Origin of the sequence: Enterobacter sp. 302C9, assembly GCF_034106085.1 — a bacterium.
Lineage (GTDB): Bacteria > Pseudomonadota > Gammaproteobacteria > Enterobacterales > Enterobacteriaceae > Enterobacter > Enterobacter asburiae_B.
In genome coordinates, this window is sequence record NZ_JAWNBW010000001.1 from 632,646 (window position 1) to 690,316 (window position 57,671).

Genomic DNA, 57,671 nt, shown 5'->3' on the forward strand with positions numbered 1-57,671 from the left:
AGCCACCGTTGGCGGTCATGTACTCGCCAGAAAGCCACATCAACAAAACAAAGAGCAGACAGCCAACCAGGTTACCCACGTAGACGTTAAGCCAGTTGCGTGCCAGCTGACCCCAGGTAATTCTTCCGCTGGCCTTTGCCACGACAATCAGCACCGTTGAGGTGAACAGGTCGGCGCCGCAGATGACGCAGAGAATCAGACCCAGTGAGAAGCAAATGCCGCCAATCAGTTTGGCCATGCCGAAAGGCATTCCGGCAGTACCGGTGGTGGCGGTGATGTAGAAGACGAAAGCGATAGAGATGAACACACCAGCCGTGATCGCCAGATAGAACGTCTTCATCGGGTGTTTCGTTGCTTTATAGACACCCGCTTCTTCGGCAACTTTGGCCATCGCAGCAGGGAGTAAAAGATCAAAAGGGTTGTCAGCTTTCACACTAACTCTCTCTTTATTAAGTCGGCGACGAGATACTAACAAAGCATTATAGAAGAGAAATTGATATAGATCATATCTCGCCTGGCTTATAGGCCCGCAGTGTGTATGGTTTTACAGCAAATGCGGAGTAAGTATTTGATTATCCGTATAAAAATAAATTTTAAAAGTTATGAAAAGAGTTGAATTTTTTCGTTCAGCCACCTCTGACGCAGTTAATTAATATGGAGTATTTACCATAAAAAGTAACAGTAAAGCCCAGGTAAATATTATTATATTTACCCATGTTTAACTTTATTATTACAATCAACAGTCATTGCCGAAGAAAATAAAAAACGGGGCAATGAAATTGCCCCGTAATATAGCCCAGACGATTGAATACGCCTACAGCTGGTAATGTTATGTGCGCTTATTTTGACCAGTAAGCGGCTTTTGCTTTCTGCAGTTTTTCGTAGGCCTTCAGCAGCGACTGATGCGCCGGGAAGGCTTTCAGATCGCTATCAACAGCCTGCAGGCCATAGAACGGCTCTTCGCCGCTCAGGGCTGCACTGGCTGCTTCTACGGCCTCAGCTCCGTACATCCGCACGAAAGCATTCAGGTATTGCAGCGGCTCGCGATCCTCTTCCTGGGCCAGCAGCAGCAGGGTTTGCAGGCAGCGGTAATAATTGGTGCGCTCGGCAGAGAAGACCGACTGGTTGAATTCCATGGTCCACTCGGTCCAGGCCAGGGCCTGATCCAAATCGCCACCCGCCAGGGCCAGCATCGCTTTCAGCTCACCGATGCGCAGGGTATACCAGCCGTTGTCTTTACCGGTCGCCAGGCCCAGCAGTTCGCGTACGCGGGTAAAGTCATCGTGGCCTTCTTCGTCCAGCTGGGCGATCAGGTTCAGATAATCTTCTTTCTCCCACTCGCTGCCCGGCAGAGCCAGCAGCGTTTCGCGCAGGTGCGCGCCCATGCTGTTATTGGCCAGCCACAGATCTTCAGCCGGGTAGATGTCGGACATGCCCGGAACGATAATGCGGCACGCGTAGACGCCAAGATGTTCGTAGTCGGCAATGTAGACTTCCCGATCTTCCGCGTTGAAGATGGCCATCAGCGTGGCGAACTCTTCTTCCGTGGTCCCGGCAAAGCTCCAGTCCACGAACGGATAGTCGGCGTCCTGCTTGAACATATCCCAGGAAATTAAACCGCTGGAGTCGATGAAATGGGTTTCAAGGTTGGTATGCTCGGCCACTTCTTCATCGTCAAACGTTGGCGGGGTGAAGACGTCGAGATCTTTCAGGCTACGGCCCTGCAGCAGCTCGGTAACGGTACGCTCCAGCGCCACGCCGAAGTCAGGGTGCGCGCCGAATGAGGCGAAGCAGGTACCGTTGGTCGGGTTAAACAGCACGACGCAGATAACCGGATACTTACCGCCCAGCGAGCCGTCATAGGCAAAGATTGGGAAACCTTCGGCTTCCAGCTTGGCGATGGACTCCACTACGCCCGGGTAGCGCGCCAGCACGTCTGCCGGAATTTCAGGCAGGCTGATGGATTCGGCAATAATGCGGTTTTTGATGTGACGCTCGAAGACTTCAGACAGACCCTGCACGCGCGCTTCATTGCGGGTGTTACCGGCGGACATGCCGTTGGATACATACAGGTTGCCGACGATGTTCATCGGGATATAGACGGTCTGCTCGTCAGACTGACGGGTAAAGGGCAGGGCGCAAATACCGCGATCGTCGTTTCCGGACTGCAGATCGATCAGCATGCTGGCGGTCAGTTCGCTGTCTGGATCGTAGAAGGCACGCAGGCGCGCGTCGAGAATACCTTCCGGCAGCTCGTCATCTTCGGTCAGCGGGAACCATTTTTCATTTGGATAGTGAACGAACGGGCCGTTAGCGATGGTTTCGCCCAGCCAGAAGTCAGCGAAGAAATAGTTGGTGGACAGACGCTCAAAATACTCACCCAGCGCAGAGGCCAGTGCCGCTTTTTTTGTCGCGCCTTTACCGTTGGTAAAGCACAGGGCACAGTCTTTATCGCGAATATGCACGGACCAGACGTGAGGTACCGGATTGAGCCAGGAGGCTTCTTCGATGTTAAAACCCAGGTCGGTCAGTTTCTGTTGGAAGCGAGCGATGGAATCTTCCAGAGCGGCGTCTTTGCCGGGGATAAACGTTTGAGTCATGGCGTTCACTTTTATCGTACGTAAAGCGCGCAATGATACGGGTTTTGCGTGACGGGTGCTATCTTCGGCGAAAATAAAAGGCTGGGCTATGCTTAGTGGCAGTAACTGACTGTTAAGGCATAGAAAAATGAAAGCATTTGATCTCCAGCGGATGGCGTTTGATAAAGTTCCTCCTGAATTTCTGGGCGAAGTGGCGCTGCGCAGCCTGTATACCTTCGTCCTCGTCTTCCTGTTTCTTAAAATCACCGGCCGCCGAGGCGTGCGGCAGATGTCGCTCTTTGAGGTGTTGATCATCCTGACGCTGGGCTCGGCGGCGGGTGACGTCGCCTTTTATGACGACGTGCCGATGGTGCCGGTGTTTATCGTTTTTGTCTCACTGGCGCTACTTTACCGTCTTGTCATGTGGCTGATGTCGAAAAGCGAAAAGCTGGAAGATCTGCTTGAAGGGAAGCCGGTCGTTATCGTCGAGGACGGACAGCTGGCCTGGGAAAATGTACAAAGCGCCAATATGACCGAGTTTGAGTTCTTTATGGAGCTTCGCCTGAACAGCGTTGAACAGCTCGGGCAGGTGCGTCTGGCGATCATGGAAACCAACGGGCAGATCAGCGTCTATTACTATTCTGACGACGAGGTGAAGCCGGGACTGTGTATCCTGCCGGATATGCTCATTGAGCGTTTCAGAACGGTACCGGAATCAGGCGAGTATGCTTGCGTAAGATGTAGCCATGTTGTCGCGATGCAGCCGGGGGATCGTCAATTATGCCCCCGCTGTGCAAATCCGGAATGGACGAAGGTTAGCCGGGCCAAACGCATCACCTGACAGCCATTTTGTCGGTTTTGTCCTGGCGAGGCGGCAGATTGTTTTGTGTGACGCGGGGCACATTTCGCGGGTCATAAGTTTTAGACATTGCGGCGCGTGTCACTGAATGATAAAACCGATATCCACAGTTATAACTTATGGCTTTTAGCGTGGTGAGGGGAAATGGCTCAAGTCTTTAATTTCAGTTCAGGTCCGGCAATGTTACCGGCAGACGTGCTTAAACAGGCTCAACAGGAACTCTGTGACTGGAACGGTCTCGGTACGTCGGTGATGGAAATCAGCCACCGTGGTAAAGAGTTTATTCAGGTGGCGGAAGAGGCAGAAAAGGATTTTCGCGATCTGCTGAATATTCCCTCGAACTACAAAGTATTGTTCTGTCACGGCGGTGGACGCGGCCAGTTTGCAGGCGTTCCGCTGAATATTCTCGGTGATAAAACGACGGCTGACTACGTTGACGCAGGTTACTGGGCGGCAAGCGCGGTTAAAGAAGCGCATAAATACTGCACGCCGAATGTTATCGACGCCAAAGTGACCGTTGACGGTCTGCGCGCCGTGAAGCCAATGAGCGAGTGGCAGCTTTCCGATAACGCAGCGTATCTGCACTACTGCCCGAACGAAACCATTGACGGGATTGCCATCGACGAGACGCCAAACTTCGGCAGCGATGTCGTGGTTGCCGCCGACTTCTCCTCCACCATTCTGTCTGCGCCAATTGATGTCAGCCGCTACGGCGTTATCTATGCGGGCGCGCAGAAAAATATCGGCCCGGCCGGTTTGACTATCGTCGTCGTGCGTGAGGACCTGCTGGGTAAAGCGCATAAATCCTGCCCGTCGATTCTCGATTACACCGTGCTGAACAATAACGATTCGATGTTCAATACGCCACCAACGTTTGCCTGGTATCTCTCCGGCCTGGTCTTCAAATGGCTGAAGCAAAACGGCGGCGTGGCGCAGATGGACAAGGTCAATCAGCAGAAAGCTGAACTGCTGTATGGCGTGATCGACAAGAGCGATTTCTACCGCAACGATGTGGCGAAAGCGAACCGTTCCCGCATGAACGTGCCGTTCCAGCTGGCGGACAGCAGCCTGGACAAAATGTTCCTGGAAGAGTCCTTCGCGGCAGGCCTGCATGCGCTCAAAGGCCACCGTGTCGTTGGCGGCATGCGTGCCTCCATCTATAACGCGATGCCGCTGGAAGGCGTTAAAGCCCTGACGGATTTCATGATCGACTTCGAACGTCGTCACGGTTAATTTGCTGTTTTTCACCCCCGCAGCGTCCCTGCGGGGTTTTTATTATGTTGAGTTGAGAGTTTAGTTTTCATGGAATCCCTGACGTTACAACCTATCGCGCGGGTAGATGGCACCATTAATCTGCCTGGTTCAAAAAGTGTCTCGAACCGCGCTCTGCTGCTGGCAGCTCTGGCAAACGGCACCACCGTCCTCACAAACCTGCTGGACAGCGATGACGTGCGCCATATGCTCAATGCGCTGAAAGCGTTGGGCGTTCATTACACTCTCTCCGACGATCGTACCCGCTGCGAAGTGACCGGCAACGGCGGCGCGCTGCGTTCGGGCGAAGAGCTTGAGCTGTTTCTGGGCAACGCGGGTACCGCGATGCGCCCGCTGGCGGCGGCCCTGTGCCTGGGGAGCAACAACATCGTGCTGACCGGCGAGCCGCGCATGAAGGAGCGTCCGATTGGTCACCTGGTGGACGCCCTGCGTCAGGGCGGCGCGCAGATTGAGTATCTGGAGCAGGAAAACTATCCGCCACTGCGTCTGCGCGGCGGTTTTACCGGCGGTAACGTCGAGGTTGACGGCAGCGTTTCCAGCCAGTTCCTGACGGCACTGCTGATGACCGCGCCGCTGGCACCGCAGGATACGGTTATCACCATTAAAGGTGAGCTGGTCTCCAAACCGTACATTGATATCACGCTGCACCTGATGAAAACCTTCGGCGTTGAGGTGGAAAATCAGTCTTATCAGCGCTTCGTGGTGCGCGGGGCGCAGCAGTACCAGTCTCCGGGCAACTACCTGGTTGAAGGGGATGCGTCATCCGCGTCTTACTTCCTGGCTGCGGGGGCGATTAAAGGCGGCACGGTAAAAGTGACCGGTATTGGCCGTAACAGCGTGCAGGGCGACATCCGTTTTGCGGACGTGCTGGAAAAAATGGGTGCCATTGTCACCTGGGGCGATGACTTCATCTCCTGTACCCACGGCGAGCTGAACGCCATCGACATGGACATGAACCATATCCCGGATGCGGCGATGACCATTGCCACGGCGGCGCTGTTTGCCAAAGGCACGACCACGCTGCGTAATATCTACAACTGGCGCGTAAAAGAGACGGACCGCCTGTTCGCAATGGCGACAGAGCTGCGAAAAGTCGGTGCCGAGGTGGAAGAGGGCGAAGACTACATTCGCGTGACCCCTCCGGCAAAACTGCAGTTTGCGGAAATCGGCACCTACAACGATCACCGCATGGCGATGTGCTTCTCGCTGGTGGCGCTGTCAGATACGCCTGTAACGATTCTTGACCCGAAATGTACCGCGAAAACCTTCCCGGACTACTTCGAACAGCTGGCACGCATTAGCACGCTGGCCTGATAACGTATTGCCGCATCGCCCGATGCGGCATTTCCTTACGCTTCATTACGAACACCTCCGCTCATTTCTTCTACACTCTGCTTCAATCATTCCGTAATTTGCACGCAAAGGTAACAGTTGCGCACGTTGGCGCGTATAATGCGCGGCGTTCATGTAAACGGTATGCCTTATTTAAGGAGAAAAAGATGACGGCAGTTGCCCCGGTAATCACCATTGATGGGCCGAGTGGCGCAGGGAAAGGTACTCTGTGCAAAGCGATGGCGGAAGCATTGCAATGGCATCTTTTAGATTCGGGAGCAATCTATCGCGTGTTGGCGCTGGCCGCGCTGCATCACCATGTGGATGTCGCGTCTGAAGAAGCGCTGGTTCCGCTGGCTGCGCATCTGGATGTGCGTTTCGTATCGACCGATGGCAACCTGGAAGTCATCCTTGAAGGGGAAGACGTGAGCGGCGAAATCCGTACGCAGGAAGTGGCTAATGCGGCCTCTCAGGTCGCGGCGTTCCCGCGCGTTCGCGAGGCGCTGTTACGTCGTCAGCGCGCGTTCCGTGAAGCCCCGGGGCTGATCGCTGACGGACGCGATATGGGAACGGTGGTATTCCCTGATGCGCCAGTGAAAATTTTCCTTGACGCCTCTTCGGAAGAACGTGCTCAACGCCGCATGCTTCAGTTGCAGGAAAAGGGGTTTAGTGTTAACTTTGATCGCCTTTTATACGAGATAAAAGAGCGCGATGATCGCGATCGTAACCGCGCCGTCGCCCCACTTGTTCCTGCAGAAGATGCATTAGTTCTGGATTCAACCAGTTTAACTATTGAGCAAGTGATTGAAAAAGCGCTACAATATGCGCGCCAAAAACTGGCACTCGCGTAATCGCGACCGATTTAGCAGTACCCCCGCTGCAAGGGATTGACGGCGGGTATGTGAAACAACCCCATCCGGCACGGAGCCAGGTGGACGTTAATATTAACCTGAAGATTAAACATGACTGAATCTTTTGCTCAACTGTTTGAAGAATCCTTAAAAACAATCGAAACCCGCCCGGGTTCCATCGTTCGCGGTGTTGTTGTTGCTATCGACAAAGACGTAGTACTGGTTGACGCCGGTCTGAAATCTGAGTCCGCCATTCCGGCAGAGCAGTTCAAAAACGCCCAGGGCGAGCTGGAAATCCAGGTAGGTGACGAAGTTGACGTTGCTCTGGACGCAGTAGAAGACGGCTTCGGTGAAACCCTGCTTTCTCGTGAGAAAGCTAAACGTCACGAAGCATGGATCACGCTGGAAAAAGCTTACGAAGAAGCTGAAACTGTGGTCGGTGTTATCAACGGCAAAGTTAAAGGTGGCTTCACTGTTGAGCTGAATGGTATTCGTGCGTTCCTGCCAGGTTCTCTGGTAGACGTTCGTCCAGTTCGTGACACTCTGCACCTGGAAGGCAAAGAGCTTGAATTCAAAGTAATCAAGCTGGACCAGAAGCGTAACAACGTTGTTGTTTCCCGTCGTGCCGTTATCGAATCCGAAAACAGCGCAGAACGCGATCAGCTGCTGGAAAACCTGCAGGAAGGCATGGAAGTCAAAGGTATCGTTAAGAACCTCACTGACTACGGCGCATTCGTTGACCTGGGCGGCGTTGATGGCCTGCTGCACATCACCGACATGGCGTGGAAACGCGTTAAGCACCCAAGCGAAATCGTGAACGTGGGCGACGAAATCACTGTTAAAGTGCTGAAGTTCGACCGCGAGCGTACTCGTGTATCCCTCGGCCTGAAACAGCTGGGCGAAGATCCATGGGTAGCTATCGCTAAGCGTTACCCAGAAGGTACTAAACTGACTGGTCGCGTAACCAACCTGACTGACTACGGCTGCTTCGTTGAAATCGAAGAAGGCGTTGAAGGTCTGGTGCACGTTTCCGAAATGGACTGGACCAACAAAAACATCCACCCATCCAAAGTTGTTAACGTTGGTGATGTAGTGGAAGTGATGGTTCTGGATATCGACGAAGAACGTCGTCGTATCTCCCTGGGCCTGAAACAGTGCAAAAACAACCCATGGCAGCAGTTCGCGGAAACCCACAACAAGGGCGACCGTGTTGAAGGTAAAATCAAGTCTATCACTGACTTCGGTATCTTCATCGGCCTGGACGGCGGCATCGATGGCCTGGTTCACCTGTCTGACATCTCCTGGAACGTTGCAGGCGAAGAAGCAGTTCGTGAATACAAAAAAGGCGACGAAATCGCTGCAGTTGTTCTGCAGGTTGACGCAGAGCGTGAGCGTATCTCCCTGGGCGTTAAACAGCTCGCAGAAGATCCGTTCAACAACTGGGTTGCACTGAACAAGAAAGGCGCAATCGTAAACGGTAAAGTGACTGCAGTTGACGCTAAAGGCGCAACCGTAGAACTGGCTGACGGCGTTGAAGGTTACCTGCGCGCTTCTGAAGCTTCACGTGACCGCGTTGAAGATGCCACTCTGGTTCTGAACGTAGGCGACGACGTTGAAGCTAAGTTCACCGGTGTTGACCGTAAGAACCGTGCAATCAGCCTGTCTGTTCGTGCTAAAGACGAAGCTGATGAGAAAGATGCAATCGCAACTGTTAACAAACAGGAAGATGCAAACTTCTCTAACAACGCAATGGCTGAAGCTTTCAAAGCAGCTAAAGGCGAGTAATATCAGGTTCTCAGCATCATTTGCGCTGTAACGCATTTACAGCGTGAAGGATGAGGAGCAAACTTGACAGATTGCAGGATTCGTCCTGTAATCAATAACAAAGGGCGGCTACGGCCGCCCTTGTTTAATGAGCTGTTCAGCTAATTGGTTTGAAAGGAACCGGAGGAATCATGACCAAGTCAGAATTGATTGAAAGACTTGCCAGTCAGCAACCGCATATCCCTGCCAAGGCAGTGGAAGATGCCGTAAAAGAGATGCTGGAGCATATGGCCTCCACTCTTGCCCAGGGCGAGCGCATTGAAATCCGCGGTTTCGGTAGTTTTTCTCTGCACTATCGTGCTCCACGTACCGGGCGTAACCCGAAAACTGGCGATAAAGTCGAGCTGGAAGGTAAATACGTTCCACACTTTAAGCCGGGTAAAGAACTGCGCGATCGCGCCAATATTTACGGCAACTGAGTTTAGCCAGTCGGTTAAACTGGGTTCGAAAGAAAGCACCTGCGGGTGCTTTTTTTGTCTCTGTCGCTTTCATTCTGAAGATACCCCGCATTTTCCGTTTCGTTTTCTGCAAACCGATAAAAACAGCACAGCGCGCGCTGTAAAACGCATTCTTACCATCTGACAATTCCTTCTACCTGATTACATACTGCCCCTCTGAAACAGGGAGGTAGCAATGGGAATTCCCGCGCTTAGTATCTGCGCCATTCTGGCGATAGCCCCGTTACTCTGGTTACCTGAACTGCCATCACGTCATACCGTGTGGATAATGATTGTTGGCGGGATCGTGCTGGCCGCACGGCGAAACGTACGACTGAAGTATGCGGGTATCACGCTGTTATGTTGCGTGTGGGGTATTCTGGCTGCGAAGGAGAGCGTCTGGCCGATGCAGCATTTAACCACGGGGGCAGTGCAGGCTGAGGTAGCGATCGCCGCCACAGATGGCGCAACGCAGCATCAGGGAAACATTCTTAGCGTTGATGGCAAGCGCTGGTGGGCCTCTACCGGCATAACGCTGTATGGCAATTATCTGCCACAGAAAGCGTGTGCCGGTCAGCGCTGGACCATGACGCTCAGGCTCAGGCCTGCCCACGGCGAGCTGAACGACGGCGGTTATGATTCTCAGCGCAGCGCTTTTGCCCGCCATCAAACGCTGAGCGGGCGTTTCACCCGTGCGGAACTCGTTGATGGACGCTGCAGCCTGCGAGCGCAATATCTCATGTCACTGCAAAACCGCCTTTCTGCTTACCGATGGGGGGCGGTTATCCTCGGACTGGGAATGGGTGAACGTCTGGATATGCCTCGGGAAATACAAGACCTGATGCGCGAAACCGGGACGCTGCATCTGATGGCGATTTCGGGACTGCATATCGCGCTGGCGGCATCCCTCGCCTGGTTACTCGCACGTGGGCTCCAGTTTTTATTACCCAGCCACCGGATCCACTGGCAAATGCCTCTTCTGGCCGGGTTATGCTTTGCCGCTTTCTACGCCTGGCTTACCGGTCTGCAGCCTCCTGCGCTACGAACGGTCATCGCGCTTGCTGTGCTTGCAATGTTGCGGATCGCTGCCCGACAATGGTCTCCCTGGCAGGTGTGGGTTTGCTGTATCGCGGCAATCCTGATAAGCGATCCCTTAGCCATACTCTCGCAGAGTCTGCTCTTGTCTGCATTTGCCGTCGCCGCGCTGATTTTCTGGTTTCAGTGGCTACCTCTTCCTGGCTGGCGCAGGGCACGACGTCTACGGCCGCTGCTGAACCTGATCTATCTGCAGGTGGGTATGTTGATGCTGCTGATGCCGCTACAGGTCCTGATTTTCCATGGCTTCAGCATTTCTTCTCTGGTCGCGAATCTCTTTGCCGTTCCCCTGGTGACGTTTGTCTCCGTGCCGCTGATCCTGCTCGGTATGCTGCTTCATCTCCTACCGCTGGCGGCACTGGAAAGCGTCGTATGGTTCGCAGCCGATAAGTCACTTGCGGGGCTGTTCTGGCTCCTCATGCGCCTGCCTGACGGCTGGCAAAATGTCGACCAACGCTGGGAGTACATGACATTACTGCCCTGGCTTATCATCATCGGCTGGCGCTTTCGTGCCTGGAAAACCCTTCCAGCCGTTTGTCTGGCAGGAAGTGTCTTACTAACATTTCCTCTCTGGCGAACGGAAAAAAGCGAGAGCTGGACGCTGCATATGCTGGATGTGGGGCAGGGGCTGGCGATGGTCATTGAACGGCAGGGGAAAGCCATTCTCTATGATACCGGGCTCGCCTGGCCGGGCGGGGATAGCGCGCAGCGGTTGATTATCCCGTGGCTTCGCTGGCATCACCTGCGGCCTGAAGGCGTTATTCTCAGTCATGAGCACCTCGACCATGCGGGAGGACTCGCATCGTTGCAAAAAGCGTGGCCTGAAGCGTGGGTAAGAAGCCCATTGCGCCAGGCGGGGCATCGCCCCTGTTTTCGCGGGCAGAGATGGAAATGGCAGGGACTCTCCTTCACCGTCCACTGGCCCCCCGAAAATTACCCGGCGCAGGGAAACAACCATTCCTGCGTGGTAAAGGTGGACGACGGTGAGCAGAGCGTTCTGCTAACGGGGGACATTGAAGCGCAAGCGGAACAGGCTATGCTTAGCCATTACTGGCGTTATCTGACGTCTACGCTTATACAGGTGCCCCATCATGGCAGCAATACTTCCTCTTCATTGCCGCTGGTGCAGCGGGTGGAAGGTCAGATCGCCCTGGATTCAGCGGCCCGCTATAACGCATGGCGATTCCCGTCGGCAAAAGTTGTCCGACGCTATCGAAAAGAGGGGTACATCTGGCACGATACCCCTCATTCTGGACAAATATCGGTGACATTCTCGCAACATCACTGGCAAATCCGGCGCTTGCGAGAGCAATTTTTACCCGTTTGGTATCATCAGTGGTTTGGCGAGCCCGTCGATAACGGGTAGAATATGCGGCTATTTCAACGAATGCTGGTTTTTTGAATGCATAACGACAAAGATCTCTCCACGTGGCAAACCTTCCGCCGACTCTGGCCGATGATTGCGCCCTTTAAAACAGGCCTGATCGTGGCGGGAGTAGCGTTAATCCTCAACGCAGCCAGCGATACTTTTATGCTATCGCTTCTCAAACCGTTACTGGACGACGGTTTTGGTAAAACGGATCGCTCAGTGTTGCTATGGATGCCTCTGGTGGTTATCGGACTGATGATCTTACGCGGCATCACCAGCTATATCTCCAGCTACTGTATTTCCTGGGTATCAGGGAAAGTGGTGATGACCATGCGCCGTCGCCTGTTCAGCCACATGATGGGCATGCCGGTCTCGTTCTTTGACAAGCAGTCTACCGGGACGCTGCTGTCCCGTATTACTTACGACTCAGAGCAGGTTGCCTCCTCGTCCTCAAGCGCGCTGATCACCGTTGTGCGTGAGGGTGCGTCAATCATCGGCCTCTTCGCGATGATGTTCTATTACAGCTGGCAGCTGTCGATCATCCTTATCGTTCTGGCGCCGATAGTTTCTATTGCTATCCGCGTCGTCTCAAAGCGCTTCCGCAATATCAGTAAGAATATGCAGAACACGATGGGGCAGGTGACGACCAGCGCGGAACAGATGCTGAAAGGGCATAAAGAAGTTCTGATTTTTGGCGGTCAGGACGTCGAAACCAAACGCTTCGATAAAGTCAGCAATAAAATGCGTCTGCAGGGGATGAAAATGGTCTCGGCCTCTTCCATCTCTGACCCGATTATTCAGCTGATTGCGTCACTGGCGCTGGCATTCGTCCTGTATGCCGCAAGCTTCCCAAGCGTGATGGAGACGCTGACGGCGGGTACTATCACCGTGGTCTTCTCCTCAATGATCGCCCTGATGCGTCCGCTGAAATCCCTGACGAACGTGAACGCCCAGTTCCAGCGCGGGATGGCCGCCTGTCAGACGCTGTTCAGTATTCTGGATTCCGAACAGGAAAAAGATGAAGGTACTCGCGAGATTGAGCGCGCCCGTGGTGACGTTGAATTCCGCAATGTCACTTTCGCCTATCCTGGACGTGAAACGCCGGCGCTGCGTAATATCAACCTGTCCATTCCGGCGGGTAAAACCGTGGCGCTGGTAGGCCGTTCCGGCTCGGGTAAATCGACCATTGCCAGCCTGATCACCCGTTTCTACGATATTAACGAAGGTGAGATCCTCCTGGACGGTCATGATCTGCGGGAGTATACCCTGCAGTCGCTGCGTAACCAGGTGGCGCTGGTTTCCCAGAACGTGCACCTGTTCAACGATACTGTGGCTAACAACATTGCGTATGCGCGCACGGATGAATACAGCCGTGAGCAGATTGAGAACGCCGCGCGTATGGCCTACGCAATGGACTTTATCAACAAGATGGATAACGGCCTGGATACGATAATCGGTGAGAACGGGGTACTGCTCTCCGGCGGTCAGCGTCAGCGTATCGCCATTGCGCGTGCGCTGCTGCGCGACAGCCCGATCCTGATTCTGGACGAAGCGACCTCCGCGCTGGATACGGAATCTGAACGCGCTATTCAGTCTGCGCTGGATGAGCTGCAAAAGAACCGTACCTCGCTGGTGATTGCGCACCGTCTGTCGACTATCGAGCAGGCTGACGAAATCGTCGTGGTTGAGGACGGTATCATTGTTGAACGCGGAAGCCATGCTGATTTGCTGGAACACCGCGGCGTTTACGCCCAGCTTCATAAGATGCAGTTTGGCGAATGATTGCACGCATCTGGTCCGGTGAATCTCCGCTGTGGCTGCTGCTTTTGCCGCTCTCCTGGCTATACGGCCTGGTGAGCGGCACAATTCGTCTGCTTTACCGTCTCGGGCTGAAGCGTGCCTGGCGCGCGCCGGTTCCGGTGGTGGTGGTCGGTAATCTTACGGCGGGCGGCAACGGTAAAACGCCGGTGGTGATCTGGCTGGTGGAGCAATTGCAAAAACGCGGTATCCGCCCGGGGGTGGTATCGCGCGGATATGGCGGTAAAGCGGCGCGTTATCCACTGCTGCTGACGGCGGAAACCACAACTGCCGAAGCGGGTGATGAGCCGGTATTGATTTTCCAGCGTACCGGCGCGCCGGTTGCGGTCTCCCCGGTGCGCAGCGACGCCGTTCAGGCACTGCTTGCCGAACACGCGGTACAAATCATTATCACTGACGATGGCCTGCAGCATTACGCCCTGGCGCGTGATAAAGAGATTGTGGTCATCGACGGGGTTCGCCGCTTCGGTAACGGCTGGTGGCTGCCGGCCGGGCCCATGCGCGAACGCGCTTCGCGCCTTAAGTCCGTTGATGCGGTGATTGTGAACGGTGGTGAGGCAAAAGCGGGTGAAATCCCGATGTACCTGCAGCCAGGCCTGGCGATCAACCTGGTGACGGGTGAGCGCCGGTCAGTTGCTGAGCTGCCTTCACCGGTGGCGATGGCGGGGATTGGCCATCCGCCGCGCTTCTTCGCGACGCTGGAACACTGTGGTGCCCGGCTGGAAAAACGCGTTCCGCTGGCCGACCACCAGGCGCTGGTGGAAGGGCAGGTCGACGCCCTGACCGTACCCGGGCAGTCGCTGATTATGACCGAAAAAGATGCGGTGAAATGCCGTGCCTTCGCGAAAGAAAACTGGTGGTATCTGCCGGTTGACGCTGAACTCAGCGGCGAGCAGCCGGAACGTTTGCTCAAGGAACTGATTGCGTTGGTGAAATAAACGCTTACGCGGTTCTGGTGGCGCTTTGACTGACAGGATAACGCATGTCTTTACCGCAACTCTCGCTTTCAGCCGCACGTCATTTACACCTTGCCGCGCAGGGGCTGCTTAAAAAGCCCCGCCGCCGCGCGCAGCCTGCCGATATTCTCTCTACCGTCCAGCGCATGTCGCTGCTTCAAATTGACACCATTAACATTGTGGCTCGTAGCCCTTACCTGGTCCTGTTTAGCCGTCTGGGAAATTATCCTTCGCAGTGGCTGGATGAGGCGCTCAGCAAGGGGGAGTTAATGGAGTACTGGGCGCACGAAGCCTGCTTCCTGCCCCGCAGCGATTTTGCCCTGGTTCGCCACCGTATGCTTGCCCCTCAAAAGATGGGCTGGAAATACCGTCAGGCGTGGATGCTGGAACATGCTGCCGAAATTGAGCAGCTTATCGCGCATATTCAGGAAAACGGTCCCGTACGCTCCGCCGATTTTGAACACCCGCGCAAAGGCACCAGCGGCTGGTGGGAGTGGAAGCCGCATAAACGTCATCTCGAAGGGCTGTTTACCTCTGGCAAAGTCATGGTGATTGAGCGGCGTAATTTTCAGCGCGTCTACGACCTGACGCATCGCGTGATGCCGCACTGGGACGACGAGCGTGACCTGCTTACCCAGGAGGCGGCCGAGGCTATCATGCTCGAAAACAGCGCCCGCAGCCTGGGAATTTTCCGCCCGCAATGGCTGGCTGATTATTATCGCCTTCGCCAGCCCGCGCTGAAACCGCTGCTGGACATCTGGCAACGCGAACAGCGCGTCATCCCCGTCACGGTGGAAACGCTGGGCGAAATGTGGCTGCATGCGGATCTCCTCCCGCTACTTCCTCTGGCCCTGGAGGGGAAACTTCAGGCAACCCACAGTGCGGTGTTGTCGCCTTTCGACCCGGTCGTCTGGGACAGAAAACGCGCCGAGCAGCTGTTCGATTTTAGCTACCGGCTGGAATGTTATACCCCAGCGCCAAAGCGCCAGTATGGTTACTTTGTTCTCCCGCTGCTGCATAAGGGGCAACTGGTCGGGCGTATGGACGCCAAAATGCACCGCAAGACCGGCACGCTTGAAATTATTGCGCTTTATCTGGAAGAGGGCGTCAGGGTGACGGCGAGCCTGGAAAAAGGGTTAACGTTCGCCATTAGCGAATTCGCGCGCTGGCAGGGTGCCCGCGACGTGACGCTGGGCCGGGTGCCCGACGGACTGTTTACATCCTGTCGAAGTGGCTGGGAAACAGGCACTCCCTGAAAAGGGAATGTGTTAAGCTTTAGCGATTACCCATACGGAGGAACTATGGATCACCGTTTACTTGAAATTATTGCCTGCCCGGTATGCAACGGCAAACTCTACTACAGCCAGGACAAACAGGAGCTGATTTGCAAGCTGGACAGCCTGGCTTTCCCGCTGCGTGACGGCATTCCGGTGCTGCTGGAAAATGAAGCTCGTTCCCTGGTGGCAGAAGAGAGCAAACCATGAGTTTTGTTGTCATTATTCCTGCGCGTTATGCCTCAACGCGTCTTCCGGGTAAACCGCTGGTGGATATCAACGGCAAGCCGATGATTGTGCATGTCCTTGAGCGTGCGCGTGAATCCGGTGCCGATCGCGTGATTGTTGCTACCGATCATCCTGACGTCGCCCGTGCGGTTGAGGCGGCTGGCGGTGAGGTGTGCATGACCCGCGCCGATCACCAGTCCGGCACCGAGCGTCTGGCGGAAGTGGTTGAGAAATGTGGCTTCAGTGATGATACGGTCATCGTTAACGTTCAGGGTGACGAGCCGATGATCCCGGCGGTGATTATCCGTCAGGTGGCAGAAAACCTGGCTCAGCGTCAGGTCGGTATGGCGACGCTCGCGGTGCCCATTCACCACGCTGAAGAGGCATTCAATCCCAATGCGGTGAAGGTGGTCATGGATGCCGAAGGCTATGCGCTCTATTTCTCACGCGCCACGATCCCGTGGGATCGCGATCGCTTTGCGCTCTCTAAAGAGACAATCGGTGATACTTTCCTGCGTCATATCGGGATCTACGGCTATCGCGCCGGTTTTATTCGTCGATATGTTACCTGGGCGCCGAGTCCGCTGGAGCATATCGAAATGCTGGAGCAGCTTCGCGTGCTCTGGTACGGCGAAAAAATTCACGTTGCCGTTGCCAGCGAAGTGCCTGGAACGGGCGTTGATACGCCGGAAGATCTTGAGCGCGTTCGCGCCGAGTTGCGCTAATACCGCCTGCATCCCTCCTGTCGGAGGGATGTTCTCTCCCTCGATAATTCCTCTTTCTTTTTCCTAATTGTTCTCTTCCGGGTGACATCTCCCTTCAGGACGCTCATTATAAAAGCAGTAGTCTTAATGGGGGTAATCTCATATGGAACAGCTGCGTGCCGAACTTAGCCATCTGCTGGGTGAGAAATTAAGCCGGGTCGAATGCGTGAGTGAAAAGGCCGATACCGCGCTTTGGTCGTTGTATGACAGTCAGGGCAACCCAATGCCGCTGATGGCCAGAAGTTTCACCTCGCCGGGCGTTGCCAGGCAGCTGGCATGGAAAATGTCGATGCTGGCGCGGGAGGGAACCGTCCGTATGCCGACGGTGTACGGCGTGATGACCCACGAGGAACACCCCGGCCCGGACGTGCTGCTGATTGAGCGTTTACGCGGCGTGCCCGTTGAAGCGCCCGCGCGCACGCCGGAACGCTGGGAGCAGTTAAAAGACCAGATTGTCGAGGCGCTACTGGCCTGGCACCGTCAGGATAGCCGCGGGCTTGTCGGTCCGGTCGACAGCACTCAGGAAAACCTGTGGCCGCTGTGGTATCGCCAGCGGGTGGAAGTGCTGTGGGGAACGCTTAACCAGTTCAGCAATACCGGTTTAACCATGCAGGACAAACGTATTCTGTTTCGCACCCGCGAGTGCTTACCGGCGCTATTCGACGGTTTTAATGACAACTGCGTGCTAATTCACGGTAATTTCACCCTGCGCAGCATGCTCAAGGACTCCCGCAGCGATCAGCTTCTGGCGATGCTTGGGCCGGGGATCATGCTCTGGGCTCCGCGCGAATACGAGCTGTTCAGGCTCAGCGACAGCGGGGCGGCGGAAGGTTTACTGTGGCACTACCTTCAACGCGCGCCCGTTGCAGAAGCGTTTCTCTGGCGGCGCTGGCTTTACCTGCTCTGGGACGAAGTCGCGCAGTTGGTCAACACCGGACGTTTTAATCGCGCAAATTTCGATCTGGCAACAAAATCACTCTTGCCCTGGCTCGCCTGACGATCCTTTCAGCCACTGCCAGAGGCGTCCGAGCATCTCATAACCGACGCGATCGCTATGCATCAGCCAGGCCGGGGATGGGATCGCCCGTTCCCACGGGTTGAGCGGCGCGTCGATGGCCATCTGGTTTGCCGGTGCGGGAAGCGGGTGCAGGCCTTGCTTCTGGAAGAAAATCATCGCGCGCGGCAGGTGTGAGGCGGAGGTCACCAGTAAGAACGGGACATCGCCAATTGCCTGCTTCACTGCGGCAGCCTCTTCTTCGGTGTCTTTTGGGCTGTCCAGGGTGATAATCGAGGAACGCGGCACGCCGAGTGATTCTGCGACCCTGGCGCCCGCTTCAGCCGTACTCACCGGGTTCGTTTTGGCTGCCGCGCCGGTGAAGATCATTTTTGATCCCGGATTCGCCAGCCAGAGGCGAATGCCTTCGTTTAGCCGTGGCAGGCTGTTGTTGATCAGGTTTGAACTGGGCGCCCAGTCAGGATCCCAGGTATATCCGCCGCCCAGCACCACGATGTACGCCACTTTCTGATTTCCCTGCCATGTCGGGTACGTGTTTTCTATGGGGCGTAACAGACCATCCGCGACCGGTTGCAGGCTCAACAGCAGCAGGACAAACCAGCCGAGCGTGATAAGCGTTTTGCCACTCTTCTGAAAGCGACTGAACCACACCAGCGCCAGCCCCAGCGCGATGGTGATGAGCAGCAGCGGAAGGGGAAGCATCATCCCTCCAATGTATTTCTTAAGGGTAAAAAGCATCCTTTTTGGTTCCTTTTTTAACCATATAGCAGGTGATTACCCGTGATATTACACCAGAGAGGTTCATTCTCCGCGCGGGTGTGACAAAATAGCGGTTTTGCAGTTAGCGAGTGGAACTCTCCCAATGCGGGATCGCAATTTTGATGACATCGCGGAAAAGTTTTCGCGCAACATTTATGGCACCACGAAAGGTCAGCTCCGTCAGACGATCCTCTGGCAGGATCTGGACACCATTCTGGCCACCTTTGGTGGGCAAACGTTGCGCGTGCTGGACGCCGGTGGCGGTGAAGGGCAGACGGCGATAAAAATGGCCGAGCGCGGTCATCACGTCACGCTTTGCGATCTTTCTGCTGAAATGGTCGCCCGCGCGACGCGTGCTGCAGAAGAGAAAGGTGTGAGCGACAACATGCATTTTATACAATGCGCCGCTCAGGACATCGCACAGCATTTGGAAACACAGGTTGATCTGATATTGTTTCATGCGGTGCTGGAGTGGGTTGCCGATCCGCAAAGCGTGTTACAAACCCTGTGGTCTATGTTGCGCCCGGGCGGCACGCTGTCGCTGATGTTCTACAATGCTAACGGCTTCCTGATGCACAACATGGTTGCAGGAAACTTCGACTATGTGCAGGTCGGGATGCCCAAAAAGAAAAAGCGCACGCTTTCCCCGGACTATCCGCGCGATCCACAGCAGGTTTATGGCTGGCTGGAAGCGATTGGCTGGCAGATCGTCGGGAAGACGGGCGTCAGGGTGTTTCATGATTATCTGCGTGAAAAACACAAACAGCGTGACTGTTTTGACACCTTAACAGAATTAGAAACGCGGTATTGCCGTCAGGAGCCTTTTATCAGCCTTGGCCGCTATATTCACGTCACCGCGCACAAGCCGCAGATGCAAGGATAACCTATGAGTGAATTTTCCCAGACAGTCCCCGAACTGGTTGCCTGGGCCAGGAAAAACGATTTCTCCATCTCGCTGCCGGTAGACAGACTCTCTTTCCTGCTGGCGGTTGCTACGCTGAACGGCGAACGGCTGGACGGTGAAATGAGCGAGGGTGAACTGGTGGATGCGTTCCGCCATGTCAGTGATGCGTTTGAGCAAACCAGCGAAACCATTAGCGTGCGTGCCAACAACGCAATCAACGATATGGTGCGTCAACGTCTGCTGAACCGCTTTACCAGCGAGCAGGCGGAAGGAAACGCCATCTATCGCCTGACGCCGCTGGGCATCGGCATCACCGATTACTATATTCGCCAGCGTGAATTTTCTACGCTGCGTCTTTCCATGCAGCTCTCGATCGTGGCGGGTGAGCTTAAGCGCGCCGCCGACGCGGCGGATGAAAACGGTGACGAATTCCACTGGCACCGTAACGTCTACGCGCCGCTGAAATATTCGGTGGCCGAGATTTTCGACAGTATCGATCTCACCCAGCGCCTGATGGACGAACAGCAGCAGCAGGTGAAAGACGATATCGCCCAGCTGCTGAATAAAGACTGGCGAGCGGCCATCTCCAGCTGTGAACTTCTGCTGTCAGAAACCTCCGGCACGCTGCGTGAGCTCCAGGATACGCTGGAAGCCGCAGGGGACAAGCTGCAGGCCAACCTGCTGCGCATCCAGGATGCGACGCTGGCACACGACGATCTGCATTTTGTCGACCGCCTGGTGTTCGATCTGCAGAGCAAACTCGATCGCATTATCAGCTGGGGCCAGCAGTCGATCGACCTGTGGATCGGCTATGACCGACATGTGCATAAATTTATCCGTACCGCGATTGATATGGATAAAAACCGCGTCTTTGCTCAGCGTCTGCGACAGTCGGTGCAGACCTATTTCGATGCGCCGTGGGCGCTGACCTACGCCAATGCCGATCGTCTGCTGGATATGCGCGACGAAGAGATGGCGCTGCGCGATGAAGAGGTGACCGGTGAACTGCCGCCGGATCTGGAATACGAAGAATTTAACGAAATTCGCGAGCAGCTTGCGGCGATGATCGAAGAACAGCTCGCTGTCTATAAAACCAGACAAGTGCCGCTGGATCTTGGGCTCGTGGTGCGCGACTATCTGGCGCAATATCCACGCGCGCGCCACTTCGACATTGCCCGCATTGTGGTAGACCAGGCGGTGCGCCTGGGCGTTGCGCAAGCAGATTTCACCGGACTGCCGCCGAAGTGGCAGCCAATCAACGATTACGGAGCCAAGGTACAGGCGCATGTCATTGACAAATATTGAACAAGTGATGCCAGTTAAGCTGGCACAGGCGCTGGCGAATCCGTTATTTCCGGCGCTGGACAGCCAGCTGCGTGCCGGTCGTCACATTGGATTAGACGAGCTGGATAATCACGCCTTTTTGATGGACTTCCAGGAGTACCTGGAAGAGTTTTACGCACGCTATAACGTGGAGCTTATCCGCGCGCCGGAAGGTTTTTTCTACCTGCGCCCGCGCTCCACAACGCTTATTCCGCGTTCCGTGCTCTCCGAGCTGGATATGATGGTCGGCAAAATTCTTTGCTACCTCTACCTCAGCCCGGAACGTCTGGCGAATGAAGGGATCTTCACCCAGCAGGAACTTTACGACGAGCTGTTGACGCTGGCAGATGAGAGCAAGCTGCTGAAGCTGGTGAACAACCGCTCCACGGGGTCGGATCTTGACCGTCAGAAATTACAGGAAAAAGTTCGCTCTTCCCTGAACCGTCTGCGCCGTCTGGGGATGGTCTGGTTTATGGGCCACGACAGCAGCAAATTCCGCATTACGGAATCTGTCTTCCGCTTCGGCGCCGACGTGCGCGCGGGCGATGACGCGCGTGAAGCGCAGCTCCGCATGATCCGCGACGGTGAAGCGATGCCGGTGGAAAACCATTTGCAGCTCAATGACGAGCATGAAGAGAATCTGCCGGATAGCGGGGAGGAAGAGTAATGATTGAACGCGGTAAATTTCGCTCACTGACGCTGATTAACTGGAACGGCTTCTTTGCCCGAACGTTCGATCTGGATGAGCTGGTCACGACGCTCTCCGGCGGTAACGGTGCGGGTAAATCCACCACCATGGCGGCCTTTGTTACGGCGCTGATCCCCGATCTGACGCTGCTTCACTTCCGTAACACCACCGAAGCGGGAGCCACAAGCGGCTCCCGTGATAAAGGTCTGCACGGTAAGCTGAAGGCCGGTGTCTGTTATTCGGTTCTGGACGTCATTAACTCCCGTCATCAGCGCGTTGTGGTGGGCGTGCGCCTGCAGCAGGTCGCCGGTCGCGACCGTAAAGTGGATATCAAGCCGTTTGCGATCCAGGGGCTGCCGACCTCCGTGCAGCCGACGGCGCTGCTGACGGAAACCCTGAACGAACGCCAGGCGCGCGTGCTGACGCTGCAGGAGCTGAAGGACAAGCTTGAAGCCATCGAAGGCGTGCAGTTCAAGCAGTTCAACTCGATTACCGACTACCACTCGCTGATGTTCGATCTGGGCGTGGTGGCGCGTCGTCTGCGCACGGCATCAGACCGTAGCAAATACTACCGCCTGATCGAAGCGTCTCTGTACGGCGGTATCTCCAGCGCGATTACCCGCTCCCTGCGCGACTACCTGCTGCCGGAAAACAGCGGCGTGCGTAAGGCCTTCCAGGATATGGAAGCGGCGCTGCGCGAAAACCGCATGACGCTGGAAGCGATTCGCGTTACCCAGTCTGACCGCGACCTGTTTAAACACCTGATCAGCGAAGCCACCAACTACGTGGCGGCAGACTACATGCGCCACGCCAACGAGCGCCGGGTGCATCTCGATCAGGCATTAGAATACCGCCGCGAGCTGTTTACCTCCCGTAAACAGCTTGTGGCCGAGCAGTACAAGCACATTGAAATGGCGCGCGAGCTGGGCGAGCACAACGGTGCTGAAGGCGACCTGGAAGCCGACTATCAGGCCGCCAGCGATCACCTGAACCTGGTGCAGACCGCGCTGCGTCAGCAGGAAAAAATCGAGCGCTATGAAGCGGACCTCGATGAGCTGCAGATTCGTCTCGAAGAGCAAAATGAAGTGGTGGCTGAAGCCGCCGACATGCAGGAAGAGAACGAAGCCCGCGCCGAAGCGGCCGAGCTGGAAGTGGATGAGCTGAAAAGCCAGCTTGCCGATTACCAGCAGGCACTTGACGTGCAGCAAACGCGAGCGATTCAGTACACCCAGGCACTGCAGGCATTACAGCGTGCAAAAGAGCTGTGCCATCTGCCTGACCTGACGCCGGACAGCGCCGACGAGTGGCTGGATACCTTCCAGGCCAAAGAGCAGGAAGCCACCGAGAAACTGCTCTCCCTTGAACAGAAAATGAGCGTCGCGCAAACGGCGCACAGCCAGTTTGAGCAGGCTTATCAGCTGGTAGTCGCGATTAACGGCCCGCTGGCGCGTAACGAAGCCTGGGACGTTGCCCGTGAACTGCTGCGCGACGGTGTGAACCAGCGCCATCTGGCCGAGCAGGTTCAGCCGCTGCGTATGCGTCTGAACGAGCTGGAGCAGCGCCTGCGCGAGCAGCAGGAAGCCGAGCGTCTGCTGGCGGAATTCTGTAAGCGTCAGGGAAAAAATTACGATTTCGACGAGCTTGAGGCCCTGCATCAGGAGCTGGAAGCGCGTATTGCGGCCCTGTCCGATACCGTATCAAACGCCAGCGAACAGCGTATGACCCTGCGTCAGGAGCTGGAGCAGATTCAGTCCCGTTCGAAGACGCTCCTGGAGCGTGCGCCGGTCTGGCTGGCGGCTCAAAGCAGCCTGAACCAGCTCAGCGAGCAGTGCGGCGAGCAGTTCGAATCCAGTCAGGAAGTGACCGAATACCTGCAGCAGCTGCTGGAGCGCGAACGTGAAGCCATCGTTGAGCGTGATGAAGTGGGCGCCCGCAAGCGCGACGTCGATGAGGAAATTGAGCGCTTAAGCCAGCCGGGCGGGTCAGAAGATCCGCGCCTGAATGCATTAGCCGAGCGTTTTGGCGGCGTGCTGCTGTCCGAGATTTATGACGACGTTGGCCTGGACGATGCCCCGTACTTCTCCGCGCTGTACGGTCCATCCCGCAACGCGATTGTGGTCCCGGATCTGTCGCTGATTTCTGAGCAGCTTGCCGGCCTGGAAGATTGCCCGGAAGATCTCTACCTGATCGAAGGGGATCCGCAGTCGTTCGATGACAGCGTATTCAGCGTCGACGAGCTGGAAAAAGCGGTGGTGGTGAAAATTGCCGACCGCCAGTGGCGTTATTCCCGCTTCCCGGAGCTGCCGCTGTTTGGCCGCGCCGCGCGCGAAAGCCGCATCGAGAGCCTGCACGCCGAGCGTGAAACGCTGTCTGAACGTTTTGCGACCCTGTCGTTTGACGTGCAGAAAACCCAGCGTTTGCACCAGTCGTTCAGCCGTTTTATCGGCAGCCATCTCGCCGTAGCGTTTGACGCGGATCCGGAAGCCGAAATCCGCAAGCTCAATACCCGCCGTGGCGAGCTGGAACGTGCGATTGCCAGCCATGAAAGCGATAACCACCAGAGTCGCGTTCAGTTTGAACAGGCGAAAGATGGCGTCGCTGCCCTTAACCGCATTCTGCCGCGCCTGAATCTGCTGGCGGATGACACGCTGGCTGACCGTGTGGATGAGATCCAGGAGCGTCTGGATGAAGCGCAGGAAGCCGCGCGTTTCGTTCAGCAGCACGGCAATCAGCTGGCGAAGCTGGAGCCCGTCGTGTCTGTCCTGCAGAGCGACCCGGAGCAGTTCGAGCAGTTAAAAGAAGATTATGCCTGGTCGCAGCAGGTGCAGCGCGAAGCGCGTCAGCAGGCGTTTGCCCTGACGGAAGTGGTGCAGCGTCGGGCTCACTTTGGCTACTCCGATTCGGCTGAAATGCTGAGCGGTAACAGCGATCTGAACGAAAAACTGCGTCAGCGCCTTGAGCAGGCGGAGGCGGAACGTACTCGCGCCCGCGAAGCAATGCGCAGCCATTCCGCTCAGCTGAACCAGTACAACCAGGTGCTGGCCTCGCTGAAAAGCTCCTTCGACACCAAGAAAGAGCTGTTAAACGATCTGCAGAAAGAGCTTCAGGACATCGGCGTTCGTGCCGACAGCGGGGCAGAAGAACGCGCGCGTATTCGTCGTGACGAGCTGCATTCGCAGCTCAGCAATAACCGTGCGCGTCGTAATCAGCTGGAAAAAGCGCTGACCTTCTGCGAAGCCGAAATGGATAACCTGACCCGTCGCCTGCGCAAGCTGGAACGCGACTATCACGAAATGCGCGAGCAGGTCGTGACCGCCAAGGCGGGCTGGTGCGCGGTGATGCGCATGGTGAAAGACAATAACGTTGAGCGTCGTCTGCACCGCCGCGAGCTGGCGTATCTCTCTGCCGATGAGCTGCGCTCCATGTCGGATAAGGCGTTGGGTGCGCTGCGTCTGGCGGTGGCGGATAACGAACACCTGCGCGACGTGCTGCGCATGTCGGAGGATCCGAAACGTCCGGAACGTAAAATCCAGTTCTTCGTGGCGGTTTACCAGCACCTGCGCGAGCGTATTCGTCAGGACATCATCCGTACCGACGATCCGGTTGAAGCCATCGAACAGATGGAAATCGAGCTGGGCCGCCTGACGGAGGAGCTGACCTCCCGCGAGCAGAAGCTGGCGATCAGCTCCCGCAGCGTGGCGAACATTATTCGTAAAACCATTCAGCGCGAGCAGAACCGTATCCGCCAGCTGAACCAGGGCCTGCAGAGCGTGTCGTTTGGCCAGGTGAACAGCGTGCGCCTCAACGTCAACGTGCGTGAGGCCCACGCGACGCTGCTGGAAGTGCTCTCTGAGCAGCATGAGCAGCATCAGGATCTGTTCAACAGCAACCGTCTGACCTTCTCCGAAGCGCTGGCGAAGCTGTATCAGCGCCTGAACCCGCAGATTGATATGGGCCAGCGTACGCCACAAACCATCGGTGAAGAGCTGCTGGACTACCGTAACTACCTGGAAATGGAAGTTGAGGTAAACCGTGGCTCAGATGGCTGGCTGCGTGCGGAATCCGGGGCGCTCTCTACCGGTGAAGCGATCGGTACCGGGATGTCAATTCTGGTGATGGTCGTACAGAGCTGGGAAGATGAAGCGCGCCGCCTGCGCGGCAAAGATATCTCGCCATGCCGACTGCTGTTCCTGGATGAGGCGGCGCGACTTGATGCCCGCTCGATTGCCACGCTGTTCGAGCTTTGCGAACGTCTCGATATGCAGCTCATTATCGCGGCGCCGGAGAACATCAGCCCCGAGAAGGGCACCACCTACAAACTGGTGCGTAAGGTGTTCCAGAACAGCGAACACGTTCACGTTGTGGGGCTGCGCGGCTTTGCGCCGCAGCCGCCGGAGTCGTTGCCGGAAACCACGGCGGACGCTTCCTGAAGCGTCTTCTGACCCGAAGCGGCGCACTGGCGCCGCTTTTTTTTTAAACTTAACTTGTGCTTGGGGCTGCGTTATCTTTAAACTTCTTTACATAAGGTAAGGCAACAGCTTAGCCGTCTACCTATAATGAAAGAAAGCCCCAGCGTGATGGGCATGTCGTGAAAACAGGGGGCAAGGGATGTTGCTAAAGAAAGAATGTGGTCGTCAGCTGTCTGCGCTGAGTTTATGCCTGGCAGTGATGTTTGCTCCGCTGTTAACCGCCCAGGCCGACGAGCCTGAAATTGTGCCGACTGACAGCTCGGCAACGACAGGCGCGCAGCCAACGTCGTTGTCCCAGCCGCTGGAACAGTCTCCGGCAACGGCGATCATGGCCGGAATTAAACCGCTGCCGGAAGGCATCGACGCGGAATCGCTCAGTCAGCAGCTGCAGTCGGAGCTGCCGTCAGGCTACACGCCTGTCTATATCAACCAGCTCACGCTCCTCTATGCTGCCCGCGATATGAAACCGATGTGGGAAAATCGCGATGCCGTGCGCGCCTTCCAGCAGCAGCTGGCAGAGGTTGCGATTGCAGGGTTTCAGCCGCAGTTTACAAAGTGGGTTGAGCTGTTAACCGATCCTGCCGTCACCGGGCAGGCGCGGGACGTGGTGCTTTCCGATGCCATGATGGGCTACCTGCAGTTCGTGGCGGGTATTCCGGTCAATGGCAACCGCTGGCTGTACAGCGATAAGCCGTACAAGCTGGCGACGCCGGCGCTGTCGGTGATTAACCAGTGGCAGCTAGCGCTGGATAACGGCGAACTGCCGCGCTTTATTGCCAGCCTGGCACCAGCGCATCCACACTATGCCACTCTGCACCAGTCGCTCCTCACGCTGGTGGGGGACACGCGTCCATGGCCGCAGATGCGCGGCACCGCGACGCTGCGTCCGGGGCAGTGGAGCAGCGATGTGCCTGCCCTGCGCGAGATCCTTACGCGTTCCGGTCTTCTTGACGGCGGGCCAAAGATTGTTCTCCCGGGTGACGATCCACAAAGCGTCGCCGTCAGCCCGTCAGCGCCTGTGAAAGAGAAGAAAGCCGTTGTTCTGAGCAACAAACCCGCGGCTTACGATCGCGAGCTGGTTGCGGCCGTTAAACAGTTTCAGACCGCTCAGGGGCTGGGGGCCGATGGCGTCATTGGCCAGACGACGCGCGACTGGCTGAACGTATCGCCTGCGCAGCGGGCAGGGGTGCTGGCGCTCAATATCCAGCGTTTGCGTTTGCTGCCGGGAACGCTTTCTACCGGAATTATGGTTAACATCCCGGCGTATTCCCTGGTCTATTACCAGAACGGCAGCGAAGTGCTGGCGTCGCGCGTGATTGTCGGGCGTCCGGATCGTAAAACACCGATGATGAGCAGCGCGCTGAATAACGTGGTGGTTAACCCGCCGTGGAACGTGCCGCCGACGCTGGCGCGTAAAGACATTCTGCCGAAGGTCTGGAACGATCCGGGTTATCTGGAGCGTCATGGCTACACGGTGATGCGTGGATGGAACAGTAAAGAGGCCATCGATCCTTATATGGTCGACTGGTCGACCATCACAGCGTCGAATCTGCCGTTCCGCTTCCAGCAGGCTCCCGGAGCGCATAACTCTTTAGGGCGCTACAAATTCAACATGCCGAGTTCAGAAGCTATTTATCTGCACGATACGCCGAACCACAATCTGTTCCAGAAAGATACGCGCGCGCTGAGTTCTGGCTGCGTGCGCGTGAACAAAGCCTCGGAGCTGGCCAATATGCTGTTGCAGGATGCGGGCTGGAACGACACGCGTATCTCGGATGCCCTGAAGCAGGGGGATACGCGTTACGTGAATATTCGCCACAATATTCCGGTCAATCTTTACTATCTGACGGCATTTGTGGGTGAGGACGGGCGTACCCAGTATCGTACAGATATTTACAATTATGATCTCACCGCGCGATCCGGCGCACAAATTTTGCCAAAAGCGGAACAATTAATCAGGTAAATGAAGCAGTTCGGGAAAAATGATTGTCGTAAGTTAGGGTGAATAGGGGGCAATATCGCTGTAAGCCGCGTATTCACTGGGGTTGGGCGCCTTGACGTACCTGGTTTTGCCAGTTAAGGTGCCCTTCGTGCGCTAAGCATATTACGATTTCTTTTACCTGTAGACCTGATTATCATGGACAAATTTGACGCTAATCGCCGCAAACTGCTGGCGTTAGGTGGTGTTGCGCTTGGCGCAGCGGCCATCCTGCCGACGCCAGCATTTGCCACCCTCTCGACACCTCGTCCGCGAGTTTTAACGCTCAACAACCTGCATACCGGTGAGTCGCTAAAAGCGGAGTTTTTCGATGGCAGAGGCTATATTCAGGATGAATTAGCAAGACTTAACCATTTTTTCCGTGATTTCCGCGCGAATAAAATAAAAGCCATCGATCCAGGACTGTTTGATCAGATTTTCCGCCTTCAGGGCCTGCTGGGCACCAGCAGGCCGGTGCAGCTCATTTCTGGCTATCGTTCGATTGATACCAATAATGAACTGCGCGCCCACAGTCGCGGGGTAGCCAAAAAAAGCTATCACACGAAGGGACAGGCAATGGATTTCCATATTGAAGGCGTTTCGTTAGCCAATATTCGCAAAGCCGCGTTATCTATGCGCGCAGGTGGTGTAGGATATTACCCCAGCAGCAACTTTGTGCATATTGATACCGGTCCGGTTCGGCACTGGTAATAACGAAACACAGGAGCAGTATGAACTATCGTATTATTCCGGTTACCGCGTTCTCCCAGAATTGTTCATTGATCTGGTGCGAACAGACTAAACTGGCCGCGCTTGTCGATCCCGGCGGTGACGCTGAGAAAATCAAGCAGGAAGTCGCCGACAGCGGCGTGACGCTCATGCAGATTTTACTGACGCACGGTCACCTCGACCATGTGGGTGCAGCGGCTGAACTCGCTAAACACTACGGTGTGCCGATCGTCGGTCCGGAAAAAGAAGATGAGTTCTGGCTGCAGGGGTTACCCGCCCAAAGCCGCATGTTTGGCCTTGATGAGTGTCAGCCCCTGACGCCCGATCGCTGGCTGAACGAAGGAGAGCGCGTTAACGTAGGGAATGTGACTTTACAGGTGTTGCATTGTCCTGGGCATACGCCAGGCCATATCGTCTTCTTTGATGACCAGTCCCGTCTGCTGATTTCCGGCGATGTGATCTTCAAAGGTGGCGTAGGACGCAGCGATTTTCCACGCGGCGATCACGGGCAGCTGATTCAGTCGATTAAACAAAAGTTATTGCCGCTGGGTGATGACGTTACGTTTATCCCTGGACACGGTCCGATGTCGACGCTGGGCTACGAACGGCTCCATAATCCGTTCCTTCAGGATGAGATGCCTGTCTGGTAACCAGAATAAAAAAAGCCTGCATAATGCAGGCTTTTTTATGGGCACAAATTACAGTACGGCGACAATCGCTTCGCACAGTGGCGCCATGTTGTCAGGCGTCATGCCTGCAACGTTCACGCGGCCTGAGGCCACGGCGTACACGCCAAACTCTTCACGCAGACGCAGAACCTGCTCTTTGGTCAGGCCGCTGAACGAGAACATGCCGTTCTGTTTGATAATAAAGCTGAAGTCGCGGTCCGCGCCTTTCTCAGCCAGTGTGTTCACAAACAGCAGGCGCATGCGCTGAATACGTTGACGCATATCGTTCAGCTCTTGTTCCCAGATAGCGCGCAGCGCATCGTTGCTCAGGATAGTGGCAACAACAGACGCACCGTGTGCCGGTGGGTTAGAGTAGTTAGCGCGGATAACCGATTTCATCTGGCTGAACGCACGATCGACGGTCTCTTCGTTAGCGGCAACCAGCGTACAGGCACCCACGCGCTCATTGTACAGACCGAAGTTCTTGGAATACGAGCTTGCGACAATCAGCTCCTGGTGAACGGCTGCGAACGCGCGCAGGCCTTCGGCATCTTCTTCCAGACCACGGGCAAAGCCCTGGTAGGCAAAGTCAAACAGCGGCAGCCAGCCTTTTTCAACGGACAGCTTCGCCAGGTGTTGCCACTGCTCAAGCGTCGGATCGATACCGGTTGGGTTGTGGCAGCAGCCGTGGAACAGAACCACGTCACCTGCCTGCGCTTCGCTCAGGCTCGCCAGCAGGCCGTCAAAGTCGAGAGAGTGGTTTGCCGCGTCGTAGTATGCATATTCACGCACTTCCAGACCCGCAGAGTTAAACACGCTCTTGTGGTTCGGCCAACTTGGGTTGCTCACCCATACGCGCTTAACAGAGGTGTTTTTCGCAAGGAAATCCGCCGCTACGCGTAGCGCACCGGTACCGCCTGGGGTCTGTGCTGTACGGGCACGTTTGTCACTCACAATTGCGCTGCCTTTACCGAACAGCAGCTCCTGGGTGCAGCGACCAAACTCAGGGATACCATCAATACCGAGGTAGTTTTTGGTGGTTTCGTTTTCCAGCAGATACTGCTCAGCTTTCTTAACGCTGGTCAGTACCGGAGTTTTGCCGGTTTCATCTTTATATACACCAATACCCAGGTTGATTTTGCCAGGGCGGTCGTCGGCACGAAACAGATCGGCCAGGCCCAGAATAGGGTCGGCAGGAGCGGCGGTAATGTTCTCAAACATGACGAAGTTCCATTGTGATTACAGAAGTGAAATCCGCTATCAGGTTAACGGTAGATTTACAAAATGCCAACCGTTTGCGACGAAAAGCGTGCGGCTTTTCAAAAGTCGCCATTATTTTCTGTCACGCATAAAAAAACAGGGCCGAAGCCCTGTTCATTAAGCATATAACAAAGTGGTGTACTGATTAGAACTGGTAAACGATACCAACACCAGCCTGGTCGTCGGTAGACAGGCCTGTTGCACGGGTATAATCATTCTCATCCAGCAAGTTGAACTTGTACGCAGCATAAACGTTCATGTTCTTGTTGAAGTAGTACCAGGTACCCACTTCGATGTATTTTACCAGATCAGCATCGCCACCTGCGAAAGTAGCACCGTTAGCAGTACGGCCAGTCAGGTCTTTACCCTTTGACTGCACATAGCCAATGGATGGACGCAGACCAAAGTCGAACTGGTATTGAACCACAGCTTCGAAGTTCTGCGTTTTGTTTGCGAATTCATCATCGTTTTCACGAGTCATGTTACGGGATTCACCGTACATTACAGATGCGTATACGCTGTTCGCATCATATTTCAGTGACGTTGCCCAACCCTCAGCACGTTCACCTTTACCATCGGTAGTCTGCTTAGTGGAACGGTCAGAGTTGGTATATGCCGCGGTCACGTTGAAGCCGTCTGCGAAGTCATAACCCAGAGAGTAGCTGCCGCCATCGCCGTTCTGGCGAGAAGTGGTGTGGCCGTTTTCATTTTTACCCTGATACTGCAGGCCCAGTGCCAGACCATCAACCAGACCGAAGAAGTTAGAGTTACGGTAGGTAGCCAAACCGGTGCTACGTGCGGTCATGAAGTTATCAGTTGCGGCCAGAGAGTCGCCACCCCAGATAACCAGCATGTCGGTTGAAGCCAGCGCATCATAGAACACACCGTAGTTACGGCCGTAATCAAATGAACCGTATTCACCAGCTTTCAGACCTGCGAAAGCCAGACGGGTTTTGGTACCCTGAGCACCTTCCTGAGAGGAAGCGTCCATGTTGTATTCCCACTGGCCGTAACCAACCAGTTGGTCATTAACCTGGGTTTCACCTTTGAAACCGATACGGGCATAGGTGGTATCGCTGTTATTAGATGCGCCGTTAGTAGTCCATTGATGCTCACCTACAGCTTTACCGTAGAAGTCCAGCTTGTTAGCGTTTTTGTTATAGATTTCTGCAGCGTTAGCTGCACCGGCTACCAGCAGGGCAGGGATTACCACTGCCAGAATATTGCGCTTCATCATTATTTATTACCCTCATTGGTTTTTTTATGACACTCGCCACTGCCGTCAATAAATTCTGTCAATAAATATTTCCGGAACTATTGATGAGAGTTTGGTGTCTTTATGTATCTGACAGGCATCTTTCCATTCGGCGAAGCGTTTCGCTAGCCTGAAAGTGCTACAATTCTCAAGATTAAGTAACAGAAAGAAAACATGTGTAACTAAATATGTATTTTGGGGAACTTTGTGAACCATCTCAAACTTCAGAACACCCTGGCGAATTAAACAGCAAATCCTATCCTATATATATGAATTCCTTATGATTAATTGAGATAAAGGCGATTCGTATAAACAGACCTTAAACGGCTCGTTTTTTCTTATGACTGTGAAAGGCCTTCCGGATGGCTGTAAAAGTGGTTGAAATTTGTGCTATCGCTTGAGGGTGTAATAATCGCAATAAGAATGGGGTTTATTTTTTGTGGCTGGATATTTCGCGGAAACAAAACGTAACAGGTAGTGGTTGTGACGGGGGGAAGGTTTAAAGACGCTGACTTTGCGCTGACGAAAACTGACAATACAGAATAAAATAATGGCCAGCATCTGCTGGCCATTTCAGTCTTTTACCGATTAGAAGCTGGCGTTACGTGGAGTACGTGGGAATGGGATCACGTCTCGTACGTTCTGAACACCGGTAACGTAGGCAATCAGACGCTCGAAGCCCAGACCAAAACCGGCGTGCGGTACGGTACCGTAACGGCGCAGATCGCGGTACCAGCTGTAGTCAGCGGGGTTGAGGCCCATCTCTTCCATACGCGCGTCCAGCACGTCAAGACGTTCTTCACGCTGAGAGCCACCGATGATTTCACCAATGCCCGGCGCCAGTACATCCATCGCTGCCACGGTTTTACCGTCTTCGTTAAGGCGCATATAGAAGGCCTTAATGTCTTTCGGGTAGTTTTTAACGACAACCGGCGCTTTGAAATGCTTCTCGGCCAGATAGCGTTCGTGCTCAGACGCCAGGTCAACGCCCCAGTAAACCGGGTTCTCGAACGTCTCACCGCATTTCTCGAGGATCGCCACCGCGTCGGTATAGTCCACCTGCGCAAAGTCGGCAGAGACGAAACGCTCCAGACGCGCTACAGCATCGCTGTCTACGCGTTCTGCGAAGAATTTCATGTCGTCAGGACGCTCTTCCAGCACCGCTTTGAAGACATACTTCAGCATGGCTTCTGCCAGGCCAGCGACATCGTCGAGGTTGGCGAAGGCCACTTCAGGCTCCAGCATCCAGAATTCCGCCAGGTGACGACTGGTGTTGGAGTTTTCGGCGCGGAAGGTTGGGCCAAAGGTGTAGATCTTTGACAGCGCACAGGCGTACGTTTCGCCGTTGAGCTGACCAGATACCGTCAGGAAGGCTTCTTTACCAAAGAAGTCTTTGTCATAGTCCACTTTACCTTCAGGCGTGCGCGGCAGGTTTTCCATGTCCAGCGTCGAAACGCGGAACATCTCACCGGCACCTTCCGTATCGGACGCGGTGATCAGCGGGGTAGACACCCAGAAGTAACCCTGCTCATCGAAGAAACGATGCAGCGCCTGCGCCAGCGTATGACGCACGCGCGCCACCGCACCAATCAGGTTGGTACGCGGACGCAGGTGGGCGACTTCACGCAGATATTCGATGCTGTGGCGTTTTGCCGCCATCGGATAGGTGTCCGGATCTTCAACCCAGCCGGTGACTTCAATCGCAGTGGCCTGAATTTCGAAGCTCTGGCCCTGACCCGGTGAAGCCACAACCACGCCGGTAACAATGACGGAGCAACCCGTTGTCAGTCGCAGAACGTCATCATTGTAATTGGGCAGAGAATTATTAATGACGGCCTGTACAGGATCAAAGCAGGAACCGTCATAGACGGCGAGGAAGGAGATGCCAGCTTTAGAATCTCGGCGGGTACGCACCCATCCGCGCACGGTGACTTCCTGGTCAACGGCGACACGGCCCTGGAGTACGTCGGCTACAGGCACAACGCTCATAATATTCTCTCTGTTAATAGTCGGAAAAAATAAACACTTGTCCACCCTTATGGGGGGATATCTATGTTACCTGCCATCCGCTATCAGACAAGTAAATTTCGCAGTCAAAAGAGAAGAATTGAGAAATAAATAAGAAGAAGGGAGCCATAAAGGCTCCCGTAAGCGCTTAACTGGCTTTTTTGATCAAGGGGAGGTCGAACGCTTTACGCAATGCGCGGACAAATGCTTTGTCATGGCAGATGGTTTTACCCGGGCTGTCGGAGAGTTTCGCCACCGGCTTGCCGTTACATTCCACCAGTTTGATGACGATATTCAGAGGTTTTACCTGAGGAATATCGCAGGTCAGACGGGTACCAATCCCGAAGCTCAGGTTCACACGGGTATTGAAATGGCGATAGAGGTCGACCGCTTTCGCCAGGTCGAGATTATCCGAGAAGACCAGCACTTTGCTCATCGGGTCAATGCCGAGTTTTTCGTAATGGGCAATGGCTTTCTCGCCCCATTCAACCGGATCCCCGGAGTCGTGCCGTAATCCCTGGTAACGTTCAGCGAACTCGGGACCAAAGTCGCGCAGGAAAGCATCCATCGTAATACAGTCGGTGAGGGCAATTCCGAGCTGATTCGGGTACTCTTCAAGCCATGCGGCCAGCGCCGCGCGCTGGCTGTTAGCCAGATCGGGGCTGATCTGCTGATGCGCCTGGAACCACTCGTGCGCCTGGGTGCCCATTGGCGTCAGGCTGAGGCGGCGTGCCAGATCGTAGTTGCTGGTGCCCACGAACCACGGCTCCTGCTGCAGACGTTTAACGATGGCCTCCTGAACGTCACGCGAGAAACGGCGACGCGTGCCAAAGTCCATCAGGCGGAAGCGGGATAAGTCCAGCCCTTCGGTCAGCGTGGAGAAGGCTGCGAGTTTATTTTCCAGCGCGGCAACCGCCTGCTCGACGCCTTTTTCCGGCGAACGGTAGCGGTGAGCCAGTTCACTGATCACCGCCAGAAGCGGCACTTCCCACATGATCACTTCCCGCCACGGACCTTCAAGGCGAATATCCAGCTTGCCGTTATCATTAAGCACGGTGACCTGCTCCGGCTTATAGCGGAAATCGCGCAGCCAGTTCAGGTAGTCGGCTTTGAAGAAAGGCAGGCCAGAAAGCCACTGATATTCCTCGTCCTGCAGCGTCAGATGCTGCATAGCATCGACCTGTTCACGAATGGCGTCTGCGTAGATACCGAGCAAGTCGTCGCCACGACAGCGGAATTCCGCCGCGACGTGAACGTCATAGTAATGGTGGAAAACGGCTTGCTGCATATGCAGTTTATACGCGTCGGTATCCAGCAACGTATGCAGAACTGGAGAAGCGAATTGAGTCATAGGTGCGCAGTAGCATCCTCTCACAGGAGCGTTTAGTACAATAAACAACTCCGGAGTATACCTTGTTTAGTGATTTATTGAACCCCGATCACAACATAAGCGCGTTTTATGGTCGAGGGCATTTTGTGCCCCGTGTTATACAAATGTAGCAAAAAAAGGTTTTGACCCTGAAAAGATGAACATTCTGCATAGCGCGATTTGCGCAACAGGAATATATTGAAACGTTACTCGACAAACGATGCATAAGGTTTTCTATGACACAACAGCCACAAGCCAAATACCGCCACGACTACCGTGCGCCGGATTACCTGATTAGCGAAATCGATCTGACTTTTGACCTGGATGCCACTAAAACCGTTGTCACGGCGGTGAGCCAGGTGACGCGCCATAGCGCAACTGCGGTGCCGCTGCGTCTGGATGGTGAAGACCTGACGCTGGTCTCCCTGCATATTAATGATGAAGCCTGGTCAGACTATAAAGAAGAAAACAACCAGCTGGTCATCGACAACCTGCCGGAACAGTTTACGCTGCGCATCGTGAATGAAATCAGCCCGGCCGCCAACACCGCGCTGGAAGGGCTTTACCAGTCGGGCGTGGCGCTGTGTACCCAGTGTGAAGCGGAAGGGTTCCGCCACATAACCTGGTATCTCGACCGTCCGGACGTCCTGGCGCGCTTCACCACCAAAATCATCGCCGATAAAACCCTGTATCCTTTCCTGCTCTCCAACGGTAACCGCGTAGGCGAAGGCGAGCTGGAGAATGGTCGTCACTGGGTGCAGTGGCAGGATCCCTTCCCGAAACCGTGCTACCTGTTTGCGCTGGTGGCGGGGGACTTCGACGTGCTGCGCGATACCTTCAAAACGCGCTCAGGCCGCGAAGTGGCGCTGGAGCTGTTTGTTGACCGCGGCAACCTTGACCGCGCGCCGTGGGCGATGACCTCCCTCATCAACTCCATGAAGTGGGACGAAGATCGCTTCGGCCTCGAATATGACCTCGACATCTATATGATCGTCGCCGTCGATTTCTTCAACATGGGCGCAATGGAGAACAAAGGCCTTAACGTCTTTAACTCCAAATACGTGCTGGCGCGTACCGATACCGCAACGGACAAAGACTACCTTGATATCGAACGCGTTATCGGCCACGAATATTTCCACAACTGGACCGGTAACCGCGTCACCTGCCGCGACTGGTTCCAGCTGAGCCTGAAAGAGGGCCTGACCGTCTTCCGCGATCAGGAGTTCAGCTCCGATCTGGGTTCACGCGCGGTGAACCGCATCAACAACGTGCGTACCATGCGTGGCCTGCAGTTTGCGGAAGATGCCAGCCCAATGGCGCACCCGATCCGCCCGGATAAAGTCATCGAGATGAACAACTTCTACACCCTGACGGTGTACGAGAAGGGTGCTGAAATTATCCGCATGATCCACACCCTGCTGGGCGAGGAGAACTTCCAGAAAGGGATGCAGCTGTACTTCGAGCGTCATGACGGCAGCGCGGCCACCTGCGACGATTTTGTGCAGGCGATGGAGGATGCCTCTAATGTCGATCTCTCTCACTTCCGCCGCTGGTACAGCCAGGCCGGGACGCCGGTTGTCACCGTCAAAGACGATTACAATCCGGAAACCGAGCAGTACACGCTGACCATCAGCCAGCGCACGCCGCCGACGGCGGAGCAGGAAGAGAAATATCCGCTGCATATTCCGTTCAGCATTGAGCTGTACGATAACGAAGGCAAAGTCATCCCGCTCCAGAAGGGCGGCCACCCGGTACACCACGTGCTGAACGTGACTCAGGCCGAGCAGACCTTTATCTTCGATAACGTCTACTTCCAGCCGGTGCCTGCGCTGCTGTGTGAATTCTCCGCGCCGGTGAAGCTGGAATACAAGTGGAGCGATCAGCAGCTGACGTTCCTGATGCGTCACGCGCGTAACGACTTCTCCCGCTGGGACGCGGCGCAAAGCCTGCTGGCGACCTACATCAAGCTCAACGTAAACCGCCATCAGCAGGGCCAGCCGCTGTCGCTGCCTGTCCATGTGGCTGACGCGTTCCGCGCGATCCTGCTGGATGAGAAGATTGACCCGGCCCTGGCCGCTGAAATTCTGACCCTGCCGTCAGCGACTGAAATCGCCGAGCTGTTTGACATCATCGACCCGATTGCCATCGTGGCGGTGCGTGAAGCGTTGACCCGTACGCTGGCTGCAGAGCTGGCCGATGAGTTCCTGGCTATATATAACGCCAATAAGCTTGATGCTTATCGCGTTGAGCACGCGGACATTGGCAAACGTTCTCTGCGCAATACCTGCCTGCGCTATCTGGCGTTTGGTGAAACCGAGCTGGCGAACACTCTGGTGAGCAAGCAGTACCACGAAGCGGATAACATGACCGACGCCCTGGCCGCGCTGGGTGCAAGCGTTGCCGCTGAACTTCCGTGCCGTGATGCGTTAATGCAGGAGTACGACGACAAGTGGCATCAGGATGGCCTGGTGATGGACAAATGGTTCATCCTGCAGGCGACCAGCCCGGCGGCCGATGCGCTCAGCAACGTGCGCAGCCTGCTGAAGCATCGCTCCTTTACCCTGAGCAACCCAAACCGCGTGCGTTCTCTGATTGGCGCGTTTGCCAGCAGCAACCCGGCCGCGTTCCACGCCGAAGACGGCAGCGGGTATCAGTTCATGGTGGAAATGCTGACCGAGCTGAACAGCCGTAACCCGCAGGTGGCGTCGCGCCTGATTGAGCCGCTGATCCGTTTGAAACGCTACGATGCGAAGCGTCAGGCGAAGATGCGTGCCGCGCTTGAGCAGCTGAAAGGGCTGGAGAACCTGTCTGGTGATTTGTACGAGAAGATTGCTAAAGCCTTAGCGTAATAAAAAATTGCCCGGTGGGCTGGTAAAAGCAGAACGGCAACCTCGGTTGCCGTTTTTTGTGTTTTCTCCCCGTGGGAGAGGGCCGGGGTGAGGGCATCAGGCATTAGCCTTGGCTCGCTGTAACTCCGCCCCCCCGCGCTTCATCACCCGATCCAATACCTCAGCTTCCAGCTCCGCCAGCCTTGCCGAGCCCACGCGACGAGGCCGCGGAAGATCCACCGTCAGATCCAGGCCTATTTTCCCGTCCTCAATTAGCAGCACCCGGTCAGCCATCGCGACGGCCTCGCTCACGTCATGCGTCACCAGCAGTACCGTAAAGCCGTGCGCCTGCCACAGGGATCCAATCAAATCCTGCATTTCGATCCGCGTCAGGGCGTCGAGCGCGCCGAGCGGTTCATCAAGCAACAGCAGGCCCGGACGGTGAATCAACGCGCGCGCCAGCGCCACGCGCTGCTTCTGCCCGCCCGAGAGGGCGGCAGGCCATTCACCCGCACGATTTTCCAGCCCAACGGCGGCCAGCGCCTGCCGGGCTTCATCCCGCCAGCTGCCCTTAAGACCGAGCCCGACATTGTCGATAACCGTTTTCCACGGCAGCAGGCGTGCATCCTGAAACATCATGCGGGTATCGTCCTGAATATTCGAAAGCGGCGTCGTTCCTGCCAGAATGTCTCCGCCGTTGGGGGCTTCCAGTCCGGCCAGAAGACGTAGCAGGGTACTCTTGCCGCCGCCGCTGCGCCCGACAACGGCCACAAATTGTCCGGCGGGAATATGCAGATCCAGCCCGTTAAGAATGGTGTTTTCGCCGTAGCGTTTGGTCACGCCGTTCAGCAGTAACGGCGTTCCCTGGTTCAGTCGTGCAGTATTCATGCTTTCGCCTCCTGAAGGGTATAGGCCGGGTTCCAGCGCAGCCAGCTGCGCTCCAGCCACTGGGCGCTGACGTCGGCGAGTTTGCCGAGCAGGGCATACAGAATGATGGCAACCACCACCACGTCCGTTTGCAGGAATTCGCGGGCGTTCATCGCCAGGTAGCCAATACCTGAGTTGGCCGAGATGGTCTCCGCCACAATCAGCGTCAGCCACATCAGACCGAGCGCAAAACGCACCCCGACCATAATGGAGGGCAGGGCGCCCGGCAGAATCACGTGAATAAAGAGGGAAAAACCCGATAAGCCGTAGCTGCGCGCCATCTCCACCAGACCGCGATCGATATTGCGGATGCCGTGCCAGGTGTTGATGTAAATCGGGAACAGTGTGCCCAGCGCCACGAGGAAGATCTTGGCGCTCTCATCAATACCAAACCACAGGATAACCAGCGGGATCAGCGCCAGATGCGGCACGTTGCGCAGCATCTGAATGGAGGTATCCAGCAGCCGCTCGCCCCAGCGGGAAAGGCCGCTGATCAGGCCCAGAACCAGACCGATGCTGCCGCCGATGGAAAACCCAATCACGGCGCGCCAGGAGCTGATCGCCAGATGCTGCCACAGCTCACCGCTCACGCTCAGCGACCAGAACGCTTCTACGACGCCCTCCGGAGAGGGCAGAATGCGGCTCGACAGCCAGCCGGTGGACGACGCGAGCTGCCAGAGAGCCACAATGCCGACGGGTAAAAACCACGGCGCGGCGCGCAGCAGCCATTTTTGTGAGGTGGCAGACATGGTCACTCCTTAGCTCTGCGTGGCTTTGCGGGGAATAAACTCGTTCGCCACGGCTTCGCCCTGAAGCTGAAGCCGCTGCGGCTGCGGGATTTCCGGAATGGCAACATCCAGATGCGGGAATAACAGCTCGCCCACCTTGTACGCCTCTTCCAGATGCGGATAACCGGAGAGAATAAAGCTGTCGATACCCAGGTCTGCGTATTCATTAATCCGGGCGGCTACGGTCGGTCCGTCGCCGACCAGCGCCGTGCCCGCACCGCCGCGCACCAGGCCAACGCCCGCCCACAGGTTCGGGCTGATCTCCAGGTTCTCGCGCTTGCCGTTGTGCAGGGACGCCATTCGGTGCTGTCCGACGGAGTCGGTTTTGGCAAACGCGGCCTGCGCCCTGGCGATGGTCTCATCGTCCAGGTGGGAGATCAGGCGGTCAGCGGCCTGCCAGGCTTCTTCATTGGTTTCCCGCACAATTACGTGCAGGCGAATGCCGAAGCGCACCTTGCGCCCATGGGCGGCCGCCTTAGCGCGTACCTGGGCAATTTTTTCTTTCACCAGCTCAGGCGGTTCGCCCCAGGTCAGATAGAGATCGACCTGCTCTGCCGCCAGATCCTGGGCTACGTCCGACGATCCGCCAAAATAGAGCGGCGGTCGCGGCTGCTGCACCGGCGGGAAGTAGAGCTTCGCGTCACGAACGTGAATATGCTTGCCTTCAAAGGTGACGGTTTCACCTTCCAGCAGACGTCGCCAGACGCGGGTGAACTCGGCGGAGGCTTCGTAGCGCTCGGTATGGTCGAGGAACACCCCATCGCCCGCCAGCTCCTGCGGATCGCTGCCCGTCACCAGGTTAAACAGGGCGCGGCCGTTGGACAGCCTGTCCAGCGTTGCCGCCTGACGCGCCGCCACGGTGGGGGAGACTACGCTCGGACGTAATGCAACCAGGAACTTCAGACGCTGGGTGACCGGGATCATCGACGCGGCGACCAGCCAGGCATCTTCACATGAACGTCCGGTCGGGATCAGCACTCCGGTGAAACCGATTCGGTCCGCCGCCTGCGCAATCTGCTGCAGGTAGCCGTGGTCAACCGGGCGCGAGCCCTCTTCTGTACCAAGATAGTGTCCATCACCGTGGGTGGGTAAAAACCAGAAAAGATTCAGACTCATGATTTAGCTCCTTCTTTGCCTGCGGGCTGCCAGATGCGTTCGCGAATAGTGACCTGTTTCGGCACCAGGTGGTTGTGATAGAAAAGGTCAGCCGTTTGTTGCTGAAGCGCGGCGACGTGCGCGTCCACGGGCGTAATGGTGGTCGGCGGACGGTGGTTGAGATAGCTCGCGATCACCGGCTCAGGTAAGCCCATGGTTTTCGCCAGCAGGGCAATGCTCTCCTGACGCTGGGTCTGGGTCAGCGCATCGGCCTGAGTAAAGGTATCCAGTACGCCCTGGATAAATGCGCCGTTCTTTTCCGCATAAGGACGCGCGGCCAGATAGAACGAGCCGGTCTGCTTCAGCGTGGTACCGTCTTTCAGCACGCGAACGCCGCCCTGCAGCAATGCGGCGGAGTAGTACGGATCCCAGATGGCCCAGGCATCAACGTTCTTCTGCTGGAACGCGGCGCGCGCGTCGGCAGGCGTCAGGTAAACGGGCTGAATGTCAGTGAACTTGAGCCCGGCTTCCTGCAGGGCACGCAGCAGCAGGTTGTGCGAGCTGGAACCTTTCTGGAAAGCCACTTTATGCCCTTTGAGGTCCGCGACGCTTTTAATGTCGCTGTTTTCAGGCACCAGGATCACTTCGGCCTTCGGTTTGGGCGGCTCAACGCCAACATAGACGAGGTCCGCTCCCGCCGCCTGGGCGAATATCGGCGGAATATCACCCGTGCTGCCGAGATCGATACTGCCGACGTTCAGGGCCTCCAGCATCTGCGGGCCAGCCGGGAATTCCACCCAGGAGAATTTGGTGTCCGGGAAGCGTTTTTCCAGCAGCTGGTGGCTTTTCGCCAGCACCATGCTGACGCTGCCTTTCTGATAGCCAATGCGCAAACTTTCCGGAGCCGCTTCTGCGGCATGGGCCAGCGAGGTAAGCGCCATCAGACCTGCCAGGCCGATACGGGTTAACGTTTTAAACATGTGCGACTCCTTGAGGCTGACCAAACGCCGGGGCCTGGATATCCCGGCGGTGCAGGGCATGCCAGAAGGTTTCCAGGGCAGTATCGAGGCGGGTTTGCAGGTTCGGCGTAAAATGAGGTTTATGTTGATAATCGATAACCTGGGAGTCATCTGCGAAAACGCCGTGGAGGATCTCCTGCGCTTTCAGCGCGTTCAGCACCGGCTTCAGGGCATAATCCACGGCCAGTAAATGGGCAACCGTACCGCCCGTTGCCAGCGGCAGCACGACTTTGCCGTCCAGGGCGCGTTCCGGAAGCAGATCGAGCAGGGTTTTCAGCGCCCCGGAAAAAGAGGCTTTATAAATAGGCGTGGCCACAATTAAGCCGTCAGCGCCGTTAAGCTGCTCGATGAGCGTTTTCAGCGCTGGGCTGTCGAAGCGGGCGTAGAGCAGATCTTCAGGTTCGAAGTTATGCAGGTTCCAGTGGCACACTTCCACATCCAGGGCATTGAGTTTTTCGCGGGCATATTCCAGCAGGGCGCTGGAGCGCGAAGGGAATCGTGGACTTCCGGCCAGGGTAATGACGCGCATACTTCCTCCTTATAACCAATTGTTTGCTTTTATCTAACATTCATAACAATTTTCAGGAGTGTGACACCGCGCGGTTATTCCACTAAATGATTTATCTGCAATTAAAATGCGAAAAAGTGCATAAGAAATAGACGGGGAGGTAAACGATTGCGTTTTACGCTGATTTTTTGCCGCAGGTCAATTCCCTTTCGCGCGTGGATCGCCCATAATCCCCTCCCGGTTTGCACACCGGGAATCCAGGAGAGTTCATGTACTACCCCTTCGTTCGTAAAGCCCTTTTCCAGCTCGACCCTGAGCGCGCTCATGAATTTACATTCCAGCAATTACGTCGTATTACCGGAACGCCGCTGGCCGCTCTGGTGCGTCAGAATGTGCCGGAAAAACCTGTGCATTGCATGGGTCTGACCTTTAAGAATCCGCTGGGTCTGGCGGCCGGTCTGGACAAAAATGGCGAGTGCATTGATGCCCTGGGCGCGATGGGCTTTGGCTCCATTGAAATCGGTACCGTCACGCCGCGCCCGCAGCCGGGAAATGACAAGCCGCGCCTGTTCCGCCTGGTTGAAGCCGAAGGGCTGATCAACCGCATGGGCTTTAATAACCTCGGTGTTGATCACCTGGTTGAGAACGTAAAAAAAGCCCATTTTGACGGAATATTAGGCATCAATATCGGTAAAAATAAAGACACGCCGGTAGAGCAGGGTAAAGATGACTATCTGATTTGTATGGAAAAAGTCTACGCCTATGCCGGTTATATCGCGGTGAATATTTCTTCACCCAATACTCCGGGTCTGCGTTCCTTACAATATGGCGAAGCGCTGGACGATCTTCTGAGTGCCATTAAAAATAAACAAAATGAACTCCAGACGATCCACCATAAATATGTTCCGGTCGCGGTTAAGATCGCCCCGGATCTTTCTCCTGAAGAATTGATCCAGGTTGCCGACAGTTTGGTTCGCCATAATATTGATGGTGTTATTGCGACCAATACCACTCTCGATCGTTCCCTCGTGCAGGGAATGAAAAACTGTGACGAAGCGGGTGGGTTAAGTGGACGTCCGGTGCAATTAAAAAGCACCGAAATTATTCGCGCCCTGTCTGCAGAATTAAAAGGACGTCTGCCGATTATTGGCGTCGGCGGCATTGACTCAGTGATTGCTGCGCGCGAGAAGATGGCGGCAGGTGCGTCACTGGTGCAAATCTATTCCGGCTTTATTTTTAAAGGACCGCCGCTGATTAAAGAAATCGTTACTCATATCTAATCTTTTCTCTTAATCAGACAACCAGGGCTTTATTTCCAGCCCTGGTTGTTTTATATTCCGTCACTGTTGCTTATTTAGTCATTATAGTCTTTTATTAATGGTGTTATAAACGAGGCGGCAAACAGGACATTTTTAGTACAGGACGTTTGGGGACGGGAGAGACACATGCGAATTAAACCTGACGATAACTGGCGCTGGTATTTTTGCGACGAGCATGACCGAATGATGCTCGATTTAGCCAATGGCATGTTGTTTCGTTCTCGTTTTGCCCGCCGAATGTTAACCCCGGATGCATTTTCCCCGTCGGGCTTTTGCGTTGACGATGCGGCGCTTTATTTCTCCTTTGAAGAAAAATGCCGGGATCTGGTGCTCTCTAAAGAGCAGCGTGCCGAGCTGGTATTAAATGCGCTGGTGGCTATCCGCTTCCTGAAACCACAAATGCCAAAAAGCTGGCATTTTCTTGCGCATGGTATGAGCTGGACCCCGGCAACGGGTGACGCGGCCAGCGTCAATCTGAGCGATACCGCAGAAGAGGTGAGCCTGCTGGTGGTTGAGCCTGGCGAAAATGCTGCGCTCTGCCTGCTGGCACAGCCCGGCGTAACCATTGCCGGGCGGACGATGCAGCTTGGCGATGCCATTAAAGTGATGAACGACAGGCTGAAGCCGCAGCTGCGCGTAGACTCCTTCAGCCTTGAACAGGCGGTTTAAGCTTCCAGCTGTACGGACGTTTTCGGTATGCAGCTACAGCACAGAATTGTGCCGTCATTTCCAATTGCCGATTTTTTCAGCGCACTGACCTCTCCATCCACCAGCCTGATGCGGCAGCATCCGCAAATGCCTGCGCGACAGGAATAGGGTACGCGAATACCTGCCTGCTCCAGTTGCTCCAGTAATACCTGCTGGTTGTTGCCACGGATGACGTTGCCCTGCCAGTGAATATCTACCGCAGAGGCGACATTCGTCACAACGTCGACCATTTCTTCTTCCTGACCTGAGCCGTACGCTTTTGCAGGTCCTCGGGCAAGAATTTCTACCTCATCACCGACGCGGATTGCGCCGCTGGAGCGAGGGATCAGGTTCTGCCCGAAATCCACATCGCCGTTGTCCTGCGCGGTGCGGAACGACTGCAGCGTCTTCAGCGGTTCGCCGGAAGGGTGCTTCTGGCCTTTCTCAGGGCTCACCGTGGTGAAAATGCAGCGGCTGCAGGGTTTTACGACATCAAAGATGACGCTGCCGATGCGGATCACTTTCCAGGTGTCTTCTTCCCAGCCGTCGGCGCCCGTGACCACCAGGTTCGGACGGAACTGTTCCATCTGAACGCTGGCCTTACAGCGGCCTTGTAAATCACGCAGCGAGGCTTCGTTAGTCAGCAGGAACGGGAAACCATCGGCGAAGGAGAGGGGAACGGCGTCGTGGCGCTTCACGCGACGCGTCGGTTCAGGACCTACCCAGCGCAGCTGCACGTCGCGGGAGAAGAAACCGCTCAGCCAGCGGTTAATCTCATCCGGGGCGATGCGCGCGGTAAAATGATTGCCCCACACTTCCGTTGGCGCATCGACAGGCGCAAAATCAGCAAAGCGAATGACCGCGCTGGAACCGTCCGGCGCGGTAAGGTGCAAACCGTCATGAAGCGGGGAAGGGGTAAAGCGAACCATCTGCGGGAACTGGCGTGCGGTAATGAACGTGCCGTCAGGCTCGGTGACCATAAAAATACGATCGAAGGCGAATCCGCTCATGTCGGCCAGCGCGTGAGAGACGCCGATGCCGCGCATGGATTTCACCGGATGAATAAAAAGCCTGGATAACGTCGCCACTGCACACTCCCACAAATGAAAATAAGCCTTCAACTTTATGACATACACGCCATATTAGCTATAATGCGCGACAATTTTCTAAGAGTAAAAGTGACGATATGAATTCTCTGTTTGCCAGTACGGCCCGTGGGCTGGAAGAGCTGTTAAAAACTGAACTGGAAAGCCTGGGCGCGCAAGAGTGCCAGGTGGTTCAGGGTGGTGTCCATTTTGAGGGCGACACGCGGCTTATTTACCAGAGCCTGATGTGGAGCCGTCTGGCGTCGCGCATCATGCTGCCGATGAAGGAGTGCAAGGTCTATAGCGACCTGGACCTCTATACCGGCGTACAGATGATCGACTGGACAGAGATCTTCACGCCTAATGCCACCTTTGCGGTGCATTTCAACGGCGTGAACGACGAGATCCGCAACAGCCAGTACGGTGCCCTGCGCGTAAAAGACGCCATTGTGGACTGCTTTACGCGTAAAAATAAGGAACGTCCGAACGTCGATCGCGAAAATCCGGATCTGCGTATTAACGTCTGGCTGAACGGCGACACGGCGAGTATTTCTCTCGATCTGAGCGGCGCGGGCCTGCACCTGCGCGGCTACCGCGATCGTACCGGTATGGCGCCAATTAAAGAAACCCTGGCTGCCGCTATTGCGATGCGCTCCGGCTGGCAGCCGGGCACGCCGCTGCTCGATCCGATGTGTGGTTCCGGTACGTTGCTGATTGAAGCGGCCATGCTGGCAACCGACCGCGCGCCGGGCCTGCATCGCGGTCACTGGGGCTTTAAAGGCTGGGCCCAGCACGACGAAGCGCTCTGGAAAGAGGTCAAAGATGACGCGCAAACCCGCGCGCGTAAAGGTCTGGCGGAGTACACCTCCCACTTCTACGGTTCGGACAGCGACCCGCGCGTAATCGAACGCGCGCGCAGCAACGCCCGTCGCGCCGGTATCGGCGAGCTGGTCACCTTCGAGGTGAAAGACGTGGCGAATCTGACCAACCCGCTGCCAAAAGGTCCGTACGGTACCGTGATCAGCAACCCGCCTTACGGCGAGCGTCTGGACAGCGAGCCGGCGCTGATTGCCCTGCACAGCCTGCTGGGCCGCAATATGAAGGACTACTTCGGCGGCTGGAACCTGTCGCTGTTTAGCGCCTCGCCGGAGCTGCTGAGCTGCCTGCAGCTGCGTGCCGATCGCCAGTTTAAGGCGAAAAACGGCCCGCTGGACTGCGTGCAGAAAAACTACCATCTGGCGGAGAAAGCGGCGGACAGTAAGCCTTCCGGCGTGGCGGAGGATTACGCCAACCGCCTGCGCAAGAACCTGAAAAAATATGAAAAGTGGGCGAAGCAGGAAGGGATTGAATGCTACCGCCTGTACGACGCCGACCTGCCGGAGTACAACGTGGCGGTTGACCGCTACGCGGACTGGGTGGTGATTCAGGAATATGCGCCACCGAAAACCATTGATGCGCAAAAAGCGCGTCAGCGCATGCTGGACGTTATCGCGGCCACCATCGCCGTGCTCGGCATTGCGCCGAACAAGCTGGTGCTGAAAACCCGCGAGCGTCAGAAAGGAAAAAATCAGTATCAGAAGATGGGCGAGAAGGGTGACTTTATCGAAGTGGGCGAATACAACGCTCGCCTGTGGGTGAACCTGACAGACTATCTGGATACCGGCCTGTTCCTCGACCACCGTATCGCCCGTCGCATGCTGGGTCAGATGAGCAAGGGCAAAGATTTCCTCAACCTGTTCTCCTATACCGGCAGCGCGAGCGTGCATGCGGGTCTGGGCGGTGCGCGGAGCACCACCACGGTGGATATGTCCCGCACCTATCTGGAGTGGGCGGAGCGCAACCTGCGTCTTAACGGGCTGACCGGACGTCAGCATCGTCTGATGCAGGCCGACGTGCTGGGCTGGCTGCGTGATACTGACGAGCAGTTCGACCTGATCTTTATCGATCCGCCGACCTTCTCCAACTCCAAGCGTATGGAGGATAGCTTTGACGTTCAACGCGATCACCTGCGCCTGATGACCGACCTGAAGCGCCTGCTGCGCAAGGGCGGCACCATTATGTTCTCGAACAACAAACGCGGCTTCCGTATGGATCATGACGGCTTAGCAGCCCTGGGACTGAAAGCACAAGAAATCAGCCAAAAAACGCTGTCTCAGGACTTTGCCCGTAACCGTCAAATTCATAACTGCTGGTTGATTACCGCGGCCTGAAAGGAAAAATAAATGTCTTTAATTAGTATGCACGGCGCGTGGCTCTCTTTCAGCGACTCGCCGCTTCTCGATAATGCAGAGCTGCATATCGAAGATAACGAGCGCGTCTGTCTGGTGGGCCGTAACGGCGCGGGTAAATCCACGCTGATGAAAATCCTCAACCGCGAACAGGGGCTGGATGACGGTCGCATCGTGTACGAGCAGGATCTGATCGTCTCTCGCCTCCAGCAGGACCCGCCGCGTCACGTGACAGGCAGCGTTTACGATTTCGTGGCGGAAGGCATTTCTGAGCAGGCCGAATACCTGAAGCGCTATCACGAGATTTCGCATCTGGTGATGACCGACCCGAGCGACAAGAACCTCAACGAACTGGCGAAAGTGCAGGAGATGCTCGATCACCACGGTCTGTGGCAGCTTGAAAACCGCATTAACGAGGTTCTGGCCCAGCTTGGTCTGGAACCGGACATGGAGCTGTCGGCGCTCTCCGGCGGCTGGTTGCGTAAAGCGGCGCTGGGCCGCGCGCTGGTCAGCGGGCCGAAGGTGCTGCTGCTGGACGAACCGACGAACCACCTGGATATCGAAGCGATTGACTGGCTGGAAGGTTTCCTGAAAACCTTCAGCGGCACCATCATCTTTATCTCGCACGACCGTTCGTTTATTCGCAACATGGCGACGCGTATTGTCGATCTCGACCGCGGCAAGCTGGTCACCTATCCTGGCGATTACGACACCTATCTGCTTGAGAAAGAAGAAAACCTGCGCGTGGAAGAGCTGCAGAATGCGGAGTTCGACCGCAAGCTGGCGCAGGAAGAGGTGTGGATCCGCCAGGGCATCAAGGCCCGCCGTACCCGTAACGAAGGCCGCGTGCGCGCTCTGAAGGCAATGCGCCGTGAGCGCAGCGAACGCCGTGAAGTGATGGGCAGCGCCAAAATGCAGGTGGAAGAAGCGTCCCGTTCCGGCAAGATTGTCTTCGAAATGGAAAACGTCAACTATCAGGTTGATGGCAAAGTGCTGGTGAAAGATTTCTCCGCCCAGGTGCAGCGCGGCGACAAAATTGCGCTTATCGGCCCGAACGGCTGCGGTAAAACCACGCTGCTGAAGCTGATGCTGGGCCAGCTGCAGGCCGACAGCGGCCGCATTCACTGTGGGACTAAGCTGGAAGTGGCGTACTTCGACCAGCACCGCGCGGAGCTGGATCCGGACCGCACGGTGATGGATAACCTTGCCGAAGGCAAGCAAGAGGTAATGGTAAACGGCAAGCCGCGCCACGTGCTGGGCTATCTGCAGGACTTCCTGTTCCATCCGAAACGTGCGATGACCCCAGTGCGTGCGTTATCTGGCGGAGAGCGTAATCGTCTGCTGCTGGCGCGTCTGTTCCTGAAACCAAGTAACCTGTTGATTCTCGATGAACCAACGAACGACCTGGATGTCGAAACGCTGGAATTGCTCGAAGAATTGATTGACGGTTATCAGGGGACCGTAATGCTGGTCAGCCACGATCGTCAGTTCGTGGATAACACCGTAACCGAGTGCTGGATCTTCGAAGGTGAAGGGCGAATTGGACAATACGTAGGTGGTTATCACGATGCAAAAGGGCAGCAATCGCAGTCTCTGGCGCAGAAACAGTCAAAGTCCAAAATAAGTTCAGAACCTGCTGTAACAAAAGCAGAAACTGTCAAGAAAACCTCGGCTAAACTAAGCTATAACCTGCAGCGCGAACTGGAGGGGCTACCGCAGCGTCTTGAAGAGCTGGAGGCCGCGCTTGAGGATCTGCAAAAACAGGTTGCTGATGCGTCATTCTTTACCCAATCGCATGACTATACTCAGAAAGTACTGGCTGAACTGTCCGCGGCTGAAAAAGCCCTGGAAGAAGCATTTGAGCGCTGGGAGTACCTTGAGTCTCTGAAAAACGGCGCATAGACAGGGATAACATATGTGTGACCAGCACCATGCCGACAGGCATATTTTATGCTCGCAATGCGATATGCTCGTGGCGTTGCCAGAGCTTGGTCACGGACATAAAGCCCTGTGTCCACGTTGCGGCGCAACGTTGACAACCGAGTGGGACGCGCCGCGGCAGCGTCCCACTGCTTACGCTCTGGCAGCATTGTTCATGCTGCTGCTCTCCAATCTCTTCCCTTTCATCTATATGAAGGTGGGAGGGATAACCAGCCAGGTGGATCTGCTTGAAATCCCGGGCGTGATGTTCTCGGAAGATTACGCCAGCCTCGGCACCTTTTTTCTCCTGTTTGTCCAGATAGTCCCGGCTTTTTGCCTGGTCGTTATCCTATTGCTGGTCAACCGCGTCAGGATGCCCTCATCATTGAAAATCCGGCTCGCGCGTATCCTTTTTCAGCTTAAAAGCTGGGGCATGGCCGAGATCTTTCTGGCGGGCATTCTGGTCAGTTTCGTGAAGCTCATGGCATACGGTGACGTGGGGATCGGCAGCAGCTTTATTCCGTGGTGCCTGTACTGTGTCCTGCAGCTGCGTGCTTTCCAGTGCGTGGACAGACGCTGGGCGTGGGATGATATCGCCCCGGCACCGACGCTTGCGCAGACGGTAAAAGTCGGCGTGCCCGGCATTCGTCAGGGGCTGCGTTCCTGCCCGTGCTGCACCGCCGTGCTGCCCGCCGATCTCGACGTTTGTCCGCGCTGCGAAACGAAAGGTCACGTACGCCGTAAAAATAGCCTTCAGTGGACGATGGCCCTGCTGGTCACCTCCATCATGCTGTATCTGCCTGCCAATATTCTACCGATCATGATCACCGATTTGCTCGGCGATAAAATGCCCTCGACGATCCTCGCCGGGGTGATCCTGCTGTGGGGCGAAGGTTCCTATCCTGTCGCCGGCGTGATCTTTATCGCCAGTATTATGGTGCCAACCTTAAAAATGATCGCCATCGCCTGGCTCTGTTGGGATGCGAAGGGGCATGGAAAACGCGACAGCGAACGCATGCACCTGATTTATGAAGTGGTCGAGTTTGTCGGACGCTGGTCAATGATTGACGTATTTGTCATCGCCGTTCTCTCTGCACTGGTGCGGATGGGCGGTTTGATGAGTATTTATCCCGCGATGGGGGCTTTAATGTTTGCACTGGTCGTGATTATGACCATGTTTGCGGCCATGACCTTCGACCCTCGTTTATCGTGGGATCGTGAGCCTGAATCAAGCCATGAGGAAGAGTAAGAGCATGGAACATAAGAGTGGAGAGGCGAAAGTGCAGAAGGTCAAAAACTGGTCGCCGGTGTGGATTTTCCCCATCGTGACCGCGCTGATCGGTGCATGGATCCTGTTTTATCATTACAGCCATCAGGGACCGGAAGTCACGCTGATAACCACCAATGCCGAGGGGATTGAGGGCGGTAAAACGACCATCAAAAGCCGTAGCGTGGATGTGGGCGTGGTCGAAAGCGCAACCCTGACCGACGATTTAACCCATGTGGAAATTAAGGCGCGCCTTAATGCCGGCATGGAAAAACTGCTGCATGGCGATTCCGTTTTCTGGGTGGTTAAACCGCAGGTGGGGCGCGAAGGGATCAGCGGCTTAGGGACGCTGCTCTCTGGAGCCTACATTGAACTGCAGCCCGGCACGAAGGGCAGCCAGCCTGGGCAATATCAGCTTCTCGACTCACCGCCGCTTGCGCCGCCTGATGCCAAGGGTATCCGCGTGATCCTCGACAGCAAAAAAGCGGGTCAGCTCACTGCGGGTGATCCAGTACTGTTCCGCGGCTACCGCGTCGGTTCCGTTGAAACCAGCACCTTCGATGCGCAAAAGCGTACCATCAGCTATCAGCTGTTCATCAATGCGCCAAACGATCGTCTGGTGACCAGCAACGTTCGCTTCTGGAAGGACAGCGGGATCGCGGTCGATCTTACGTCGGCGGGGATGCGCGTAGAAATGGGTTCCTTAACCACGCTGTTTGGCGGCGGGGTGAGCTTTGATGTGCCGGAAGGGCAGGATCTGGGGCAGCCGGTTGCCGAGAAAACGGCGTTCAGACTCTTTGACGATCAGCGAAGCATTCAGGACGCGCTCTATACCGACCACATCGACTTCCTGATGTTCTTCAAGGATTCCGTTCGCGGTCTACAGCCGGGCGCGCCCGTTGAGTTCCGCGGTATTCGTCTTGGTACGGTTGGGCAAGTTCCGTTCTTTGTTCCGGGCCTGAGCCAGATGCTGGACGATGATTATCGTATTCCGGTGCTGATCCGCATCGAGCCGGAACGTCTGCTTAACCAGATTGGCGAGAATCAGGATATTGCCACCCATATCAGTCAACTGATGGACCGCGGTCTGCGTGGATCCTTGAAGACGGGTAATCTGGTGACCGGTGCGCTGTATGTGGATATGGACTTCTACCCGAAAGCACCGCCGATTACCGGTATTCGTGAATTTGGTGGCTACAAGATCATCCCAACGGTGAGCAGCGGTCTGGCTCAGATCCAGCAGCGTCTGATGGAAACGCTGGATAAGATCAACAATCTGCCACTGAATCCGATGATTGAAGCGGCGACGAACTCGCTGAGCGAAAGCCAGGCAACGATGCGTCGCCTGCAAACCACGCTGGATAACATCAACAAGATCACTGCGAGCCAGAGCATGCAGCAGCTGCCGCAGGATATGCAGAAAACGCTACGTGAGCTGAACCGCAGTATGCAGGGCTTCCAGCCGGGTTCAGCGGCCTACAACAAGATGGTGGCAGATATGCAGCGTCTTGATCAGGTCTTGCGTGAACTGCAGCCGGTGCTGAAAACGCTCAACGAGAAGAGCAATGCGCTGGTGTTCGAAGCGAAAGATAAAAAGGATCCTGAGCCGAAGAGGGCAAAAGAATGAAAAAGTGGCTATTGATGGTTGGCGCTCTGCTGTTAACGGCGTGCAGTTCAGGGGTAGATAATAAAAGCTACTATCAGCTGCCTGTGTCTACCCACAGCGGTGGGCAAAGCACGGCCAGCCAGGGAAACCGCCAGCTGTGGGTTGAGCAGGTTGCCGTGCCGGATTATCTGGCAGGAAACGGCGTGGTCTATCAGACCAGCGACGTTAAATACGTGATTGCGACGAACAACCTGTGGGCCAGCCCGCTGGATCAGCAGCTGCGTAACACGCTGGTGGCCAATCTGGGCAGCCAGCTTCCGGGCTGGGTTGTCGCGTCGCAGCCGCTGGGTAACGACCAGGATACGCTTAACGTCACGGTCACGGGCTTCCACGGCCGCTATGACGGTGCGGTGGTGATCAGCGGGGAGTGGTTGCTGAACCATCAGGGGCAGCTGATTAAGCGTCCTTTCCATCTGGAGCTGCAGCAGCAGAAAGATGGCTATGACGAAATGGTGAAAGTTCTGGCTCAGGGTTGGGCACAGGAGTCGGCCAGCATCGCGAGAGAAATTTCCCGGCTGCCATAAGTAAAATTCATCATCAAAAACCGCAGTTGGCCTGTTGCTGATTGCGGTTTTTTTTCGTTTTCACTTCAGATTGTTACTTGTGCCACGTCACAATTTTTGTACAAATGAACTTCCGGCTAGCTCACAAATATGACACCCGTATGAATTTTGAACATTGACGATGCGACTAATTCGGGGTATTCGTTATCTGTGCCTGTGCATTGAGTGCAGACACTGTTTTCTTTCCACCAGACAAAAGAATGAGGGAAACGAGGCATGAAGAGACAGAAACGAGATCGCCTGGAACGGGCTCATCAACGTGGTTATCAGGCCGGCATCGCTGGACGTTCTAAAGAAATGTGTCCTTATCAGACGATAAATCAAAGGTCACAATGGCTTGGAGGCTGGCGAGAAGCCATCGGCGACAGGGCACTCATAGCCTGATAACGTCTCTTTCAAAAAAGAAACCTCCGCAATGCGGAGGTTTCGCCTTTCTGGAGGTGCGAAAAGCACGATCAGAAAGCTGATGTGTCCTGGAACAGGCCAACTTTCAGGTCGCTTGCGCTATAGATCAGACGACCGTCGACCAGCACTTCGCCATCCGCCAGGCCCATAATCAGGCGGCGGTTTACGATGCGCTTGAAGTGAATACGATAGGTCACTTTCTTCGCTGTAGGCAGAACCTGGCCAGTAAATTTTACTTCGCCCACGCCCAGCGCGCGACCTTTACCTTCGCCGCCCAGCCAGCCCAGATAGAAGCCAACCAGCTGCCACATGGCATCCAGGCCCAGACAGCCAGGCATTACCGGATCGCCAATAAAGTGGCAACCGAAGAACCACAGGTCCGGGTTGATATCGAGTTCTGCTTCTACGTAACCCTTATCGAAGTTGCCGCCGGTTTCGGTCATTTTCACGACACGGTCCATCATCAGCATGTTCGGGGCCGGTAACTGTGGGCCTTTAGCGCCAAACAGTTCACCGCGACCAGAGGCAAGAAGATCTTCTTTTGTATAGGATTCGCGTTTATCTACCATGTTCTCAGTAAGCCTTATTTTAGTGAAGGACGCAGGATAGCTAACACGTGTACGCTGAACAAGTCCGATCAGTTCGAACTAAACCAGCCCAGCCAGCGTAACGGCCATGGATAACGATGACGAGCATCCTGCTGTGTCGCCTGAGCTATGCGCTCCTGGATAGTCTGCATCAGGGTAGTTTGCCCTTCGCCATCCCAAACCAGATTTGTCAGTAAGGGTAGCGCATCCTCAATCCCTTCGATGGCCCAGATGGTGAATTGCTCTTGCTCAACCGCATCCAGAATATCCTGGCTGAGGCTCAAATGGCGTGCGTTGGGAGCAGGAATAATCACACCCTGTTTGCCGTTTAAACCGCGCTGCTGACAGATAGAGAAGAAGCCTTCAATTTTCTCGTTGAGGCCTCCCACTGGCTGGGCACGACCGAACTGGTCCACCGAACCGGTGATCGCGATGTTCTGATTGATGGGCACTTCCGCCAGGGCGCTGATTAAGGCGCACAGCTCGGCCATAGAGGCGCTATCGCCATCCACTTCGCTGTAGGACTGCTCAAACGTCAGCGAGGCGGAGAAGGGGATCTGTTGCTCAAGCTGCAGCTCTGACATCAAAAACGCCTGCATGATCATCATGCCTTTCGCGTGAATGTTGCCGCCCAGCTCGGCTTTTCGTTCAATATCGGTGAACTCGCCATCGCCAATGTGCACAACGCAGCTGATACGGGACGGTTCCCCGAATGCGCGCGGATGGCCAGGAAATTCAATCACCGACAGGGCGTTGATCTGCCCGACGCGTTCGCCTTCGGTTTCCACCAGAATTTGTTCCAGCAGAATTTCATCCTGCATACGGTCGGCAAGATAGCCTTCTCGCCACTCACGCTGAGCCAGCATCTGAGTGAGCTGTTCTCCGGTGAACGTCCCGTTACCGCTAATCACACCCACTTCACGCAGCTGTTTGCCGATCCAGAGCGGGCAAAGCGGCAGCGTTTCCTGGTCACCGGTGTAGCGTACCGCTTCGCGGATTAAGCCCGGCCACGCGTCAGCCGCAGGGGTTGGCAGCGCAAAACGCTCAGCAACGGCCATCACCCACTGGCACCACTGCGCCATATCGTCGGCGTCAGCAATCTGGATGTTGTCTTCGTATTCGCTATACACCGCCTGCTCAGCGAGTTCTGGCTCCATTTCCTGGAAATCCGCCAGCGATTCGCGGTCGCCCGTCAGCACGACGGTCAGCGACAGCGGCATAGACGGAACAGAGACAGGCAGAGGACGAGACTCGTCGTAGCCGACCCAGTCGAAACGCTGCTGGTTGACGATAGTTTTCAGACGCATCCACAGCAGCGGTTGCGAGAGCAGGGTACGCAGTGAGATGATGAGAACACCGCCATTTGCGCGATGAACCAGCCCCGGCTGCAGCGAAAGTTCGCCGTTAAACTGGCGCAGACAACCAAAGAGTTGTTCCGCCTCGACCCAGTTAGCGGTAATCACTTCGCCTTTAACGGCAAAACGGCCATCGGTCTGCGCCGTTGGTTCGAAAGTGACATCATGTCCCGCAATACGATACTGGCCGCCAAAAACTGCGTTCGCTTCCGGCTTCAGCTGGCGCACGGCATCACCGAGCAGCGTCAGGTATTCCGCTTCTTCCGGGGCCTTGAGCAGCATGAAGGGCGCTGTTGCCCATGGGCTTAACACCTGCTCCAGCGCATAATGCAAACGAGGCTGCGTATCGCTAAGGATGAATTCGTGTTCTTTTGCGAGTTCGGGCTGTGCAAACAGTTCCTGGTAACTTTCGGTATCCGGAACAAGGTCACGCCATGCAAGTTTCGTAATGGTCAAAGTTGATGTTTTTTAGTCAGATGTAAAAGCGTGGAGTATACCGTAAGCGGGGGGCTGTACCCAAGCAGGATTGGGGATTTCGACAGGGCGATTGGCTGCATTCACTCACAGGATATGATTTCTTTTCAGCAGATTGCTAAAAAACTGATATTCTGAACAGAGTTACGTGGTAACACTGAGATCGCAATGAAATATCAACAACTGGAAAATCTCGAAAGCGGCTGGAAATGGAAGTACCTGGTCAAAAAGCACCGTGAAGGGGAGCTGATCACCTGCTACGTCGAAGCCAGCGCTGCGCAAGAAGCCGTGGATATTTTGCTGACCCTCGAAAATGAACCGGTACAGGTTAACGGCTGGATCGAGAAACACATCAATCCCGCGTTGTTAAACCGGATGAAGCAAACTATCCGCGCGCGACGCAAACGGCATTTTAATGCTGAGCATCAGCACACTCGCAAAAAATCAATCGACCTGGAGTTCGTTGTCTGGCAACGCCTGGCTGGGCTGGCACAACGACGGGGCAAAACGCTGTCGGAAACCATCGTGCAGCTGATTGAGGATGCCGAACATAAAGAGAAGTACGCCAACCAGATGTCGACGCTGAAGAACGACCTTCAGGCTCTGTTGGGTAAAAAATAGATTTTTCTTTTCTTCAGACAATAAAAAACCCCGCATGGCGGGGTTTTTTTATAAGACGATAACTTATGCCGCTGGCTGAGTTACAACGTCTTTGATGCCTTTAACTTCGATCTCTACGCGACGATCTGGAGCCAGGCAGTCGATCAGTGCAGCGCGAGCTTTCACGTTGTCACAGGTGTTGCCAGTAACTGGGTTAGATTCGCCCATACCACGTGGGGAGATCTTGTTAGCTGGGATACCTTTAGAGATCAGGTAATCAACAACAGACTGAGCACGTTTCTCAGACAGTTTCTGGTTGTAAGCGTCAGAACCGATACGGTCGGTGAAGCCCAGAACCACTACGGAACCGTCTTTAGGATCCAGGTTGCTCAGCTGGGTGTACAGCTGATCCAGTGCCTGCTGGCCTTCTGGTTTCAGAGTCGCTTTGTTGAAGTTGAACAGAACGTCAGACTTCAGAGTGAAGTGCTTGGTCTGTACTTCTGGAGCTGGAGCCGGCGCTGGAGCAACAACTGGAGCTGCTTCTTCCTGCTGGCCGAAACGGTAGGAAACACCTACGCTCAGCATGCCGTTGTCTGGACGAACACCAACGGTGTTGCCGTCGCCGATGTTGTTAACCCACTGGTATTCCAGACGGGTAGCGATGTCACGGGTCATAGCCCACTCAACGCCACCAGCGAATACTGGGGAAACACCGGTGTCATGGTTGTCACTAGAGATGTTGTTGCTGGAATCTGCGCGCCATACCATGCCGCCCAGACGGGTGTACACGTCCAGATCGTCAGTGATTGGGTAGCCCAGTTTAGCGGTCAGCTGAACGCCCTGTGCTTTGAAAGCGCCGTTAATGGTGTCGCCTTTGTATGGCATACGACCTAACCAGTCGTAACCCATTTCAAAACCAACATACGGGTTAACCTGATAGCCACCGAACGCACCTGCACCAAGCTGGCTCTCGTGAGTTGGGCCATCATTGTTCAGGCTGCTGTTGTACCAGCCGGTGTCGTGGAACTGAGACCAGCCCAGTTTACCACCTGCATACCAGGTATTATCTTTCGGAGCGGCCTGCGCTACGGTAGCGAAGCCAGCCAGTGCCACTGCAATCGCGATAGCTGTCTTTTTCATTTTTTGCGCCTCGTTATCATCCAAAATTCGCCATGAAAGTCTCAGGAGAGAATCACGGTTAAATCCTTCACCGGGGGGCGTGGTCAAATATAAATCTACCGATATCTTCGGCTTAGGCCGAGCACCCC

The 57,671-nt window shown here is 55.5% G+C and carries 46 protein-coding genes (1 of these 46 only partly in view); 30 read left to right on the plus strand and 16 right to left on the minus strand.

What is annotated here, in order from left to right; genetic code table 11:
• Window positions 1-433, minus strand: the 5' portion of a protein-coding gene (focA, locus tag UR289_RS03010; protein ID WP_008499974.1) for a formate transporter FocA. Its footprint begins 425 nt before the window's first position; only the first 433 of its 858 coding nucleotides appear in the window; the start codon lies at window positions 431-433; the stop codon falls past the left edge of the window.
• 406 nt (window positions 434-839) lie between these two features.
• A complete protein-coding gene (ycaO, locus tag UR289_RS03015) occupies window positions 840-2,600 on the minus strand; it encodes a 30S ribosomal protein S12 methylthiotransferase accessory factor YcaO (RefSeq protein ID WP_087822270.1) in 1,761 nt (586 codons plus the stop codon).
• 127 nt (window positions 2,601-2,727) lie between these two features.
• Here ycaO and UR289_RS03020 point away from each other — a divergent pair, with 127 nt between their 5' ends.
• The 13 genes from UR289_RS03020 (at window position 2,728) to UR289_RS03080 (ending at window position 17,655) form a co-directional block, all read left to right on the plus strand.
• Window positions 2,728-3,420, plus strand: coding sequence for a DUF421 domain-containing protein (locus UR289_RS03020; protein WP_023310994.1), 693 nt, complete (start codon window positions 2,728-2,730; stop codon window positions 3,418-3,420).
• Between the two features lie 162 nt (window positions 3,421-3,582).
• On the plus strand, window positions 3,583-4,671 hold the full coding sequence (serC, locus tag UR289_RS03025) for a 3-phosphoserine/phosphohydroxythreonine transaminase (protein ID WP_320709135.1): 1,089 nt from the start codon (window positions 3,583-3,585) through the stop codon (window positions 4,669-4,671).
• A 69-nt stretch (window positions 4,672-4,740) separates the two neighbouring features.
• Window positions 4,741-6,024 (plus strand): 3-phosphoshikimate 1-carboxyvinyltransferase, encoded by a 1,284-nt coding sequence (gene aroA, locus UR289_RS03030; protein ID WP_033145092.1) that lies wholly within the window; start codon window positions 4,741-4,743, stop codon window positions 6,022-6,024.
• A gap of 185 nt (window positions 6,025-6,209) precedes the next feature.
• Window positions 6,210-6,893: a (d)CMP kinase gene (gene cmk / locus UR289_RS03035; protein ID WP_320709136.1), complete on the plus strand. Its 684-nt coding sequence runs from the start codon at window positions 6,210-6,212 to the stop codon at window positions 6,891-6,893.
• Between the two features lie 111 nt (window positions 6,894-7,004).
• Window positions 7,005-8,678 carry a 30S ribosomal protein S1 gene (rpsA, locus tag UR289_RS03040; RefSeq protein WP_014169387.1) on the plus strand — a complete coding sequence of 558 codons (1,674 nt, stop codon included), beginning with the start codon at window positions 7,005-7,007 and terminating at the stop codon, window positions 8,676-8,678.
• A 170-nt stretch (window positions 8,679-8,848) separates the two neighbouring features.
• On the plus strand, window positions 8,849-9,136 hold the full coding sequence (ihfB, locus tag UR289_RS03045) for an integration host factor subunit beta (RefSeq protein ID WP_008499965.1): 288 nt from the start codon (window positions 8,849-8,851) through the stop codon (window positions 9,134-9,136).
• Between the two features lie 214 nt (window positions 9,137-9,350).
• Complete coding sequence (locus UR289_RS03050; protein ID WP_320709137.1) at window positions 9,351-11,615, plus strand: ComEC family protein; 2,265 nt, start codon at window positions 9,351-9,353, stop codon at window positions 11,613-11,615.
• Between the two features lie 36 nt (window positions 11,616-11,651).
• Window positions 11,652-13,400: a lipid A ABC transporter ATP-binding protein/permease MsbA gene (gene msbA, locus UR289_RS03055; RefSeq protein ID WP_033145094.1), complete on the plus strand. Its 1,749-nt coding sequence runs from the start codon at window positions 11,652-11,654 to the stop codon at window positions 13,398-13,400.
• Window positions 13,397-14,374: a tetraacyldisaccharide 4'-kinase gene (gene lpxK, locus UR289_RS03060; protein ID WP_069303887.1), complete on the plus strand. Its 978-nt coding sequence runs from the start codon at window positions 13,397-13,399 to the stop codon at window positions 14,372-14,374. Before msbA ends, lpxK begins: the two co-directional genes overlap by 4 nt.
• 44 nt (window positions 14,375-14,418) lie before the next feature.
• On the plus strand, window positions 14,419-15,648 hold the full coding sequence (locus UR289_RS03065) for a winged helix-turn-helix domain-containing protein (protein ID WP_320709138.1): 1,230 nt from the start codon (window positions 14,419-14,421) through the stop codon (window positions 15,646-15,648).
• Window positions 15,649-15,693: 45 nt separating this feature from the next.
• Complete coding sequence (ycaR, locus tag UR289_RS03070) at window positions 15,694-15,876, plus strand: protein YcaR (RefSeq protein WP_006174474.1); 183 nt, start codon at window positions 15,694-15,696, stop codon at window positions 15,874-15,876.
• Window positions 15,873-16,619 (plus strand): 3-deoxy-manno-octulosonate cytidylyltransferase, encoded by a 747-nt coding sequence (gene kdsB / locus UR289_RS03075; protein WP_023311001.1) that lies wholly within the window; start codon window positions 15,873-15,875, stop codon window positions 16,617-16,619. The genes ycaR and kdsB overlap by 4 nt, the downstream gene beginning before the upstream one ends.
• A 142-nt stretch (window positions 16,620-16,761) precedes the next feature.
• Complete coding sequence (locus UR289_RS03080; protein WP_047651301.1) at window positions 16,762-17,655, plus strand: YcbJ family phosphotransferase; 894 nt, start codon at window positions 16,762-16,764, stop codon at window positions 17,653-17,655.
• Here the strand turns inward: UR289_RS03080 and elyC are convergent.
• Window positions 17,632-18,411, minus strand: a complete 780-nt coding sequence (gene elyC / locus UR289_RS03085; protein ID WP_320709139.1) for an envelope biogenesis factor ElyC — start codon at window positions 18,409-18,411, stop codon at window positions 17,632-17,634. The genes UR289_RS03080 and elyC overlap by 24 nt on opposite strands.
• A gap of 124 nt (window positions 18,412-18,535) precedes the next feature.
• Between elyC and cmoM the strand changes: the two genes are divergently transcribed.
• From cmoM to UR289_RS03120, 7 genes are all read left to right on the plus strand, one after another.
• Entirely contained in the window at window positions 18,536-19,315 is a 780-nt protein-coding gene (gene cmoM, locus UR289_RS03090; protein WP_023311004.1) for a tRNA uridine 5-oxyacetic acid(34) methyltransferase CmoM, read from the plus strand.
• Between the two features lie 3 nt (window positions 19,316-19,318).
• Complete coding sequence (gene mukF / locus UR289_RS03095; RefSeq protein ID WP_033145101.1) at window positions 19,319-20,641, plus strand: chromosome partition protein MukF; 1,323 nt, start codon at window positions 19,319-19,321, stop codon at window positions 20,639-20,641.
• Window positions 20,622-21,326, plus strand: a complete 705-nt coding sequence (gene mukE, locus UR289_RS03100; RefSeq protein WP_008499954.1) for a chromosome partition protein MukE — start codon at window positions 20,622-20,624, stop codon at window positions 21,324-21,326. Before mukF ends, mukE begins: the two co-directional genes overlap by 20 nt.
• Window positions 21,326-25,777 carry a chromosome partition protein MukB gene (gene mukB / locus UR289_RS03105; protein WP_320709140.1) on the plus strand — a complete coding sequence of 1,484 codons (4,452 nt, stop codon included), beginning with the start codon at window positions 21,326-21,328 and terminating at the stop codon, window positions 25,775-25,777. The genes mukE and mukB overlap by 1 nt, the downstream gene beginning before the upstream one ends.
• A gap of 178 nt (window positions 25,778-25,955) precedes the next feature.
• Window positions 25,956-27,779, plus strand: coding sequence for a L,D-transpeptidase (ldtD, locus tag UR289_RS03110; RefSeq protein ID WP_320709141.1), 1,824 nt, complete (start codon window positions 25,956-25,958; stop codon window positions 27,777-27,779).
• A gap of 174 nt (window positions 27,780-27,953) precedes the next feature.
• Window positions 27,954-28,505: a YcbK family protein gene (locus UR289_RS03115; RefSeq protein ID WP_033145104.1), complete on the plus strand. Its 552-nt coding sequence runs from the start codon at window positions 27,954-27,956 to the stop codon at window positions 28,503-28,505.
• A gap of 20 nt (window positions 28,506-28,525) precedes the next feature.
• Complete coding sequence (locus tag UR289_RS03120) at window positions 28,526-29,173, plus strand: MBL fold metallo-hydrolase (protein ID WP_033145105.1); 648 nt, start codon at window positions 28,526-28,528, stop codon at window positions 29,171-29,173.
• Between the two features lie 48 nt (window positions 29,174-29,221).
• Here UR289_RS03120 and aspC read toward each other — a convergent pair whose 3' ends face one another.
• The 4 genes from aspC to pncB all read right to left on the minus strand — a co-directional run bounded on the left by aspC (window position 29,222) and on the right by pncB (window position 35,064).
• Complete coding sequence (aspC, locus tag UR289_RS03125; RefSeq protein ID WP_033145106.1) at window positions 29,222-30,412, minus strand: aspartate transaminase; 1,191 nt, start codon at window positions 30,410-30,412, stop codon at window positions 29,222-29,224.
• A 184-nt stretch (window positions 30,413-30,596) separates the two neighbouring features.
• Window positions 30,597-31,688 carry a porin gene (locus UR289_RS03130; RefSeq protein ID WP_047061504.1) on the minus strand — a complete coding sequence of 364 codons (1,092 nt, stop codon included), beginning with the start codon at window positions 31,686-31,688 and terminating at the stop codon, window positions 30,597-30,599.
• A gap of 606 nt (window positions 31,689-32,294) precedes the next feature.
• A complete protein-coding gene (gene asnS, locus UR289_RS03135) occupies window positions 32,295-33,695 on the minus strand; it encodes an asparagine--tRNA ligase (RefSeq protein ID WP_033145107.1) in 1,401 nt (466 codons plus the stop codon).
• Window positions 33,696-33,861: 166 nt separating this feature from the next.
• Complete coding sequence (pncB, locus tag UR289_RS03140) at window positions 33,862-35,064, minus strand: nicotinate phosphoribosyltransferase (protein WP_320709142.1); 1,203 nt, start codon at window positions 35,062-35,064, stop codon at window positions 33,862-33,864.
• A gap of 254 nt (window positions 35,065-35,318) precedes the next feature.
• Here pncB and pepN point away from each other — a divergent pair, with 254 nt between their 5' ends.
• Entirely contained in the window at window positions 35,319-37,931 is a 2,613-nt protein-coding gene (gene pepN, locus UR289_RS03145; protein ID WP_236903043.1) for an aminopeptidase N, read from the plus strand.
• 96 nt (window positions 37,932-38,027) lie between these two features.
• Here the strand turns inward: pepN and ssuB are convergent, their stop codons facing one another.
• The 5 genes from ssuB to ssuE are packed head-to-tail and all read right to left on the minus strand — an operon-like array spanning window position 38,028 to window position 42,268.
• On the minus strand, window positions 38,028-38,798 hold the full coding sequence (ssuB, locus tag UR289_RS03150; protein WP_033145110.1) for an aliphatic sulfonates ABC transporter ATP-binding protein: 771 nt from the start codon (window positions 38,796-38,798) through the stop codon (window positions 38,028-38,030).
• The gene (ssuC, locus tag UR289_RS03155) at window positions 38,795-39,586 is read right to left on the minus strand and encodes an aliphatic sulfonate ABC transporter permease SsuC (protein WP_023311016.1); all 792 of its coding nucleotides are present in this window, start codon (window positions 39,584-39,586) and stop codon (window positions 38,795-38,797) included. Before ssuC ends, ssuB begins: the two co-directional genes overlap by 4 nt.
• A gap of 9 nt (window positions 39,587-39,595) precedes the next feature.
• The gene (gene ssuD, locus UR289_RS03160; RefSeq protein WP_320709143.1) at window positions 39,596-40,741 is read right to left on the minus strand and encodes an FMNH2-dependent alkanesulfonate monooxygenase; all 1,146 of its coding nucleotides are present in this window, start codon (window positions 40,739-40,741) and stop codon (window positions 39,596-39,598) included.
• Complete coding sequence (locus UR289_RS03165; RefSeq protein ID WP_320709144.1) at window positions 40,738-41,700, minus strand: sulfonate ABC transporter substrate-binding protein; 963 nt, start codon at window positions 41,698-41,700, stop codon at window positions 40,738-40,740. Before UR289_RS03165 ends, ssuD begins: the two co-directional genes overlap by 4 nt.
• Window positions 41,693-42,268 (minus strand): NADPH-dependent FMN reductase, encoded by a 576-nt coding sequence (gene ssuE / locus UR289_RS03170; RefSeq protein ID WP_023335146.1) that lies wholly within the window; start codon window positions 42,266-42,268, stop codon window positions 41,693-41,695. Before ssuE ends, UR289_RS03165 begins: the two co-directional genes overlap by 8 nt.
• 248 nt (window positions 42,269-42,516) lie before the next feature.
• Here ssuE and pyrD point away from each other — a divergent pair, with 248 nt between their 5' ends.
• Together pyrD and zapC are read left to right on the plus strand one after the other, a co-directional pair.
• On the plus strand, window positions 42,517-43,527 hold the full coding sequence (pyrD, locus tag UR289_RS03175) for a quinone-dependent dihydroorotate dehydrogenase (protein WP_320709145.1): 1,011 nt from the start codon (window positions 42,517-42,519) through the stop codon (window positions 43,525-43,527).
• A 165-nt stretch (window positions 43,528-43,692) separates the two neighbouring features.
• Window positions 43,693-44,235, plus strand: coding sequence for a cell division protein ZapC (gene zapC / locus UR289_RS03180; RefSeq protein WP_023311020.1), 543 nt, complete (start codon window positions 43,693-43,695; stop codon window positions 44,233-44,235).
• Here the strand turns inward: zapC and UR289_RS03185 are convergent.
• The gene (locus UR289_RS03185; protein WP_320709146.1) at window positions 44,232-45,341 is read right to left on the minus strand and encodes a YcbX family protein; all 1,110 of its coding nucleotides are present in this window, start codon (window positions 45,339-45,341) and stop codon (window positions 44,232-44,234) included. The genes zapC and UR289_RS03185 overlap by 4 nt on opposite strands.
• Window positions 45,342-45,439: 98 nt before the next feature.
• Here UR289_RS03185 and rlmKL point away from each other — a divergent pair, with 98 nt between their 5' ends.
• The 6 genes from rlmKL to rmf all read left to right on the plus strand — a co-directional run bounded on the left by rlmKL (window position 45,440) and on the right by rmf (window position 53,366).
• On the plus strand, window positions 45,440-47,548 hold the full coding sequence (rlmKL, locus tag UR289_RS03190) for a bifunctional 23S rRNA (guanine(2069)-N(7))-methyltransferase RlmK/23S rRNA (guanine(2445)-N(2))-methyltransferase RlmL (RefSeq protein ID WP_320709147.1): 2,109 nt from the start codon (window positions 45,440-45,442) through the stop codon (window positions 47,546-47,548).
• Window positions 47,549-47,560: 12 nt separating this feature from the next.
• Window positions 47,561-49,468 carry an ABC transporter ATP-binding protein gene (locus tag UR289_RS03195; RefSeq protein ID WP_039261607.1) on the plus strand — a complete coding sequence of 636 codons (1,908 nt, stop codon included), beginning with the start codon at window positions 47,561-47,563 and terminating at the stop codon, window positions 49,466-49,468.
• A gap of 13 nt (window positions 49,469-49,481) precedes the next feature.
• Complete coding sequence (gene pqiA, locus UR289_RS03200; protein ID WP_023311024.1) at window positions 49,482-50,735, plus strand: membrane integrity-associated transporter subunit PqiA; 1,254 nt, start codon at window positions 49,482-49,484, stop codon at window positions 50,733-50,735.
• Window positions 50,736-50,739: 4 nt separating this feature from the next.
• Window positions 50,740-52,380, plus strand: coding sequence for an intermembrane transport protein PqiB (gene pqiB / locus UR289_RS03205; protein WP_320709148.1), 1,641 nt, complete (start codon window positions 50,740-50,742; stop codon window positions 52,378-52,380).
• Window positions 52,377-52,943: a membrane integrity-associated transporter subunit PqiC gene (pqiC, locus tag UR289_RS03210; RefSeq protein ID WP_320709149.1), complete on the plus strand. Its 567-nt coding sequence runs from the start codon at window positions 52,377-52,379 to the stop codon at window positions 52,941-52,943. Before pqiB ends, pqiC begins: the two co-directional genes overlap by 4 nt.
• Window positions 52,944-53,198: 255 nt before the next feature.
• A complete protein-coding gene (rmf, locus tag UR289_RS03215) occupies window positions 53,199-53,366 on the plus strand; it encodes a ribosome modulation factor (RefSeq protein ID WP_013097261.1) in 168 nt (55 codons plus the stop codon).
• Between the two features lie 71 nt (window positions 53,367-53,437).
• On the opposite strand, the gene fabA is transcribed toward rmf, so the two are convergent.
• Both fabA and UR289_RS03225 read right to left on the minus strand, forming a co-directional pair.
• A complete protein-coding gene (gene fabA / locus UR289_RS03220) occupies window positions 53,438-53,956 on the minus strand; it encodes a 3-hydroxyacyl-[acyl-carrier-protein] dehydratase FabA (RefSeq protein WP_008499931.1) in 519 nt (172 codons plus the stop codon).
• 68 nt (window positions 53,957-54,024) lie between these two features.
• On the minus strand, window positions 54,025-55,785 hold the full coding sequence (locus UR289_RS03225) for an AAA family ATPase (protein WP_033145119.1): 1,761 nt from the start codon (window positions 55,783-55,785) through the stop codon (window positions 54,025-54,027).
• Window positions 55,786-55,971: 186 nt separating this feature from the next.
• Between UR289_RS03225 and matP the strand changes: the two genes are divergently transcribed.
• Window positions 55,972-56,424: a macrodomain Ter protein MatP gene (gene matP, locus UR289_RS03230; protein ID WP_032658161.1), complete on the plus strand. Its 453-nt coding sequence runs from the start codon at window positions 55,972-55,974 to the stop codon at window positions 56,422-56,424.
• Window positions 56,425-56,487: 63 nt separating this feature from the next.
• Here the strand turns inward: matP and ompA are convergent, their stop codons facing one another.
• Window positions 56,488-57,543, minus strand: a complete 1,056-nt coding sequence (gene ompA / locus UR289_RS03235) for a porin OmpA (RefSeq protein ID WP_320709150.1) — start codon at window positions 57,541-57,543, stop codon at window positions 56,488-56,490.
• Window positions 57,544-57,671: the final 128 nt, after the last annotated feature.

Excerpts from the sequence above, each read along its gene's own strand:
- cmoM (WP_023311004.1), top strand. The coding sequence starts at position 18,536 with ATGCGGGATCGCAATTTTGATGACATCGCGGAAAAGTTTTCGCGCAAC.
- ldtD (WP_320709141.1), top strand. The coding sequence starts at position 25,956 with ATGTTGCTAAAGAAAGAATGTGGTCGTCAGCTGTCTGCGCTGAGTTTA.
- UR289_RS03165 (WP_320709144.1), bottom strand. The coding sequence starts at position 41,700 with ATGTTTAAAACGTTAACCCGTATCGGCCTGGCAGGTCTGATGGCGCTT.
- ihfB (WP_008499965.1), top strand. The coding sequence starts at position 8,849 with ATGACCAAGTCAGAATTGATTGAAAGACTTGCCAGTCAGCAACCGCAT.
- mukE (WP_008499954.1), top strand. The coding sequence starts at position 20,622 with ATGTCATTGACAAATATTGAACAAGTGATGCCAGTTAAGCTGGCACAG.
- UR289_RS03130 (WP_047061504.1), bottom strand. The coding sequence starts at position 31,688 with ATGATGAAGCGCAATATTCTGGCAGTGGTAATCCCTGCCCTGCTGGTA.
- pqiA (WP_023311024.1), top strand. The coding sequence starts at position 49,482 with ATGTGTGACCAGCACCATGCCGACAGGCATATTTTATGCTCGCAATGC.
- UR289_RS03080 (WP_047651301.1), top strand. The coding sequence starts at position 16,762 with ATGGAACAGCTGCGTGCCGAACTTAGCCATCTGCTGGGTGAGAAATTA.
- UR289_RS03065 (WP_320709138.1), top strand. The coding sequence starts at position 14,419 with ATGTCTTTACCGCAACTCTCGCTTTCAGCCGCACGTCATTTACACCTT.
- ssuE (WP_023335146.1), bottom strand. The coding sequence starts at position 42,268 with ATGCGCGTCATTACCCTGGCCGGAAGTCCACGATTCCCTTCGCGCTCC.
- elyC (WP_320709139.1), bottom strand. The coding sequence starts at position 18,411 with ATGCTTTTTACCCTTAAGAAATACATTGGAGGGATGATGCTTCCCCTT.
- lpxK (WP_069303887.1), top strand. The coding sequence starts at position 13,397 with ATGATTGCACGCATCTGGTCCGGTGAATCTCCGCTGTGGCTGCTGCTT.
- pqiB (WP_320709148.1), top strand. The coding sequence starts at position 50,740 with ATGGAACATAAGAGTGGAGAGGCGAAAGTGCAGAAGGTCAAAAACTGG.
- ssuB (WP_033145110.1), bottom strand. The coding sequence starts at position 38,798 with ATGAATACTGCACGACTGAACCAGGGAACGCCGTTACTGCTGAACGGC.
- UR289_RS03050 (WP_320709137.1), top strand. The coding sequence starts at position 9,351 with ATGGGAATTCCCGCGCTTAGTATCTGCGCCATTCTGGCGATAGCCCCG.
- pqiC (WP_320709149.1), top strand. The coding sequence starts at position 52,377 with ATGAAAAAGTGGCTATTGATGGTTGGCGCTCTGCTGTTAACGGCGTGC.
- aroA (WP_033145092.1), top strand. The coding sequence starts at position 4,741 with ATGGAATCCCTGACGTTACAACCTATCGCGCGGGTAGATGGCACCATT.
- ssuC (WP_023311016.1), bottom strand. The coding sequence starts at position 39,586 with ATGTCTGCCACCTCACAAAAATGGCTGCTGCGCGCCGCGCCGTGGTTT.
- UR289_RS03020 (WP_023310994.1), top strand. The coding sequence starts at position 2,728 with ATGAAAGCATTTGATCTCCAGCGGATGGCGTTTGATAAAGTTCCTCCT.
- rlmKL (WP_320709147.1), top strand. The coding sequence starts at position 45,440 with ATGAATTCTCTGTTTGCCAGTACGGCCCGTGGGCTGGAAGAGCTGTTA.
- ompA (WP_320709150.1), bottom strand. The coding sequence starts at position 57,543 with ATGAAAAAGACAGCTATCGCGATTGCAGTGGCACTGGCTGGCTTCGCT.
- ssuD (WP_320709143.1), bottom strand. The coding sequence starts at position 40,741 with ATGAGTCTGAATCTTTTCTGGTTTTTACCCACCCACGGTGATGGACAC.
- UR289_RS03115 (WP_033145104.1), top strand. The coding sequence starts at position 27,954 with ATGGACAAATTTGACGCTAATCGCCGCAAACTGCTGGCGTTAGGTGGT.
- pncB (WP_320709142.1), bottom strand. The coding sequence starts at position 35,064 with ATGACTCAATTCGCTTCTCCAGTTCTGCATACGTTGCTGGATACCGAC.
- ycaR (WP_006174474.1), top strand. The coding sequence starts at position 15,694 with ATGGATCACCGTTTACTTGAAATTATTGCCTGCCCGGTATGCAACGGC.
- rpsA (WP_014169387.1), top strand. The coding sequence starts at position 7,005 with ATGACTGAATCTTTTGCTCAACTGTTTGAAGAATCCTTAAAAACAATC.
- mukF (WP_033145101.1), top strand. The coding sequence starts at position 19,319 with ATGAGTGAATTTTCCCAGACAGTCCCCGAACTGGTTGCCTGGGCCAGG.
- cmk (WP_320709136.1), top strand. The coding sequence starts at position 6,210 with ATGACGGCAGTTGCCCCGGTAATCACCATTGATGGGCCGAGTGGCGCA.
- UR289_RS03120 (WP_033145105.1), top strand. The coding sequence starts at position 28,526 with ATGAACTATCGTATTATTCCGGTTACCGCGTTCTCCCAGAATTGTTCA.
- kdsB (WP_023311001.1), top strand. The coding sequence starts at position 15,873 with ATGAGTTTTGTTGTCATTATTCCTGCGCGTTATGCCTCAACGCGTCTT.
- serC (WP_320709135.1), top strand. The coding sequence starts at position 3,583 with ATGGCTCAAGTCTTTAATTTCAGTTCAGGTCCGGCAATGTTACCGGCA.
- msbA (WP_033145094.1), top strand. The coding sequence starts at position 11,652 with ATGCATAACGACAAAGATCTCTCCACGTGGCAAACCTTCCGCCGACTC.
- zapC (WP_023311020.1), top strand. The coding sequence starts at position 43,693 with ATGCGAATTAAACCTGACGATAACTGGCGCTGGTATTTTTGCGACGAG.
- fabA (WP_008499931.1), bottom strand. The coding sequence starts at position 53,956 with ATGGTAGATAAACGCGAATCCTATACAAAAGAAGATCTTCTTGCCTCT.
- rmf (WP_013097261.1), top strand. The coding sequence starts at position 53,199 with ATGAAGAGACAGAAACGAGATCGCCTGGAACGGGCTCATCAACGTGGT.
- pepN (WP_236903043.1), top strand. The coding sequence starts at position 35,319 with ATGACACAACAGCCACAAGCCAAATACCGCCACGACTACCGTGCGCCG.
- pyrD (WP_320709145.1), top strand. The coding sequence starts at position 42,517 with ATGTACTACCCCTTCGTTCGTAAAGCCCTTTTCCAGCTCGACCCTGAG.
- asnS (WP_033145107.1), bottom strand. The coding sequence starts at position 33,695 with ATGAGCGTTGTGCCTGTAGCCGACGTACTCCAGGGCCGTGTCGCCGTT.
- aspC (WP_033145106.1), bottom strand. The coding sequence starts at position 30,412 with ATGTTTGAGAACATTACCGCCGCTCCTGCCGACCCTATTCTGGGCCTG.
- UR289_RS03195 (WP_039261607.1), top strand. The coding sequence starts at position 47,561 with ATGTCTTTAATTAGTATGCACGGCGCGTGGCTCTCTTTCAGCGACTCG.
- mukB (WP_320709140.1), top strand. The coding sequence starts at position 21,326 with ATGATTGAACGCGGTAAATTTCGCTCACTGACGCTGATTAACTGGAAC.
- matP (WP_032658161.1), top strand. The coding sequence starts at position 55,972 with ATGAAATATCAACAACTGGAAAATCTCGAAAGCGGCTGGAAATGGAAG.
- ycaO (WP_087822270.1), bottom strand. The coding sequence starts at position 2,600 with ATGACTCAAACGTTTATCCCCGGCAAAGACGCCGCTCTGGAAGATTCC.